Source organism: Streptomyces sp. NPDC001492 (assembly GCF_053597275.1).
Genome location: NZ_JBSFHW010000023.1, coordinates 1 through 55,036, shown reverse-complemented (window position 1 = coordinate 55,036; position 55,036 = coordinate 1). Strand labels below are relative to the sequence as shown.

Here is a 55,036-nt window from a genome sequence, read left to right as displayed (position 1 = left end):
GTCCGAGGCGTCGTAGGGGCGGCCCGCGGAGGCTTCGGCACCGGGCCAGTTGTGGTGCCAGATCATGGTGGCGCCGTGGTCGATGAGCCACAGATCGCCGTGCCGCATCAGCAGGTTGGGGTTGCGCCAGGAGCGGTCGACGTTGTTCACCAGGGCGTCGAACCAGACGATCCGGCCGGCCTCTTCGGGGCTCACCGTGAAGGCGAGCGGGTCGAAGCCGAGGGCGCCGGAGAGGAAGTCCATCCCCAGGTTGGTGCCGCCGCTGGACCGCAGCAGGTCCTGCACCTGCTGCTCGGGCTCACCGAGCCCCAGCACCGGGTCCAGGTCGATCGTCACGAGCCGTGGTACCCGCAGGCCGAGCCGGCGGGCGAGCTCGCCGCAGACGACCTCGGCGACCAGTGTCTTGCGGCCCTGTCCCGCGCCGGTGAACTTCAGGACATAGGTCCCGAAGTCGTCGGCCTCGACGAGTGCGGGCAGCGATCCGCCCTCCCGCAGGGGCGTGATGTAGCGGGTCGCGATCACTTCCTTGAGCATCGCCCCAGGTTACTGGCCGACAGCGAAACGACAGCTCTGGCTTACCTCCCGCTGATCCCGAACCCGTCAAGCTCTCGACGTCGTCTGAACAACCCTGGCTCGGCGACCGTACCCCTGGACAGATCTTCGAAGCCCGCATGGAAGGGAACGTCAGCATGACCAGCGAACCGCTCCATCCCGTTCCGGCACCCGGCCGCCGTACTGTCGTGGCGGCGGTGGGCGCCACGGGGCTCGCCGTCGCGCTGACCGCGTGCGGATCGGACAACGGGTCCTCGGACTCCTCGTCCTCGAACACGCAGGCCGGCGCCAACGCGAGCGGCGGCTCCGGCGGCGGCACCCCGCTGGCCAGGACGGCCGACATCCCGGCGGGCGGCGGCAAGATCTTCAAGGACCAGGGTGTGGTGGTCACCCAGCCGACGGCGGGCACCTACAAGGCGTTCTCGTCGAAGTGCACGCACCAGGGCTGCGCGGTGTCCGAGATCTCCAATGGCGTGATCATCTGTCCGTGCCACAAGAGCGAGTTCTCCGTGACCGACGGCAGTGTGAAGAAGGGTCCCGCGACGCAGCCGCTGCCCACCGAGAAGATCACCGTCACCGGGGACTCGATCACGCTGGCCTGATCCGCCCGCGCCGGGGCCGTGCGAAGCAGCGCAGCACCTCGTCCGTGGTCGCGACCGTGGCGACCAGGGCGAGGGTGTGGCGGATCATCGCGGAGGTGTACTCGGAGGGCACTCCCGCGATGGCGTCGGACGGCACGACGGCGGTGTAGCCGCGGTTCACGGCGTCGAAGACGGCGTTGGGGATCGCCACGTTGGCCGAGACCCCGGTCACGACCAGGGCGCGGCAGCCCAGGTTGCGCAGCAGTGCGTCGACGTCGGTGCCCTGCACCGGGGACAGTCCGTGCAGCCGTCGTACGACGAGGTCCGCCTCGGTGACCTCGATCGGGGCGGCGACGCGCACCGCCGCCGTGCCGGACAGCTGCTGCACGGGCAGGCGTTCGGCGGCGCGGAAGAGGCGGGCGTTGCGGCTCGCGCCACGGCCGTCGGGGCGGCGCTCGGCGACGGCGTGGACGACCTGGATCCCGCTCTCGTGCGCGGCCGCCACCAGCCGGGCGACATTGCCGAGGACCCCCGAGGAGCGGGCCTCGCGGGCGAGTTCGGGCAACGCGGCGCCCGGGCCGACGACCCCCTGCTGGCACTCGACGGTCAGCAGCACGGTGGTCGCCGGGTCGAGGAGTTCGCTGAGCTGTTCGTACGACGGCACGGTTCCCCCTCGTCGGCGGCGGTCCGGAGCGGGCGAGCGTAACGGCCATTGCGCATGGACGGAAGACGTCCCATCCTTTTCAGACCGTCCTTTTCTGACGTGATGTCAGAGGATCACTGGAGTTCCTCTGACACGACGTGAGAGAAGAGGGGGCCGCATGACCGTCACTCAACGTCGGGGCCGGAAGATCATGATGACGCCCGGTGAGCTGGACGAGTTCCTCGTCACCCAGCGCACCTGCCGGGTCGCCACCGTGTCCGCGGGTGGAGCGCCGCACGTCAGCACACTGTGGTTCGCCTGGGACGGCACCTCGATGTGGCTGTACTCCGTCGTGCGCAGCAAGCGCTGGACCGACCTGCGGCGCGATCCGCGGGTCGCGATCGTCGTCGACACGGGCGAGGAGTACGACGAGCTGCGCGGCGTCGAGCTGTCCGGATCCGTGGAGTTCGTGGGCGAGTTCCCCCGTACCGGGGAACTGTGCGCCGAACTCGACGTCCCGGAGATCCTGTTCGCCCGCAAGAACTTCAACCTGGAGGAGATGCCGCACGACGGCCGGCACGCCTGGGTGCGGCTGACCCCGGAGAAGATCGTCTCCTGGGACTTCCGCAAGCTGGGCCCGGCCTAGCCCACTTCGCGCCCGGCCTCCTGAAGCGCCTCGACCGCCGCCCGGATCGACGGGCGGCGGTCGGCGTCCGCGCGCCAGACGGCGTAGATCTGGCGCCGCACCGACTGGCGCACGGGCACGGCCCGCACACCTTCCGGGAGCGGGCCGCGCCCCAGTCTCGGCGCCACACAGACCCCCAACCCCGCACCGACCAGGGCGAGTTGAGTGGGGTGTTCTTCGGCGCGGTGGGCGACGCGCGGCTCGATGCCCTTGGAGCGCAGGGTGTGGATCAGCCACTCGTGGCAGAACTCGTTCTCACCCCAGGTGATCCACTCGTCGTCGGCGAAGTCCTCCAGGTCCACCTCGGTGCGCTCCGCGTAACGGTGGTCGACGGGCATCGCGATGTCCGCGGTGTCGTCGAGGATGACGGCCTTGACCAGCCCGTCGGGCATGGGCAGCGGTCTGTTGTACCAGTCCAGGACGACGGCGAGGTCGAAGTCGCCGCGTATCACGGCGAGGACGGCGGGTTCGGGCTCCGTCTCCCGCGAGGTGACGCGCAGCCCGGGGTGCGCCTTGCGCAGCTGGGACAGTGCGGCCGGGAACAGGCCGCGCGCCGCGGTCGGGAACGCCGCCAGCCGCAGCTCCCCCACCACTTCCCCGCGGTGCGCCTCCAGGTCGGACTGCGCGAGCTCGACCTGCGACAGGATGCGGGCCGCGTGCTCGGCGAGCAGCCGACCCGCGTCCGTCAGCCGCACGCCCCGCCCGTTCTTGGCCAGCAGCTGCTGGCCGACCTCCCGCTCCAGCTTGGCCAGCTGCTGGGAGACGGCCGACGTCGTGACATGCAGCCCCTCGGCGGCACCGCTGACGGAGCCGTGCCGGGCGAGGGCGTCGAGGGTGCGCAGACGCTCCAGATTCAACATATAAGCAATGCTACGAGGTACCGCATGCAAGTTCTCGATTGTGCTACGAGGTGCGATGCATCATCGTGGCGCCCATGAGCATCACCGCACCCCGCACCCGCCCCGCCCTCGACTGGCGTCTCCGCTTCGGCGCCGTCTCGCTGATCTGGGGATTCAGCTTTCTGCTCATCAAGGTGGGCACCGGGGGGTACGCCCCCTTCCAGGTCACGCTCGGACGGCTGGTGTTCGGTACGGCGGTGCTCGCGGCGGCCATGGCGGTGAAGCGGGAGCGCCTCCCCCGCGGGGTGCGCACCTGGGGGCATCTGGCGGTGGCCGCGTTCCTGCTCAACGCGCTGCCGTTCTCCCTGTTCGCCTACGCGGAGCTGACCGTCCCGTCCACCCTGGCCGGCATCTGCAACGCCACCTCACCGCTGTGGGGCATGGCGCTGTCCCTGGTCGCGCTGTCCGAGGACCGGCCGACCCGGGTGCGCGTGGCGGGGCTCGGCCTCGGCTTCCTGGGCGTGCTGACGGTCCTCGGCGCCTGGCAGGGCTTCCAGGGGCTGGACGCCACCGGCACGGCGATGGCGCTGCTGGCCTCGCTCAGCTACCCCGTCGGCTGGATCTACGTCCGCCGTACGCTGGCCGGGGCCGGGCACTCCCATCTGTCCATGACGGGGGCCCAGTTGCTGCTGGCGACCGTGCAACTGGGTGTCGTCACACCGCTGTTCACCACGTTTCCGGAGCGGTTTCCCGTGGTGCCGCTGCTTGCCGTCGCCGCGTTGGGGGTACTGGGGACGGGGCTGGCGATTCTCATCCAGTACGGACTGGTCGCCGAAGTCGGGCCTACCACGGCCCAGATGGTCACCTACTTCATTCCCGTGATCGCCACGGCTGCGGGCGTTGCCGTTCTCGGGGAGTCGCTGCGGTGGTCCACCCCGGTGGGGGCGGTGATTGTTCTGGCGGGGGCCGCGCTTACGCAAGTGCGGGCTCGTGGGGGTTCAAGTGCGCCTGAACGGGCGGGGGTTGAGGAGCATGTGCGAGTGCGCGCCGTCAGTGGTTGGTCGCGCAGTTCCCCGCGCCCCTGAAGGCGGCTGCTGTCCCCTTACACATAGCTTCGGGTCGGTGAGGGGCCCAAGGCCCTCGCGATCGCGTGCGCCAAGGGGGCGACCTCTTCCGGCGTGAGCGTCGCCACCGTGACGCGGATGCCCGGTGGGGCGCTCATACGGAAGCGGGCGCCCGGGGCGACTGCCCAGCCGGCGTGGAGGAGGGCGGCCACCGCGGTGGTTTCGTCGGGGACGGGGATCCAGACGTTCAGGCCGGTGCGTCCGTGGGCCTCGACGCGGCGCCTGGCGAGGGCGTCGATCAGGAGGTCGCGGCGGGTGCGGTAGGCCGCCGCGACCGCGCGGGTGTCCAGCGCCTCGTCGGACCACAGCCGTACCACCGCCCGCTGGATGAGGTGGCTGACCCAGCCGGGGCCGAGGCGGTGCCGGCCGCTCACCCGGTCCACCGTGGTCGTGTCGCCGGTGAGGACGGCGAGGCGCAGGTCGGGGCCGTACGCCTTGGCCACCGAGCGCACAAAGGCCCAGTGCCGGGTGATGCCGGCCAGGGGGTGCAGCGGGAGGTCGACGATGCCGTGGCCGTGGTCGTCCTCGACGAGGAGGATCTCCGGGTGGTCGCGGAGCACGGCGCGCAGGGCACGCGCGCGCGTGGCGGTCACGGCGGCGCCGGTCGGGTTCTGGGCGCGGTCCGTGACGATCAGGGCGCGGGCACCGGCCGTCAGGGCCCGTTGCACGTCGTCGGGGAGGGGCCCCTCGTCGTCGACGCCCACCGGGGCCGTGCGCAGGCCGAGCGCCGGGACGAGGTCGAGCAGGCTGCCCCAGCCGGGGTCCTCCACGGCGACGGTGTCCCCCGGTTTGAGGTGCGCCGCGAGTACGCGCTCGATGGCGTCCAGTGAGCCGGACGCGACCGTCAGCGGTCCGTCCGGCACCCCGTCGGCGTCCAGGTCCGCGCGCGCGATCCGCTCCAGCTCCGGCTCCACGAGGGCGTCTCCGTACAGCACGGGCTCCCGGTCGCCCTCCTCGCCCGCCGCCGCGAACACCGTGGCCAGCGAGGGCAGCAGCGCCGGGTCGGGGTTGCCGCTCGCCACGTCCCGGACGCCCGCGGGCACATCCATCCGGACGTGGTCGCGCCCCGTGGTGGCCGGCTTGGGCCGCACCCTGCTGCCGCGCCGCCCGGACGTCTCGATGACCCCGCGCTCCCGCAGGATCCGGTACGCGGACGCGACCGTGTTCGGGTTCACGCCCAGCTCGACCGCCAACTCCCGCATGGGAGGCAGCAGTTGACCCGGTTCCAGCTCGCCGGACCCCACCGCACGCTCGACGCTCGCCGCAATGTCTGCTGCGCGTCGCCCCTCGATCCGATATCCTTCTAGCACAAAACACATTATGCACTAGTGCAATGGAGATCGCAATGCAGGGGACCCCGCAGCAGCCGACGTCGCAGCCCGCCGCCTATACGCCGACCGACCGCACCGTCCCCACCCGCTCCGCGGACCGGGCTTCGTACGACAAGGAGCTGGTGCACGCGATACTCGACGAGGGTTACGTCTGCCATCTGGGCTTCGTGCGGGACGGGGCGCCGGTGGTACTGCCCACGCTTTACGGGCGCGTCGGCGAGCGGCTCTATGTGCACGGCTCGACGGGCTCGCGCCCGCTGCGGATGACCGGCAGGGCCGATCCCGGGCTGGCCGTGTGCCTGACCGTCACGCATGTGGACGCGCTCGTCCTGGCCCGCTCGGCCTTCCACCACTCGATCAACTACCGGTCCGTGGTGGTGCACGGCATCGCCCACGACGTGACCGACCCCGAGGAGAAGCGGGCCGCGCTGGACGCGCTGGTCGACCACGTCGTACCGGGCCGGGCGGCCGACTCCCGGCCCGCGAACCGGAAGGAGCTGGCCGCCACGGCGGTGATCCGCCTCGACCTGAACGAGGTCTCCGCCAAGCTCCGCACGGGCGGTGTGAACGACGAGCCCGAGGACCTGGCCCTGCCGCACTGGGCCGGCCTCGTCCCGCTGCGGAAGGGGTACGACACCCCGGTACCGGACGCCGACCTGATCCCGGGCATCACGCTCCCCGAGTACCTGGCGGTGCCGTGATGCTGATCCACCCGTGGGACGCGGCTCGTGACGACGCCGAGTGGCAGCAGTGGCTGGGCGCGCACGACTTCGGGCAGCTCGCCGTCAACGGTCTGCCGGGGGAGCCTCCGCACGTGCAGCCGCTGCACTTCGCCTACGACGCCGAGCGCGGCGAAGCCGTCACGCACCTCGCCCGCCCCAACCCCCTGTGGCCGGCACTGGAGGCGGACCCGGACGTCCTGCTGAGCGTGGTCGACGACTACGTGTACGTCCCCGGACCCTGGCAGGCCCCGCCGGACGCCCCGCCCGAGCACGGCGTTCCGACGAGTTTCTACGCCGCGGTCCAACTCCGCTGCACGGCCCATGTCGTGGACGATCCGGCCGAGAAGGCCGCCCTGCTCAACCGCCAGGTCGGCCACTTCCAGCCCGAGGGCGGTTCCGCGTCGGCGGCGGTGGGCGAGGAGCCGTACGGCAGGTTCCTCTCCGGCATCCGCGGTCTGCGGCTCGAAGTGGTCGACGTACGGGCGAAGTTCAAGTACGCGAGTCACAAGCCGGAGCAGGTCCAGGACCGGCTGGTGGCGGAGCTCGCCGCGCGGGGCGGCTCCCGGGACGCGGCGGCCCGGGAAAACCAGCTGCGCCGGCGAGGGGTGTGGTCGGGGGCTCGGTGACGTGCCTGCTCGACGACCGTGGAAGGGGGCGGGGTCCGGTCACCGGCCCGCCCCTCGGCCTCACACGTGCACCGGATCCTCCGCCACCGTGCCGCGTGCCTCCGCCAGTGCCAGGCCGGCCACCGAGCCCAGCATCAGCAGCGTGCCCGCGAGGGTGGCCGGAGTGAGCCGCTCGCCGAGCAGCGCGACCGCCAGGACCGCAGCGCCGACCGGTTCCAGGAGCATGATCACGGACACGGTGGCCGACCGGACCGCGGCCGCACCCGCGAAGTAGAGGCCGTAGGCGAGGGCTGTGGGGATGGTGGCGAGGTAGGCCAGCAGCCCTACGGTCAGGGCCGGATGAGCCGTGTGCGGGACGATCCCCGCGGCCAGGGCGAACGGCAGCAGACACAGGCTGGTGACCGCGAACGCCCCCACCGACGTGCTGGATGCGTCGACCTCGCCGTCCCTGCCCCACCAGCGTGTGAACAAGGTCAGCACGCTGTACCCGGCCGCGGACAGCAGGGCGAACAGCACGCCCGACAGGCGTACGGTGGCTCCGCCGCCGCCGAGGACGAGGACTCCCAGCCCCGCCAGGGCCCCGGCGACGGCTGTCAGGCCACCGCACCCCAGCCGCTCCCCCAGCGCCGACCGGGCGCCGAGCGCGATGAGCACGGGACCGGTGCCGAGCGTGACGACGGTGGCGACGGCGAGGCCGGTGGCGGACACGGCCGCGAAGTAGGCGGTCTGGAAAACGGCCAGCCCGACGCCGGAGACACCGGCCCGAAGCGCCCTGCGACGGAGCGGTTCGCGTAGGGCGGCCCGTCCGCGCGGACGCAGCAGGCGGGCGGCGAGCAGCAGGACGAGGCCGGCCGCGCAGCGCCAGAAGGAGAGAGCGACACAGCCCATGTCGCTGGCCCGGTAGACCAGAGAGGCGGCCGCGCCCGCGGTGCCCCAGGCGGCACCGGCGACGATCAGATAGCACAGGCCTCGCCCGACGGGCAGGCCGAATGCAGCATTCGAGGACACGAAGGTCTCCGCAGAAGTTTCGGAAGGGGCCCGGCATCGGCCGGGCCGTGGACTTCTTCTGCGGGCAGCACCGTTGCGCCCGGCACCGGGCCGGGCGTTGGCTCCGGAGGGCCCGCCTCAGGCGGCCGGAGGCGGAAGAACGAGTGCGTTCGAATGCATGATCAGCACCCTAGGCGGTGCTTTCGCGGGACGACAACTGCCTTTCCGGGCCGCCGCTCGCCACCGGGTCCGGGGATCCCTTGGCGGGTGCCGAGGACTGGGCGATGAACGCGCCCACCAGGACGACCGCGCCGCCGACGATCTGCGGCGCCGACAGGTGCTCGCCCAGCAGCACCCAGGCCAGGACCGTCGCGACGACCGCTTCGAGGCAGGCCACGACACCGGCGACCTGCGGGGAGAGCCGGCGCACCGACAGCACACCGGTGACGTACGCCAGGACGGTGGCGATCAGGACGATCCAGGCCAGCAGGAGGAAGGCGGCGATGGGGGTGCCGTCCATGTGCGCGGTGCCCGCCAGCACGGACCAGTCCATGGTCCAAGGGCGAGCCACGGCTGTCAGGACGACGGCGCCGATCAGCAGGCCGTAGGCGATGACACCGAGGGGGTCGGGTGCGTCGTCGCCGGCGTCGCTGCCCTGGTCGGACAGGACGAAGTAGCCGACCTGGCAGCAGGCGGCGCCGAGTGCGAGCAGCAGGCCGACGGCGTCGAAGCTCAGCCCCGACCAGACCTCGACCACACAGGCGAGGCCGCCGGCCGCGAGGACCACACCGAGCGCGGCGGCACGGGTCACCGGCCGCCGCTGCACGAACCGCACCCAGCCCAGTACCAGGGCGGGCGCGAGGTACTCGACGAGCAGCGCGACCCCGACGGGTATGCGGGAGATCGCGGCGAAGTAGCAGGCCTGCACACCGGCCACGGCCAGCAGTCCGAACCCGGCGAGCAGCGCCGGGCGGCGGCGCGGCAGCGACCGGTGGCGCACGGCGATCGGCAGCATCACCAGGGCGGCGCCCGCGACGCGCAGCCACACCACATGGAGCGGGTCGAGTCCCGCCTCGATCAGGGGTTTCGCGGCCACCCCGGATCCTCCGAAGGCGACCGCGGACCCAAGGGCGAGACCGAGTCCGGCACTCCTGCCGCGGCCGCCCCGGCTGCTCTCAGACGTATGCACGGGCCCATGATGACAGGCGACGACATGAGCGTCACCCCTGATGACACCTGTCTCAGCGGCTGGACCGCCTGGACCGCTCCGGCCGGTTCTCGATGCGTGTCAGCACGGCGCCGGTTTCGAGACCGGCCCGTTCGAGGACCTCGACGGCCCGCGCCTGCGGGTCGAGGAGGATCGCCGCGAGAAGGTCGATGCCGCGGGCCGGTTCGGCGCCGCGGGCGGCGCACTCGCAGGCGTACCCCATGGCGCCCGCGGCCAGCGGCGAGAAGCCCTCGGCCTCCGTGACCACGGGTACGGCGCCGGAGTCCTCGACGGAGCCCTGCCAGCGCAGGCCGTAACCGATGCTTCGCTGCACCAGGTAGCCGAGCAGTCGCGCGATCTCGGGCCCGTCGTCGAAGACGGCTCGCACCTCGGGGTCGTACTCCAGGAGCGAATGCAGCAGATGGGCCGTGTCGATCTGCCGGTCCCCGTCGCGTACCGCCCGGCGGCGGGCACCGGAGACCACCGCCGCCAGTTCGGCACTGAGCCTGGCATCGTTGTCCGCGCGGGGGCCGACGGCCTGCTCGCCGACCGACTGCCGGGGGATACGGGGTTGCACACCCCCTACCCCATCAACCTCCGCACCTCCGGTCATCCCCGGGGGGAAGCATCTTCGCGTCCCACGGAGAGTGGACTCGAAGCGTCGGAATCTCCTCCTTGCGGATGAGATCTGGCCGTTCTGCCCACAGGGGCGCGCGCCGCCTTGCCGTGCGCCTGGCGTGCAACCACAGCGCCCCGTCGCACGTCCAGAAAGTCCGTGGAGTGCGGGTGCTGGCTGGTGTCGCTGCCGGCCGTCGACGGCAAGCAGTACGTGTACCGGGTGGACGCCCCGGAGGACGCGCTGCCCGCCGACCTGTTCTGGGACGCCTGGCACTGCCACGACGAGAGCGCCTTGCCGCGCGCCTGGGATCTCTTCGACGCCGCGGTGATCCGCCGGGTCGGCTGACGGTGCGGGGGCGCACCGGGAAACGCCCACATTTTCTGACGGTTCATCAGTATTGAATGTTCCAGGCCCTGCGGCTACGTTCCGCGACACCACAGCCCGAGACGAAGAGGTGGTCGCATGCCCGAAATCAATGCGGAGGCACGGATCGAGGCGCCGGCCGAGAAGGTGTGGGCACAGCTGATGGACTGGCCCGCGTACGGCGAGTGGAACGCCACCCACACCAGCTTTCCGCAGGGCGGCCCGGCGGTGCTCGAAGTGGGCGGGACCTTCCAGGAGAACATGAAGCTGATGGGCTTCCCGGCCGAGGTCGAGTGGACCATCTCGGAACTGGAACCGGCCCGGGTCTTCGCCATCAAGGGCAAGGGTCCGATGGCCGTGAACGTGGCCACGCGCTACACACTGACCCCCGAGGGCGAGGCCACGAAGGTCCGTATCGACGGCGAGTTCACGGGCGCCGCGGTCACGTTGATGGCGGGCAGGCTGAAGGACTCGGGGACCGCCGCGCTGAACGAGTCGCTGCGCAAGCTGGCCGGGCTGGTGTCCTGACCGCCGGAGACGGGAAGGCGCCCCGCGGACCGCTCCGCGGGGCGCCTTCGTCGCCGTAAGAACTGTCAGTCCTCGTCGGCGAGGATCAGGTACAGCTTCTTGCGGGCTTCATTGATGACCGTCAGCGCCTTCTCGCGCTGCTCCTTGCTGCCGGTCTTCCAGACCTGGCCGAAGGCCTCCATCAGACCGAAGCCGGCCTGGCGGATCTCACCGAGCGCCTCGAAGTCGATGCCGCGGGAGGCTTCCTCCCAGGGCGCGTCCGGGCCCTCGTCTGCCGCGCTGCGGCCGGACTCGGTGAGCGAGAAGAGCTTCTTGCCGCCCTCGCTCGCGCTGGCGATCAGCCCCTCGTCCTCCAGCAGCTGGAGGGTGGGGTACACCGAACCGGGGCTGGGCTTCCACGCCCCGCCACTGCGCTCGGCGATCTCCTGGATCATCTCGTAACCGTGCATGGGCCGGTCCTTCAGCAGGGCCAGAATCGATGCCCGTACGTCACCTCGCCGTGCCCTGCCCCTCGGTCCGCCGCGCCCTCGCGGCCCCCAGGGGCCCGGGCCGAAGCCGGGTCCGCCGAAGCCGAAGCCGCCCGGACCGCCGCCGGGCCCACCCGGCCCGAAGGGGCCGAAGGCGCCGCGCCGGCCCTCGAAACCGCCCCGCCCGCGAGGGCCGGGTCCACCGTGTCCACGTTCGAATCCGTGGGAACGCATCGCCATCACTCCATTCCATCGTTGATCTGTCGCGATGCTTCAACGATATATCGGAATACTTCGCATGGCAACACCCGGCCGAACACCTCGGCGGAGGCGAATCTCGGTTGATCCCCGGACCCCGCCGCATGAAGACTGGCTGTCATGACCATGCACGACGACCAGGTGGACGTGACCCCCGACATCGTGGCGACCTTGGTGCGGGAACAGTTCCCGCAGTGGAGCGGCGAGGCGGTGCGGCCCCTGTCCTCGACCGGCACGGTCAACGCCATCTTCCGGATCGGGAACGACCTCTCCGCGCGTTTCCCCCTGCGTGCGGCAGATGCCGCCGAGACCCTGGCCGTTCTGGACCAGGAAGCCCGTGCGAGCGCGGAGCTGGCACGCGTGTCCCGGTTCCCCGTCCCGCGACCCGTCGCCCTGGGAGAGCCCGGGGCGGGTTACCCCATGCCCTGGTCGGTTCAGACGTGGCTGCCGGGAACGGTCGCCTCCGATGCCGACCCGAGTGGCTCGGACGCTTTTGCCGAGGACCTCGCGGCCTTCATCGCGGTCCTGCGGGAGGCCGACACGCAGGGCCGGCTCTTCAGCGGCGACAACCGCGGCGGCGTTCTCACCCACCACGACGACTGGATGGCGAAGTGCTTCGAGGAGAGTGAGGGGCTGCTCGACGTACCCCGGCTGCGCCGGCTGTGGAGCCACTTCCGGCAGTTGCCACGTACGGGTGCGGACGTGATGAGCCACGGAGACCTGATTCCCGGCAACGTACTGGTCGCGGGAGACCGGCTCGGCGGCGTCCTCGACACCGGCGGCTTCGGCCCGGCCGACCCCGCGCTGGATCTCGTCAGCGCCTGGCACCTGTTGCAGCCGGGCCCGCGGGAAGTGCTCCGGCGGAGACTGGCCTGTGACGATCTGGAGTGGGAGCGCGGCAAGGCATGGGCGTTCGAACAGGCGATGGGTCTCGTCTGGTACTACGCCGAGAGCAATCCGACGATGAGCACGATGGGGCGCCGGACCCTCGACCGCATTCTGGAGTCGATGGAGTGAGGACGCCCCGCTCGTGGGCTCGGCCCCCGGACCAGGTCCGGGCCCGTGCGGGACCGTGCGGCGCTCAGTGGCCGCGGAACGCCTCCTCCAGCCACCAGGAGCCGTGCTCGCGGGTCACCTTGGCGTCGATGAGCAGGGGTGCCGAGCGCGGCCCGGCGACCCAGTCCCGCACCGCCTTGAGGTCGGCAGGCGTGCGGACGGTGACCGCCTCGAAGCCGTAGCCGCGGGCCACGGCGGCGATGTCCGTCTCCGGGAAGGTGACCGCGGCGAGCGGGAAGCCGTCGGGGCCGAAGTGGTGCACCTCCGCTCCGTAGGCCTCGTCGTTGTAGACGACGACCACCATCGGCAGGCCGAGCCGGCGCACGGTGTCGAGTTCCACGGCGCCCATCAGTGCGCCGCCGTCGCCGAGGGCGGCCACCGGGAGCCGTCCCGGTTGGGCGAGAGCCGCGCCGATGGTGGTCGCGAGGCCCAGGCCGATCGACTGGAAGGCCTGGGTGAAGCAGAAGCCGTGGTGGTCCGGCACCGAGAGATATGCGCTCGGGTAGCCCATGAAGTTGCCGGAGTCGACGCCGACGACCCGCTCGGCGGGGAGGATGTCGTCGAGCGCGATGCTCAGCGTGCGCGGGTCGATCCGCTCGCGGGTGCCCTCGTCCTCGTACGGCACGTCCCGCCACCTGACCCGCGCGGCCAGGGCCTCGGTGACGTCGGGCATGCGGTAGCCGTCGCGGCTCCCGCCGCCGGCCTCCAGTGCCCGCCGCGCGGTGCGTTCCACGTCGCCGGTGACGCCCAGGGCGATCTCTCTGTGCGCGCCGAGCGCCTCCGGGTCGTCGTCGACCTGGACGACGGTCGCGTCCGGGCCGATCAGACTGCCGTGCCGCATGGTCCACATGTTCAGTGCGCAGCCCCAGCCGACGATCAGGTCGGCGCCCCGGATCAGCTCGACCGCGAGGGGTGAGGCGAAGCCGCCCGAGACATCGAGCGAGTAGGGGCTCGTGTGGAACAGACCGCGGGCCACCGCCGAGGTGGCCAGCAGAGCACCGCACCGGTCGGCCAGGGCGAGGAGCGCGTCACGGCTGCCGGTGGTGCGCGCGCCCCGGCCGGCGACGAACACCGGCCGCCGAGCCCCTTCCAGGGCCCGCACCAGCTCCGCCACAGCCGCCTCGGACGGTTCGACCGGTTCTCGTACGGGCATGGGGTGGGCGTCCAGGAGGGCCGCGTCGGGCACGTCGAGGGACTGCACCTCCAGCGGCAGGTTCAGCAGGACCGTGCGCCGCTCGTGCCGGGCCCGCTGGAGGGCCGCGCGGGCCTGTTCGACGGCGTCGTGCGCGGTCGTCACGCGGGCGGTGACGGCTCCGACGGAGTGCGCCAACAGGGCTTGGTCGATACGGAAGTTGGAGCGCTGTGCGGTCGCCTCGGCGGCCAGCACGAGCAGCGGGGTACGGCTCTTGGCGGCCTCGGTGATGCCGGTCAGGGCGTTGGTCAGGCCGGGGCCCTGGTGGACACTCAGGGCGGTCACCGCCCCGCTGGTGCGGGCGTACGCGTCGGCCATGGTCGCCGCGCCGCCCTCGTGCCGTGCGGCGACGAACCGCGCGCCCGCCGCCACCATGGCGTTGGTCAGATGGAAGTTGCCCGAGCCGACCACGCCGAAGACCTGGTCGATCCCCGATGCGACCAGCGCCCGCCCGACGGCTTCGGCGACCTTCACGACCGCTCCACCAGGGCGAGTACGCGTGCCGGGGATCCGGAGCCCGAGACGATGGGCAGCGGTCCCGCGATGACGACGGCGCCGGTCGGGGGCAGGGAGCCGAGGTTCTGCAGCTGGGTCAGCCCGTACTTGTCGGCGCCCAGGAAGTAGGAGTGGCAGGGGAAGGCCGGCTCGAAGGAGTGCGCCCGTCCCGCGTCCGTGCCGACCGTCTCCGTGCCGAGGCCGAGCACCGGGGTCTCCTCGGCCACCCAGCGGGCGCACTCCGCGGAGAGGCCGGGGGTGTGCGGGCCGTTCTCGTCGGCGTTGAGGAATGCCTCCTGCGACTGCGAGCGGGCGTCCCAGCCGGTGCGCAGCAGCAGCCAACCCCCTTCGGGCAAGGGCCCGTTGTCGGCTTCCCAGGCCTTGATGTGGTCCACCTCGACCAGGAAGTCGGGGTCCTTGGCGGCGTGGTCGGAGAAGTCGAGGACGACCGCGGGGGCGATCAGCCGGCCCGCCGGTACCGAGGCGACATCGGCGAGGTCCTTGCCGGTGACCCAGTGCACGGGGGCGTCGAAGTGGGTGCCGGTGTGCTCACCGCTGCGGAAGTTGTTCCAGTACCAGGCCGGTCCCCGGTCGTCGTACCGGCTGATCTCCTCCAGCTCGAAGACCTGGGTCTGGCCGAACTGGGGCGGCAGCTGGATCACCGGTGTGGTCGACGACAGCGGCGACGTGAGGTCGACGACGTCGATCGATCCCCCCTGCAGCCCGGCGAGCAGGGCGGCGAGCACGGACGGCTGTGGCATGACGGCCTCCTGGGCAAGGGCTGGACGGTCAACGACAGGGTGTCAGCCGAGGGCCGCTCCGCTGAGGCACATGACCCGGAAATCGGTCCACGATCCCCGGATTGGCCTTGGTGGCAGGTGCCACCCCGCCCTAGCGTCGAAGCCATGCGAATCCGAATCGTCGACGCCTTCACCGACCGCCCCTTCGCCGGCAACCCCGCCGGCGTCCTGCTTCTCGACGACTTCCCCGACGACGACCGGCTCCAGAAGATCGCCCTGGAGGTCAACCACGCCGAGACCGCGTTCGCGCACCGGCTGTCCGAGGGCGGGGACGCCGACTGGGCGCTGCGCTGGTTCACGCCCGCGACCGAGGTCACCATGTGCGGGCACGCCACGCTGGCCACGGCCCATGTCCTGCACACGACCGGCGCCCACGAGGGCACGGTGCGCTTCGCCACCCGCAGCGGCGTTCTCATCGCCACGCCCGAGGAGGACGGCTCGATCACCCTGGACTTCCCGACCGCGCCGCTCACACCGGTCGAGGTCCCGGACGGTGTCGCCGAAGCGCTGGGCGCCGAGCCGCGCGCCGCCTTCGACACCGGTCCGAACGTCGGCGACCTGCTCCTCGAACTCGCCGACGAGAAGACGGTCCACGCCCTCACCCCGGACCACAAGGCGCTCGGCGCCTACTCCGAGCGCGGCATCATCGCCACCGCCCGCGCCGAGGACCCGGCACGTGGCTACGACTTCGTCTCCCGCTGCTTCTTCCCGAACGCCGGCATCGACGAGGACCCGGTCACCGGAAGCGCCCACACGGCTCTCGCGCCCTTCTGGTCCGAGCGGCTCGGCCGCACCGACCTCACCGGCCTGCAGGCCTCGCCCCGCTCGGGCCGTGTGCGCATGCAGCTGCGCGGCGACCGCACGCTGCTCGGCGGGCGCGCGATCACGGTCATCGAGGGCGAGCTGCTCGCCTAGCGGGCCGGGCTGCCGGCGCTCACGCCGTCGGCAGCCAGCCCACCTTCCCGGCCAGCAGCGCGTACCCCACGAACGCCCCGATGTCGAGCAGGGAATGCGCCACCACCAGGGGGCCCACCCGCCCCCAGCGCCGGTACAGGTACACGAACACCACGCCCATCACCATGTTGCCGACGAAGCCGCCGATGCCCTGGTAGAGGTGGTACGAGCCGCGCAGTACGGAACTGGCCACCAGGGCGGTCCCGGGTGTCCAGCCCAACTGTCCGAGCCGGCGCAGCAGATAGCCGACGACGATGACCTCTTCGAGGATCGCGTTCTGCATCGCCGAGAGGACCAGCACGGGGTACTTCCACCACACGTCGGGCAGCGCCTCCGGCACCACCGTGAGGTTGAAGCCGAGCCCGCGTGCGGCCAGGTAGAAGGCGATTCCGGTGCTGCCGATCACCGCCGCGATCCCGGCGCCGCGGCCGAGGTCGGGCCACGGGCGGGTGCGGTCGAAGCCGATGGTGCGCAGGCTCCGGCCCTCACGCAGCAGGAGGTGCGCAACGAGCGCGACGGGCACCAGGGCCGTGGCGATCCCGAACAGCTGCCAGGCCAGATCCAGCCAGGGGCGGCCCGGCGCGGCCGAGGCATTGAGGGTGGCCGCCTGCTCCTTGAGCCCTCCTGGTTTCGTGACCGATCCGACAAAGCTGATCAGGGCGGACACACCACTCGCACCGAGCGAAAGCCCCAGAACGAGCAGTGTCTCGTCACGGAGAATCCGTCGCGAGGGCCGTTCCGGCGGAAAGGAATCGGCCACCGGGTCCGCCTCTTCCTGCACACCTGCCTCCAGTTCAGTAATCCAGCCTCATCCCCACCGCAGCCCCGCTAGGGTCTCGAAAGAACTTGCGAGGATCGTGCGCCAGGCCGTCAGGGGGGACGGACGCCGTACGGGGCGTATCTCCCTTTTGCCTGCCATACGGCCGCGGTCCGGCACGAGGTTCAACAGGGAGGGGCACCACCGTCATGGGACGTCACAGCTTGCCCGATCAGTATGGGGCGGGCGGCAGCGACCCCCGTCCACGGGCGCGGCGCCGCACGGTGGCGATGGCCACGGTGCTCGTCCTCGCCGTCGCCGGCGGCACGGCGGGCGCGGTCAAGAGCGGCCTGCTGTCGTTCGGCTCCTCCTGCCAGGACGACCCGGTGCGCCTGAAGCTCACCGCCTCGCCCGACATCGCCCCTGCCCTCACGGCCGCGGCCAAGCAGGCCCGGCGCAGCGACATCACCTCCGACGGACGCTGTGTCGCCGTCGCGGTGACCGCGCGCGACTCGTACAAGGTCGCGGACGCGCTCGCCGCGGGCAAGAAGCCCGACGCGCAGCTGTGGGTGCCGGACTCCCAGCTGTGGATCGACCGGATCACGGCGGACAACGGCCCCATCGACGTGACTCCGGTGGGCGCGGTCGCCTCGACACCGATCGGTGTGGCCATGGTGCCCCCGGCCGCCACGTCGCTGGGCTGGCCGAAGCGGACGTACAGCTGGGTCGGCCTGGTCGGCGCCGCCCTGCGGGACAAGTCGCTCAGGCTGGGCGCGGCCGATCCCGCGCGCAGCGCCACCGGGCTGCTCGCGCTCACACAGCTCAGCACGGCCGCCGCCGGGATCAAGGGCGGCGACACCCAGGCGGCGGCCATGATGAAGACGCTGTCGCAGCGCACCTCGGACAGCGACAGCCAGGTCGTCGACACCCTGCCCCGCGACTCCTCGGGCACCGAGCTGGGCAACCCGAAGCGGAACCAGGCGCTGGTGCTGTCCGAGCAGGCGGCGTACGCGTACAACTCCTCGGCCGGCAGCGGCGGCAGTGTGGACATGTTCTACCCGAAGGACGGCTCGCCGCGGCTCGACTACCCGTTCGCGACGGTCGACGAGCTGACGACAGACGAGAGCCGGGCCGCGCTGCGGTTCGTCAGCTACCTGCGGCAGCCGGCGCAGCTGCGGCTGTTGCAGAAGTACGGCTTCCGCACCTCCGACGAGGAGGCGCCCGAGACGGTGGTCGCCGAGGCCGGCGGCAGCAGCCCCCAGCCGTACACCGAGCCCACACCCCAGCCGGCCTCGGACGCGGCGCTCGAGGAGACTCTCGGCACCTGGACGATCACCGTGCAGAGCGCCCGGCTCACCACGGTCGTGGACGCCTCCTCGTCCATGGCGCAGCCGGTGCCGGGGACCGGGCAGTCGCGGATGGACGTCACCAAGGGCTCCCTGCTCCAGGCCCTCGCCACCTTCACGTCCGAGGACGAGATCGGCCTGTGGGAGTTCTCCACGAAGCTGGACGGCGCCAAGGACTACCGCGTCCTGGTGCCGACCGAGCGCCTGGGCGACCAGAAGGGCAGCGGAACCCAGCGCGACCGCCTCTCGGCGGCCTTCAACGCCCTCGAGCCGGTTCCGCACGGGGCGACCGGGCTCTACGACACCACGCTCGCCGCCTACAAGGCGGCGACCTCGTCCTACGCGAAGGGAAAGTTCAACGCGCTGGTCGTCCTGACCGACGGCGTCAACCAGGACCCCGGCAGCATCTCCCGCTCCGCACTCGTCACCCGGCTGCAGAAACTCACCGACCCCGCCCGCCCCGTACCGCTCATCATGATCGCCGTGGGCCCCGACGCCGACCGCCAGGAGGCCGAAGAGATAGCCGAGGCGACGGGCGGCTCGGGCCAGTCGGTCAGCAATCCTTCACAGATCCAGTCGGTGATGCTGAAGGCGATCGTGGCAGCGGGTTCACGGGGTGACGACTAGGGGGCAGCGGCCCGCGGCGGCTAGCCCAGCGGGACAGGCTCCGGCAGTCCCACCGGCCAGGTGTGCACCGGCTCCCCCGCTCGCATCAGCTCGCTGTACCGGCGAGTCGTGGCCGCCAGCGCGGCATCCCGCGACAGTCCGGTCTCCAGTGCCCGATGGAAGGTGGCCGCCTGCCAGGTCGCACCGTTCACGCGGCGCCGGCAGCGCTCGTCGATGACGCCCAAGTAGAGGTCCCGGTCGGCGGGTTCGACGCCCCACGCGTCCAGCCCCGCCTCGGCGAGCGGCAGCAGCTCGTCGCGTACCAGGCTCACCGCGTCGACCTGCGCGGTGCCGCTGTACCGGCCCCGCCGCGGCCACTCCAGGCGGGCGTCGATGCCGTGCTTGCAGGCGGCGTCGAAGTTCGCGGCGGCCGCCTCGAAGGGCAGCCGGGTCCACACGGGTCGCGACTCCTCTGCGAGGGCGCGCACGAGGCCGTAGTAGAAGGCGGCGTTGGCGATGACGTCGGTGACGGTGGGCCCGGCGGGCAGGACGCGGTTCTCGACGCGCAGGTGCGGAACGCCGTCGGCGATGCCGTAGACCGGGCGGTTCCAGCGGTACACCGTGCCGTTGTGCAGGACGAGTTCGGCCAGCGTGGGGACGCCGCCTTCGTCGAGGACCCGCAGCGGGTCCTCCTCGTCCGAGATCGGCAGCAGGGCCGGGAAGAACCGCACGTTCTCCTCGAACAGGTCGTACGCCGAGGAGATCCAGCGCTCCCCGAACCAGGTGCGCGGGCGCACGCCCTGCGCCTGCAGCTCCGGCGGCCGGGTGTCGGTGGACTGCTGGAACAGCGGGGGCCTGGACTCGCGCCACAGCTCGCGGCCGAACAGGAAGGGGGAGTTGGCGCCCACGGCGATCTGCGCGGCGGCGACGGCCTGCGCGGCGTTCCAGACGTCGGCGAAGCGGCCCGGGGTGACCTGGAGGTGCAGCTGCACTGAGGTGCAGGCGGCCTCCGGGGCTATGGACTTCGAGGTGCAGGTGAGGCGCTCCACGCCGTCGATGTCGAGGACGAAGTCCTCGCCGCGGGCGGCCACGATCTGCTCGTTGAGCAGGGCGTAGCGGTCGACGTCGGAGAGGTTGGAGGAGACCAGGTCGTCGCGGTCGAGGGTCGGCAGAATGCCGATCATCACGATTCCCGCGTCGAGTTCCCCCGCTTTTCGGTGGGCATATGCCAGCGAGGTCGTGAGTTCCTCGCCGAGCCGGTCGAATACCCGCCCACCCAATCGATGTGGGGCTATGTTGACTTCCAGATTGAACATGGCGAGTTCTGTTTGGAAATCACGGCTTGCGATCCGCTCGAGCACCTGCGCATTGAGCATTTTCGGCATGCCGTCGCTCCCGGCAAGATTCAGTTCGATCTCCAACCCCATGAGGTTCTTCGGGCGATCGAACCGCTTCTCGTCCAGGAGCCGCTCCAGTCCCGTCAGACACCTGCGGAGCTTGTCGCGGTAGTGCTGCCGATCGGACAGGTCGAACCGGCCTGCCACGACCTTCTCCCCCATCGAAGCGTCCCTCCTCGCGTGGGCGACTCGAAGATCGGCCGCCCGGTGTCGGGGTCACGTGGGATGATGCCCAGCCTCGGCGATCGATAACGTCCCCGCGCCCGGGCGTCGCCCGCTACTCTCATGAGCATGCCCAGTGGCACATTCACCGGGCATGGGGCACAGCGCAGTTTCGGGCCGACGACGAACTCGTGAAAAACGCCGACGAGAATTGGCCGACCGCTCCCCGACTATGTGCCGAGGTCACCGGCTTAAGGTGGCAGCGGAATCGGGATGATTCCTGCGTATCGCCGACCGGATACGCCCTTGTCGAGTGCACCGGAAACGGCTAGACGAAACACGGTCTGAACACATGTCGTATAAACTCCGCGAACAAGACAGAGGGTCGGCGCCCGCGGTCACGGAACCTGCCGTCGAGGTGACGTGCGGCAGGCCTCAGCCACACTCCTCGTTCCCAGGCCCCGGCCCCCGCCCCTCTGGCCCCGTGAGCAGACAGCGCCGTCCGCCCCCGCCCTCGCGCCACCGTGCCTGTCGAATGAGAGGCGACCCACCATGCCGCTGCATGTCCCCCCGGCTCCCGCGCCCGCCCTTCGCACCGTCCTGACCGCGCTCGGTTCCCCCACCGCGGTCCGCGAGGCCCGAACTCCCTCCTTGCTGCGCTCCCAGGGCCCCGCCACCCCCGAACTCCCGCTGCCCGTCCACGTACTGGACCAACTCAGCCCCGCGGGTGTGTCCGCCACCCGGCTGGCCGGGTGGCGCTTCCTGATCCGCTGCGGCGAGCGCTCGGTGGCGGCCGCCGACACCATGCTGACCCCTGACGGATGGGCCTTCTCGCACTTCTTCGAAGGCCCCTACATCGCCTCCACCGAGCGCGCCCTGCGTCAGGCGGAGACGATGAGCCATCCCTACCAGCCGCGCCTCCTCTCGGTACCCAGCCTGTACATGCTCACACTGTGGCTGCACGGCGACTGCACCGCGGACGGCGCCACGGGCCACCCCGCCGCCACGGACCTCCTCGTCCCGCTGGCGCCGGCGCCGCCCGGCATCGCCGCGCACCGCCCGCTCCGCGTCGCCGAACTGCTCCCGGTGCTGACCCATCGGGCGACTCCGGTCCCGCTGCTGGGCTCGCCCGCCTGACCACCAGCGCCCCTCGCCAGGCACCTTTTCGTACCCCGTTCCGGAATTCCGGGACGGGGTACGTCGCTTTTCCGCCCGCCAATTCGCTCGTACGAGCAGCTAATTGCTCGTACGAGCCGAAAATGGGGTCTGACCTGGAAGGACTAGCCCCATCCGGCCACCTGGAACCACCCGAAGTGACAGTGCAGTTGCATTGAACCGTCCGCGCCCGGGATGCGTCCTCAACCTGTGAGAAGCGGTGCTGCGAAATCCCTGCGGATTGACGCCCGTGGGGCAACACTGGGACTGGACCCACTTGATTACTACGGGGGGCGGCCGTGAACGGAGCTTCAAGCCGCGGGACAGACAAGACAGCCATCACACACATCACGACAGAGCGAAAGATCCCATCAATGTGCCAGCACCAGCCACCGTGTCCGACAGCCCACTCCGCCGACCGGGAATCCGCCCGACTCGTGGCGCACCACCCGGAGCAGGGGTGGAGCCTGCTGTGCAACGGCGTTCTGCTTTTCGAGGACACCGGTGAGCTCCTGCCCGACGGCCAGATCATCGCGCCGCACCGCCCGCTGGGCGCCGGCCAGGTGATGACGGCCGCCTGAGCGGCACCGGGCGGCGCGCCGCACCACCCGGAGACTTGAGGGGCCGGTCGCCAGGACACCCTGCGAACCGGCCCCGACGCATGTGCGGAGGCGATCACTGCGCGTAGTCGCATGTGCCGGTCACGTCGACGGAGGTGGGGAATGGGCCGCGGACGAGGCAGGGGCCGAGGCACCGTCCGGGCCCCGCGGCAAGGTCACGATCACGGAGATCGCCCGGCGGGCCGGGGCCTCGGTGCCGACCGTGTCCCGGGTCGTCAACGGCCGCTCGGACGTCTCGCCGCAGACCCGTGCCCGGGTCGAGAACCTGCTGCTGCGCTACGGCCACCGCAGGCGCGCCGCCGCCTCCCTGACCGGCGCAGCCCTGCTCGACCTGGTCTTCCATGACCTCGACAGCCCGTGGGCGGTGGAGATCATCCGGGACGTCGAGGAGGCCGCGCACGCCTGCGGGGTCGGCACCGTGGTGTCGGCGATCCACGGCCGCTTGGGCGACGCCCGCAAGTGGATGCGCAATCTGCGGGCCCGCGCCTCCGACGGCGTCATCCTCGTCACCTCGGCGCTGGAACCGGTCCTGCACGAGGAGTTGCGCGCCTTCGGCGTCCCGCTGGTGGTCGTCGACCCGGCGGGCTCCCCCGCCCTCGGGGTTCCCACCATCGGCGCCGCCAACTGGTCGGGCGGCACGGCGGCCACCGGGCACCTGCTGTCCCTGGGCCACCGCAGGATCGGCCTCATCGCCGGCCCGCCCAGGCTGCTGTGCTCAAGAGCCCGCTTCGACGGCCACCGCGCCGCCCTGGAGGGCGCGGGGCCCTCGGTCGACGAAAGCCTCGTCGTCCCCGGCGACTTCCACCCCGAGTCCGGCTTCACGGGCTGCGACACCCTCCTCGACCTGCCCGAACCGCCGACGGCGGTGTTCGCGGCCGGCGACCAGATGACACTCGGCGCGATCGAGGCACTGCGCCGGCGCGGCCTCAGGGTGCCGCAGGACATGAGCCTGGTCGGCTTCGACGACCTTCCGGAGGTGCGCTGGTCGGCCCCGCCGCTGACGACGGTGCGCCGGCCCCTGGCCGAGATGGGCAAGCCGGCCGTCGGCACGGTGCTGCGCCTGGCCCGCGGCGATCAGCCCGGCTCACCACGGGTGGAGCTGGGCACGGAGCTCGTGGTGCGGTCGAGCACGGCACCCCCGGCGCCCTGAGCCGGGGGTGCCGGACCCCGGCGGTGCTCCCCACTGCACCGCCGGGGCGTTCTCTACTTGCCGCCCAGCGCCGCCCTGATCGCGAAGTAGGCGGGCTTGGGCCGCAGTTGCTCGTCCCACGGGAGCGCAGCACCTTCACCGGGGAAGAACGCCGGGATCCACGAGTACTTGTCGGTGTAGTCCCACACCGTGATGCCCACGCACCGCCGCACCGCGAGACATGCCTCGGTCAGGTCCCGGTACCACTGGGCCTGCTGCGCCAGCTTCTCGTCCGTCGCCGGCAGGATCATCCGTACGTCGACCTCGGTGAGCGCGGTGTCGAGGCCGAGCCGCGAGAAGCGGCGCAGGTTGTCCTCCAGGGTCGTCGGATAGCCGTACTGGAGGGCCAGATGGGCCTGGAGTCCGATGCCGTCGAGCGGAACCTTCCGGGCCTTGAGGTCCTTCGCCAGCCGGTAGTAGGCGTCGCTCTTCGGGCCGACCGCCTCGATGTTGTAGTCGTTGAGGTAGAGCTTGGCGTGCGGATCGGCCTGGTGGGCCCAGCGCAGCGCGTCGGCGATGTAGCCGGGGCCGAGCGTCTTGTACCAGAGGGTCTCGCGATAGGTGCCGTCCTCGTTGAAGGCCTCGTTGACGACGTCCCAGGAGTAGACCTTGCCGCGGTAGTGCCGTACCTCGGTCTGGATGTGCTTCTTCAGTACGGCCCTGAGCTCGTCCGCGGACCACGAGCGGCCGGTGAGCCAGTCGGGCAGCTGGCTGTGCCAGACCAGGGTGTGGGCACGGACCCGCTGGTGGTTCTCGCGGGCCAGGTTGACGATCTGGTCGCCGTTCGTCCAGTCGAAGACGCCTTGCTCGGGCTCGGTGGCGTACCACTTCATGCCGTTGCCGGGCGTGATCATGTCGAACTCGCTGCCGAGCAGGGCCGTATAGGCGGTGTCGGTGAGTTCGGGGTTGTCGGTGGCACTGCCGAAGTAGCGGCCGTGGCGCTGGGCCAGTTCCGCGAGCGTCGGCTGCTTCGGGCTCGCCTGCGCCGCGGGGCCGGTGGCGATTCCGGCGGCGACCAGGACGGCGGCGAGGCCGCCGGCGAGTCTGAGACGGGTGGTCTTGCGCATGGTGCGACTCCTCACGGTGTGGGGTGCGGGGCCGTACGGACGCCGGTGCGCCTCATCCCTTGGTGGCACCGGCGGTGAGGCCGCCGACGAGCTGCCGCTCGGCGACCGAGTAGAAGGCGAGGGCGGGAACCATCGCGAGGACGAGATAGGCGAAGACGCGCGCGTACTCCGCCGAGTACTGGCCCTGGAACTGCTGGACGCCGATCGGCAGGGTCCACCATGTGTTGTCGGTGAACACCAGCAGTGGCAGGAGGAAGTTGTTCCAGCTGGTGACCACGGCGAGCACCGAGGCCGTGCCCAGCGCGGGCCGTGCCATGGGCAGGAGTACCCGCCAGAAGAACCCGAACGGGCTGCAGCCGTCGAGGGTGGCCGCCTCCTCCAGCTCACCGGGGATCTGCCGGAAGAACCCGCGCAGGATGATGATCGTCACCGGCAGTCCGTATGCGGCCTGCGGGAGGATCACGCCCAGCGGGTTGTCGAGCAGGCCGAGGTAGCGCAGCAGCAGGAACAGCGGCAGCGCGGCCACCGCGAAGGGGAACATCAGCCCCATCGTGAAGAAGGTGAACAGCAACTCCCGCCCGCGGAAGGCGAACCGGGCGAAGGAGAAGGCCGCGAGCGCGGACACGGTGACCATGAGCACGGTCGTCGCCACGGCGATCAGGGTGCTGTTGCCCAGCAGCCTCCAGAAGCTGCCGGAGCCGAGGATGTCGGTGTAGTTGCCGGTCAGCCAGTGCTCGGGCAGCCCGAAGGGGTTGCGGGAGAGTTCGGCCGTCGACTTGAAGCCGGACATGACGGCGTACAGCAGAGGTACGACCATCAACGCGCCGACGGCGACCAGGACGACGTGCAGCGGCAGTTGGCGCAGGGTCTTCATCTGCCGTCTCCCCTCATGTTCGTGGTGGCCCCTTCGAGGTCGCGGCGGAGCACGAACCGCTGGTAGGCGAGGGCAAAGACGAGGCAGATGCCGAACATGACCACGCTGATCGCGCTGGCGTAGCCGACCTGGTAGCGCTTGAAGCCGTACTGGAACATGGTCACGGCCATCGTCTCGGAGTGGTGGTCGGGGCCGCCCTGGGTGACCACCCACACCAGGTCGAAGAGCTGGACACCCCAGATGACGGACAGGAAGACGCTGATGCGCAGGGTGGGCGCGAGCAGCGGCAGGGTGACATTGCGGAACCGCTGCCAGGGCCCGGCGCCGTCGATCAGCGCCGCCTCGGTCAACTCGGCCGGGATGGACTGGAGTCCGGCCAGGTAGAGCATCATGTGGAAGCCGAAGTACTTCCACGTCATGACCAGGAACAGGGTCGCCATGACATAGGACGGATCGGCGAACCACTCCCCGCCGAGCCCGTCGAGGCCGACGGCGCCCAGGACGTGGTCGGCGAGTCCGTCGCCCGGGGCGAAGATCATGCTGAACAGGACGCCGGTGATGGCTTCGGACAGGACGTACGGCGCGAAGAACAGCATCCGGTACACGGCCCGGCCGCGCAGCCGCTGGTTGAGCGCCACGGCCATGGCGAGCGCGAACGGCAGCTGCAGCGTGAGCGACAGCGCCATCAGGACCAGGCAGCGCCACAGGTCGCCCAGGAAGACGGGGTCCTGGAAGAGGCGGGTGAAGTTGTCCGTGCCCACGTAGTCGGAGGGCATACCGAACCCGCCCCAGCGGAAGAAGGCGGCGTACAGCGCGAACAGCATCGGCAGCAGGACGAGGCCGATGAACAGCACCAGGGCGGGCACCTGGAAGCCGACCGCGGTGAGCCAGTTCAGCAGGCGCCGCCGGGCCCGCCCCCGCGCGAAGTCCGCGGCGGGAGGCGGGAGTTCGAGGCCCGGGCCGCTCCGCTTGTCCGGAAGGAACGTGGAGGACGTGGAGGTCATCGGCGGCTACTGCTCTTCCTTCGCGGTCTTCGTGACCGACTCCGCGACCTGCTCGGGGGACTTGGAGCCGGCGATGAGCGCGGCGACGCTGTCGTTGATCTCCTGCCCGACGGCTGGTGCGTACGCCTGGTCGAGGTAGAGCTGGAAGCCGGTGGAGGCCTTCAGCTGGGCTTCTACGGCCTTGAGGTTGGGGTCGCTGAGTGCGCTCTCTGCACCCGGGACCACGGGAATGGCCCCGGTCTTCTTGACGAGTTCCCGGTCAGTGGTCTCGGAGGCGAAGAACTTCAGGAAGTCGACGGCCGCCTGCGGGGCACCCTTGCGCAGCGCATGCCCGCCGCCTCCGCCGAACACCTCGGTAAGGGCGCCCTTTCCGCCCTCGACCGCCGGGAACGGGAAGAAGCCGAGGTTCGCGCCGAGGCCCTTGCCCTGGTCCGCCTCCACCTGCGGGGCCCACTGCCCCATGAGCTCCATGGCCGCCTTGCCGTTGCCGACGGTCGCGGCCTGTCCGCTGGGTGTGGAGTAGGCGGCGCCGAGGAATCCCTTCTGGAACGGCTGGAGTTGGACGAGGTCCTTGAGGTGCTGTCCGGCCTCGACGAATCCAGCGCCGGTGAAGTCCTTGTCGTCGCTGGCCTTCTGGAGGGCGTCGAGGCCTGCGGTGCGCATGGAGAGGTAGGCCCAGTAGTACATGCCGGGCCACTTCTCCTTGCCGGCGAGGGCGAGCGGTGTGATGTTCCTGGCCTTCAGCTTGCGCACGGCGTCGAGGAAGCCGCTCCAGGTGGTCGGGGGCGCGGCGATGCCGGCCTGCTTGAACAGGGCCTTGTTGTACCAGAAGCCGATCATGCCGATGTCGAACGGAATGGCGTACGTCTTGTCGTCGAAGATGTACGCCTTCGTCGAGGCCGGCAGCAGTTGGCCCGCCCACGGCTTGGTCCGGTCGGTGAGGTCCTCGACCATCCCCGCGTCGATCTGCTGCTTGAGGACGCCGCCGCCCCAGGTGTGGAAGATGTCGGGGAGCTTGCCGGAGGCGGTCAGCGCCGTCATCTTCGCCTTGTAGGCGTCGTTCTCGAGCTGGACGATCTTCAGCTTCACCTTGGGGTTCTGAGCCTCGAACTTCTTGGCCAGACCGGCCCATACGGTTTTCGCGGGCTCGGTGGTGGAGATGTTCCACCACTCGACGGTGGTCGTCCCGTCCGACGACCCTCCGTCCGAGTCTCCGCCGCATCCGCTCAGTGCCGTCATGCCCAGACCGGCCGCGGCGGAGGCCGCCAGGAAGCCGCGGCGGGACAGTGCCCGGTCGCCCATAGTGCGCTCCTTGGGTAGGGACGGCGCGTCCACGACCGTCCGCTGGGACCGAAAGTTTCGGAGATGATCCAGAAAGCTGCGTTGTTGCCGCACCCTAGAGACAGCTCCCAAAGGGTGGCAACCCCTTGTACGCGGTGAATCTGCGGGCAACGTCCATGGCGTGGCGGGGCATCGATCTCCCCTCATGCGCCCGGCACCCGAAAATGTGCGAAACATTCGGCGAACTCAGCGATCCTTACGAAGCAACCGGGATCGCTCAGCGCACAGGGCACACCGATCACGCATTCATGTGATCCATGTCATAGAGGGAAGCGTAGGTGAGCACACCAGCCTCGAACCCAGAACCCGTCGCCGTCGCCGTCGCCGGCCAGCTCGGTCTCGGCGCCCTCGCACTGACGACGTTCGTCTGCTTCTGGGCCACGGCGGCGGCGCGGCATGTCGCGGCCGGCCACGGAGCCCGGGTCGCCTTCCACCGGGAGGGCGAGCCGGGCGACACCCGTACGATCACCTCCGCCGAGCTGACCCAGGAGGTGTGCCGGGCGGCGCACGCCCTGCAGGCCCCCGGCGTGCACACCGGCGACCGGGTGGCCATCTTCATGCCGATGATCCCGGACACGGCGGTGGCGATGCCGGCCTTCGCCCGCAGCGGAGCCCCGTACACCGTGGCGACGTCAGCACCCTCACCGACTCCTCGGTGAGGGTGCTGACGTCATCCGCGATCGACTGCGATCGGCAAGAGCTTCGGAGGGGGAGGCGTAGTACTACCGCACCACGCCCGGCCAAGTCACCGCTTTCCCCCTTCGAGGGACTTGAGCGCGAGGTTGAGCTCCAGGACGTTCACGCGGGGCTCGCCCATGAAGCCGAGCGTGCGGCCCTCGGTGTGGTCCTCGACGAGCTTCTCGACCCGGGCGACGGACAGGCCGTTGCGCTCGGCGACCCGGTGCACCTGGAGGTCGGCGTACTGGGGAGAGATGTCCGGATCCAGGCCGGAGCCGGAGGACGTCACCGCGTCGGCGGGCACTTGCGAGGGCTTGACGGTGTAGCCGGGGACGGAATTGTCCTTGACGACCTTCGCCTTCGCCTCCTTGACCCACTTGATGAGCTCGGGGTTGTCGCCGGAGCGGTTGGTCGCGCCGGAAAGGATCAGCCGGTACCGGGTGTTGACCGAGTTCACACCCAGGCCGTTGGCGGGGCGCGGCTGGAAGTAGTCCAGGCTGTAGCCCTGTTGTCCGATGAGGGAGGAGCCGACGACCTTGCCGTCCGCCTTGATCTCGGAGCCGTTCGCCTTGTCGGTGAACAGCGCCTGGGCCACACCTGTGACGGCCAGCGGGTAGATGATGCCTGTGAGCACGGTCAACACCAGCAACGCACGCAGCCCCGCCCCCAGCAACCGAGCCGTGTTCACAACGGGGTTGTTCATGTCCTTCACCACGCCTTAGAAGAGTTACAGCCCGGGGATGAGCGAGATGAGCAGGTCGATGGCTTTGATGCCGATGAACGGGGCGATCAGTCCGCCGATGCCGTAGATCGTCAGGTTGCGCCGCAGCATCTTGTCTGCGCTGACCGGCCGGTACTGCACGCCCTTGAGGGAGAGCGGCACCAGCGCGATGATGATCAGCGCGTTGAAGACGACCGCCGAGAGGATCGCGGAGTCCGGCGAGGACAGGCCCATGATGTTGAGCTTGTCCAGGCCCGGGTAGACGGCCGCGAACAGCGCCGGGATGATCGCGAAGTACTTCGCGACGTCGTTGGCGATGGAGAACGTCGTCAGCGCACCGCGCGTGATCAGCAGCTGCTTCCCGATCTCGACGATCTCGATGAGCTTGGTCGGGTCGGAGTCGAGGTCGACCATGTTGCCGGCCTCCTTGGCGGCCGACGTGCCGGTGTTCATCGCCACGCCGACATCCGCCTGGGCCAGCGCGGGTGCGTCGTTCGTGCCGTCACCGGTCATCGCGACCAGCTTGCCGCCCGCCTGCTCCCGCCTGATGAGCGCCATCTTGTCCTCGGGCGTGGCCTCCGCGAGGAAGTCGTCGACGCCCGCTTCCTCGGCGATCGCCTTGGCCGTCAGCGGGTTGTCGCCCGTGATCATGACGGTCTTGATGCCCATGCGCCGCAGCTCGTCGAACCGCTCCCGCATGCCGTCCTTGACGACGTCCTTGAGGTGGATGACGCCCAGGACGCGGGCGCCCCTGTGGTCCTCGACGGCGACCAGCAGCGGGGTGCCCCCCGCCTCGGAGATCCGGTCGGTCACCTCCTCGGCGTCCCGCGCGACTTCGCCGCCCCGCTCCCCCACCCAGGCGATGACCGAACCGGCCGCGCCCTTGCGGATCCTGCGTCCGTTGACGTCCACACCCGACATCCGGGTCTGCGCGGTGAAGGCGATCCACTCGGCACCGGCCAGCTCACCCTCGTGCCGCTCCCGCAGGCCGTACCCCTCCTTCGCCAGTACGACGACGGAGCGGCCCTCGGGCGTCTCGTCGGCCAGCGACGACAGCTGGGCCGCGTCCGCGAGCTCGGCCTCCGTGGTGCCGGACACCGGCACGAACTCCGCGGCGCGGCGATTGCCGAGGGTGATGGTGCCGGTCTTGTCGAGCAGCAGCGTCGACACATCACCGGCGGCCTCGACCGCCCTGCCGGACATGGCGAGTACGTTGCGCTGGACCAGGCGGTCCATGCCCGCGATGCCGATCGCGGACAGCAGCGCCCCGATCGTCGTCGGGATCAGACAGACCAGCAGGGCGACCAGCACGACCATGGTCAGGTGCGTGCCGGCGTAGTCCGCGAAGGGCGGCAGCGTGGCCACGGCCAGCAGGAAGACGATCGTCAGCGAGGCCAGCAGGATGTTGAGCGCGATCTCGTTCGGCGTCTTCTGCCGGGCCGCACCCTCCACCAGGTTGATCATCCGGTCGATGAACGTCTCGCCCGGCTTCGTCGTGATCCTGATGACGATCCGGTCGGACAGCACCTTCGTACCGCCGGTGACCGCCGAACGGTCGCCGCCGGACTCCCGGATGACCGGCGCCGACTCACCGGTGATCGCCGACTCGTCGACCGAGGCGACGCCCTCGACGACATCGCCGTCACCGGGGATGACGTCCCCGGCCTCGCAGACGACCAGGTCGCCGATCCTCAGGTCGGTGCCCGGCACCTGCTCCTCGCCGTCGTCCGACAGACGGCGCGCCACCGTGTCGGTCTTGGTCCTGCGCAGGGTCTCCGCCTGCGCCTTGCCACGGCCTTCGGCAACCGCCTCCGCCAGATTGGCGAAGACCACGGTCAACCACAGCCAGGCACTGATCGCCCAGCCGAACCAGTCGCCCGGGTCCTTGAAGGAGAAGACGGTGGTCAGGACGGAACCGATCCACACCACGAACATCACGGGGGACTTGACCATCACCCGCGGGTCGAGTTTGCGGAAGGCGTCCGGCAGCGACCTGACGAGCTGCTTCGGGTCGAAGAGGCCCGCGCCGACACGTCCTTCGGCGGGCTTGTGCCCGGTGGGTACGTCGCTGTGCGGCGCCCGGGTCGGGGTGGCTGTGGACATCGGGTCCTCTTGCGTCGTTGCGTCGGTTGTCATGACGCCAGCCCCTCGGCCAGCGGGCCCAGCGCGAGCGCGGGGAAGTAGGTCAGACCGGTGATGATGAGGATCGCGCCCACCAACAACCCGGTGAACAGCGGCTTTTCCGTGCGCAGGGTGCCCGCGGTGGCCGGCACCGGCGTCTGCTCGGCGAGCGAGCCGGCCAGCGCCAGCACGAACACCATCGGCAGGAAGCGGCCGAGGATCATCGCAAGACCGGTCGTCGTGTTGAACCAGTCGGTGTTCGCGTTCAGGCCCGCGAAGGCCGAGCCGTTGTTGTTGGACGCCGAGGTGAAGGCGTACAGCACCTCGGAGAAACCGTGCGCACCGGAGTTGAGCATCGAGTGCGGAGGCGTCGGCAGCGCCATCGAGGCCGCCGTGAAGATCAACACCAGCGCGGGCGTGATGAGGATGTAGCAGGCCGCCAGCTTGATCTCGCGGGAGCCGATCTTCTTGCCCAGGTACTCGGGCGTACGGCCGACCATCAGACCGGCGATGAACACCGCGATGACCGCCATGATCAGCATGCCGTAGAGGCCGGAGCCGGTACCGCCGGGCGCGATCTCGCCCAGCATCATGCCGAGCATGGTGATACCGCCGCCGAGGCCGGTGAAGGAGGAGTGGAAGGAGTCCACCGCACCGGTCGAGGTGAGCGTCGTCGACACCGCGAAGATCGACGAGGAGCCGACGCCGAAGCGGACCTCCTTGCCCTCCATCGCACCGTGCGCGAGCTGGAACGCCGGGCCGTGGTGGGCGAACTCGGCCCACATCATCAGGGCGACGAAGCCGACCCAGACGGTGGCCATCGTGGCGAGGATCGCGTAGCCCTGCTTGACCGAGCCGACCATGATGCCGAAGGTGCGGGTCAGCGCGAAGGGGATCACCAGGAGCAGGAAGATCTCGAAGAGATTGGTGAAGGGCGTCGGATTCTCGAACGGGTGGGCCGAGTTGGCGTTGAAGTAGCCGCCGCCGTTGGTGCCGAGTTCCTTGATGGCCTCCTGGGAGGCGACCGCGCCGCCGTTCCACTGCTGGTGCCCGCCCAGGAACTGACCGACTTCGTGGATGCCGGAGAAGCTCTGGATGACACCGCAGGCGACCAGCACGATCGCCGCGATGAAGGCGCCCGGCAGCAGGATCCGGGTCACACCGCGCACCATGTCGGACCAGAAGTTGCCGAGCTCACCGGTGCGCGAGCGCGCGAAGCCCCGCACGAGCGCCACCGCGACGGCCATACCGACCGCGGCCGACACGAAGTTCTGCACGGCCAGCCCGGCGGTCTGCACGACGTGGCCCATGGCCTGTTCGCCGTAGTACGACTGCCAGTTGGTGTTGGTCACGAAGGACGCGGCGGTGTTGAACGCCTGGCCCGGGTCGACGGCCTTGAAGCCGAGCGACAGCGGCAGGATGCCCTGGACGCGCTGCAGCAGGTAGAGGAAGAGAACGCTCACGGCCGAGAACGCGAGCACGCCGCGCAGGTACGCGGTCCAGCGCATCTCGGTGCCGGGGTCGGCGCCGATGCCCCGGTAGATCCACTTCTCGACCCGCCAGTGCTTGTCGGAGGCGTAGACCTTGGCCATGTAGTTGCCGAGCGGGACATAGGCGAGGGCCAACGCGCCCATGAGGGCGAGCAGTTGGAGAGCGCCTGCGAGTACGGGACCCATGGGGTGGCTCAGAACCTCTCCGGGAAGATCAGGGCGAGGACGAGATAGCCCAGCAGGGCGACGGCCACGACGAGTCCGACGATGTTCTCGGCGGTCACAGCTTCGTCACCCCCTTGGCGACGAGGGCCACCAGCACGAAGCAGGCGATCGTGGTGACGACGAAGGCCAGATCGGCCATCGTGAACTCCTGGAAGGGTTCGGTCGGAAGGGACGGTTCGACGAAACAGCCTTCGCGACCGGGAACCCGCGCCGTTGACGGCTCCCATACGGCGCTCCGCGCGCCTTTGACGGAACCCTTACGGCTGTAGAGATCCCCGCGCCCGTGACACGTCCTTGCTGCAGGACCGGGCCACGGCGGGCCCGCGTTGCGGCACCGTCAAGAAGGACCGCAGGGCCGTATGGGTCCCGTCAAGGCCCATTCCTCCACGTCGCAAGGTCTCTTACCGTCTGGCGTATGGGGCAGCGCGACGACACGCGAGGGCCCGGATCCGGCATGTGCGGTCCGGAGTCCGGTCCCGTGCTCCACGATCGCCGCTGGGCGGGGGATCTGATCAGCGCCATTCGCTGCGCGGTCGTACTCCTCGCCCTGCTCATCCTGATCGACTGGTGTGCGGACACGCTGTCCCTGCGGCGCGGTGCGCTGTGGTCCGCGCTCGCGGTGCTGCTCTTCCTCCTGCTCTGCCCCGACCGCATCCGCCTCGGCGAAGGCTGGCTGACCTCACGCCGGCTGCTGCGCACCCGAAGGATCCGCACCGACCAGCTGGTCTCGGTGCGCGCCCTCGACGGGATCACACGACGTCTCGTGCTCAGGGACGCCTTCGGTGAGCACGTCGAACTCGACCTCCAGGTCCTGGTCGACAACCCCGACCTCTGGTACCGGCTCCACGAGGACGCCCGCAAGTCTCTGACCCTCGGCCCCCTGCAGGGCGGGTCCGCCGCGCTGGAGCGGCTCTCCGTGCGCGTGGAACGCGAGACGGCGCTGACCGTGTTCAGGGTCTCCGATCTGAAGTGACCGTCCCCGTTCAGTTCCGGTGGTCCGTCGACTGCGGTTGCGGCCGCACACCCGTCATCAGGATGTCCAGACCGCGCCGCGTGGTCGCCAGGACGACACGGTCGCCCGCCCGCAGGATCCGTCCCTGCTCGGGACGCCAGTCGAAGCCCGTCCGGCCGGGGTGCGCTCCGGTGAGGCCGTCCACGGCCTCCGACGCGGGGAGCGGCCCGGCGGCGGTCCCGACGGCCAGCACCCGCCATGCGTTCTCGCGGAACGCCTCGTGCACGGAGCGTCCCTCCAGCTCGGGATGCCCCGCCACGTCCACGCAGGTGAACAGCAGCGAGCCCCGCTCGACCGGCATCACCCCCAGCACATGGCGGCCCATCATCGCGGCGGCGAACGAGGGCGCAGCCAGCGCGGTAACGCTTCTGCTCCGGGTCAGGGCATCGGGGTAGGAGGCGCGCAGGGTGCGCTGGACGGTGGCCGCGAAGGCGTCGTCGTACAGGCGCGTCACCACCCGCACGGCGGGGTTGGTCTCACGCACGGCCATGACGATGTCGAGGTTCTGGCCGTCGTCACGGGTGAGGACGAGCAGCGAGCCGCTCTGCCGGACCCGGGCGAGTTCGAGCACACCGGGGGCCGTGGCGTCCTCCAGGATCAGCGGGATGCCGAGCTGGCGGGCGAGGGCGACGCCGCGGGCTTGCGGGTCGCGTTCGATGCCCACCACCTGGTGGTCCGTGGCGCGCAGCCGGTCCAGCACCCGGGTGCCGACCATCCCCAGACCGACCAACACGATGTGGCCGTTCACACCGTCGTCGGGCGGATGGCTCGCCGAGGCGGTGCGGAAGGCCTCGGTGGCGTTCATGGTCGCGGCGACCACGAGCGGGAGCACGGCCAACCCCACGAAACCGGCGAGGAGTTGCAGCACCCGCCGGGCCACCGACTCCTCGGTGGCCGGGTCACCCATGGTGAAGATGTCCAGCAGCGGCAGATAGAAGTTCTTCCACCACGGATGCTCGTCGGCGAAGAGCGCGGTGGCGGTCGCGAGCGCGAGGACGACCGCCGTCAACGCCCCGTAGACGGCCGCGAGCTGGTGGGAGAGGAAGACCTTCCACGGCAGATGCGCGAGCCGCGCCCGAAGCCACCGCCGGGGATGCACGCGCCGGGCGCGGGCGGTCGCTTCGGAGGCGTGGTGGGTGACCTCCTCCAGCATCAGCCGGCCGTGCGTGGACTGCCGGTGGTGGGCGGTGCGGGCGTCGGGCAGCAGCTGGGTGCCCTCCTCGCCGGGCGTCTCGGCGCTGTCCTGGCTGGCCGGGTCGTCCTGGTGGGCGCCGGACAGGACGGCCAGAGTGGCCAGGTCGGTGACGTTCGACGGGGACCCCGCGGGCCGTACGACACCGCGAAACACCTTCCCCTCTACCTGGAGGGTGTGGCCGTGGCCTACTGCGGCGGCCGCCACCAGCTCCGGTACGGCGGTGTCGGCGTCGGAGAGCACCGTGGTGGAGGTGTCCTGGGCGGGGGCGTCGCACAGCCCGGCGGCCCGGTCCAGCAGCCGCTCCAGATGGTGGCCGCGCTCGCGGTTGAACATACGGACGACCAGCCGCACCGAGGGGTTGATGGTCCGGGCGAGCAGCGCCGCCGTCATGTTGACCTGGTCGTCCCGGTAGGTCAGGGCGAGCGCGGCGGCCCGCTCGACACCCGCCGCCCGCAGCGCCCGCTCGTCGGGGCGGACGGAGAGGTGCAGCTCGACCGGGGAGTGCGGGTCGTCGTGCAGCGCGGCGATCTCCGCGCCGCGCTCGTCGCTCGCGGACGGCAGCACGACGGTGACGATCTCGCCGCACACGGCGTCCAGTTCGACGGCGAGCCGGTGTGCGAGGGCATCGTCGCCACAGATCACCATGTGCTGCGATCTCGGGCCGGGCGGTATGCGGATGGGGAGAGTCGACGTCACACCAGGCAGAACGCCGCCGCTCGCGAGGGCAGTTCCAGCGGGACACCGCCCACTACCCAAGACTTCGCCAAGAGCATGCCAACAAACTCCGTCCTTTCCGTCGCACGACCCGGTCGGCCGCCACAGCACAGGGCAGGAGCGGCGACCCTGTCTTGACGTGCGCGGGGCGGACAGGGTGAAAGCGGCGTACTGGCCACGGCCGTGGCGACCTTCGCCCACCGTCGGCGCATCCCCCCGTCCCTCCTGGTCGTCGCCGGCCTCGTCGTGGCCCTGCTGCCGGGCGCCCCGAGATCGAGACAAGCCCCGAGATCATCGGCCTGCTGGCGCTGCCCCGCTGCTGCACGCGAGCGCGGGGGACTTGTCCTGGCGCGAGCTGCGGGCGGTGTGGAAACCGGTCGGGATCCTCGCGATCGGCCTGGTCCTGGCGTAGGCGGCGGCGGTCGGCGCGATGGCCTCGCTGGGTGACGCCGCTGTCGTGGCGGATGGCGTTCGTGCTGGGCGCGGTCCTGGCCAGTACCGACCCGGTGGCGGTCACGGCACTCGGCAGACGCCTGGTGCCGCCCCGGATCCAGGTCCTGGTCCAGGCGGAGAGCCTGTTCAACGATGCCACCTCGCTGCTCCTCTTCCGGGCCGCGGTGAGCCTGGCCGTGGCGTCCGCCGCGGCGGACTGGGCGCGGCGGGCGGCGAGTTCGCCGTGCCGGCGGGCGGCGGCACACTGATCGGGGCGGCCGTGGCCCACGTCGTCACACTCATCCGGCGGCGCACCGAGGATCCGGTCCTGGAGACGGTGATCGCCCCGGTCACGCCGTACGCCGCCCATGTTCTGGCCGAGGCGGCCGACACCTCCGGCGTCACCTCGGTACGGGGGCCAGGCTGAAGCCCTGCACGACGAGGGTGACGACCACGACCGAGGTGGTCAGGACCAGCACCAGGGGGCGGTCCGCGAGCGCCGAGCCGCTGCTGGTGGTCACCGGGATCGGGAGGGCCGCGGCGAGGGGGACGACGCCCCGGGTGCCCGCCCAGGTCAGCGCCATCGGGACCCGTCAGTTCATGGGGCGGATGCCGCCCTTGCGCTGTACCACCGCCGACAGGGGAGCCGGCCACAGCAGCCGTACGGCGATCAGGGTTGGTCCGCCGCTCGGGCCTCGCCCTCGAACCCGACCACCGAGCGCGAGGAGGCCGCGGCCGGCTGCCGCCTCGCCCACGCGGCATGCGCCGCCTGGAAGAACTCTCCACGCTCGAGGCCGTCCCCGACGTCGTGCTCGACCGCCTCCACCTCGGCCTCACCGCCCGCCTCGCCGACGCCCGCGACCGCCTCACGCAGCACACCGGCCAAAGGGCCCCGGCCGAATCCACCGACCTGGTCTACCGCGAGCTGCGCCGCGACGTCATCGCCTTCCAGGCGGTGGAGCTGCAGCGCCTGTACGACGCACACGTCATCAGCGACACGACCCGCAGGCGGCTGCAGCGGTCGTTGGACCTGGAGGAGGCCCGCCTGACGGACATCTGAGCCATGACGCTGGGTGTCCGGTCCTGATCGTCGAACCCCAACCCCCGGACAGCCCAAACCACCGCAAACCTCCCCAGAAGCTGCCTTCCTGGGCCCCGCTTGAGCCGAGCAGCGAGTCTTAACGGAAGATTGACGCCGTCGCCCCCCTCATCCGTGGGCCCTTGCGTCACTCTCCGCTTACGCTGGTGCCGCCGTCCGCGTGATGGCCGGAATCCACACGCTGAGCCGCACCTCAGGAGCACGCCGATGGCCACGACCGAGCACCCGCCTCCCAGTCGCCTGCGCGCCTGGATGCTGGAGGGCCTGTCCGACATGGGCAAGGGCATCCAGCAGGCGCCGCACGCCCAGCCGGAGCCCCCGCACCAGGGGCAGCGCTGGTACCGCGTGATGTGCCTGACCGGCGTCGACTACTTCTCGACACTCGGCTACCAGCCCGGCATCGCGGCGCTGGCGGCCGGCCTCCTGTCGCCGGTGGCGACCATCGTCCTGGTGATCGTGACGCTCGCCGGTGCCCTGCCGGTCTACCGCCGAGTGGCCGAGGAGAGCCCGCACGGCGAAGGCTCGATCGCGATGCTTGAGCGGCTGCTGTCGTTCTGGAAGGGCAAGCTGTTCGTCCTGACCCTGCTCGGCTTCGCCGCCACCGACTTCCTGATCACCATCACCCTCTCGGCGGCTGACGCCTCGACCCACCTCGTCGAGAACCCTCACCTCACCAGCACCCTGCACGACAAGCAGATGCTGATCACGCTCATCCTGGTCGCCCTGCTCGGCGCGGTCTTCCTCAAGGGCTTCCTGGAGGCGATCGGCGTCGCGGTGGCACTGGTGGTGGTCTACCTCGGCCTCAACGTCGTCGTCGTGGCCGTGGGCATGTACCACGTGATCACCGCGGGCCATCTGGTCACCGACTGGACCAGCGCCCTGACCACGGAACACGGCAACATCTTCGCCATGATCGGCGTCTCGCTGCTGGTCTTCCCCAAGCTGGCGCTCGGCCTCTCCGGCTTCGAGACCGGCGTCGCGGTCATGCCGCACGTCCAGGGCGACCCGGGCGACACCGAGGAGAACCCGCGGGGCCGCATCCGCGACACCAAGAAGCTCCTCACGGCCGCCGCGCTGATCATGAGTGTGTTCCTGATCGCGACGAGCTTCATCACGACCGTGCTGATCCCGGAGAAGGAGTTCAAGTCCGGCGGCCAGGCCAACGGACGCGCCCTCGCCTATCTCTCGCACGAATACCTGGGCAACGCCTTCGGCACGGTCTACGACATCTCGACCATCGCGATCCTCTGGTTCGCCGGCGCCTCCGCCATGGCCGGCCTGCTCAACCTGATGCCCCGCTATCTGCCCCGCTACGGCATGGCGCCGCACTGGGCCCGCGCCGTGCGCCCCATGGTGATCGTCTTCACCCTGATCGGCTTCCTGGTCACCTGGATCTTCGACGCCGATGTCGACGCCCAGGGCGGCGCCTACGCCACCGGCGTCCTGGTCCTGATGTCCTCGGCCGCGATCGCGGTGACCATCGCCGCCCGCCGCGCCCAGCAGCGAGGCTGGACCATCGGCTTCGGAGTCGTCTCCGCGGTCCTCCTCTACGTCACCGTGGCCAACGTCATCGAGCGCCCGGACGGCGTCAAGATCGGTGCCTGCTTCATCGCCGGCATCATCCTGGTCTCGCTGCTGTCCCGGCTGGCCCGCGCCTTCGAACTGCGCGTCACCAGCGTGACGCTGGACGACATGGCGCAACGTTTCATCCGGGACATGGCCAGCCGCAAGATCCGCTTCATCGCCAACGAGCCCGACCGGCGCGACAAGGCCGAGTACCGCGACAAGATCGAGCAGATCCGGAACGACAACGACATCCCTGGCGAGGACTTCGTCTTCGTCGAGGTCACGGTCCTGGACCCCTCGGAGTTCGAGGCCGGCCTGACGGTTCGCGGCGAGGTCCTCCACAACCGCTACCGGGTGCTGACCCTGGAGTCCTCCTCCATCCCGAACGCGCTGGCGGCCCTGCTCCTGCACGTCCGCGACACCACCGGGTGCACCCCGCACATCTACTTCGAGTGGACCGAGGGCAACCCCTTCGCCAACTTCCTGCGCTTCTTCCTCTTCGGCCAGGGCGAGGTCGCCCCGGTCACCCGAGAGGTCCTCCGCGAGGCAGAACCGGACCGCGCCCGCAGGCCCCGCGTCCACACGGGCTGACACGGGTCTGTGCCCCTCCCCTGAAGGACGGCCGGGCAACTCCGCGCGACCGCGCCACGGAGGCGCCCCGAAGGGGCGCGGGGAACTGCGCGACCGGCCACGACGACGCCGCAGACGATCAACAGCAGCTCGAGGCACCCCGCGGCGCAGCCGCATACCGGCATCGACGGGCAGGGGCCCGCACCCCCCGAATCCCCGTCACCCACCCTCGTCCACCAGGCCCCGTTCCGCGCCCTATCGTGACCGCATGCAGAGCTACACCATCGGCCAGGCCGCACGACTGCTCGGCGTGAGCCCGGACACCGCACGCCGTTGGGCCGACGCCGGCCGGGTGGCGACCCATCGCGACGAGGGCGGCCGACGGCTCATCGACGGCCGGGACCTGGCGGCCTTCTCCGTCGAACTCGCCAAGGCGGCCAGCACCGAGGAGGAGACCTCCTACACGTCGGTCCGCAACGCCTTCCCCGGCATCGTCACCGCGATCAAGCTCGGCGACGTGGCGGCCCAGGTCGAGATCCAGGCCGGCCCGCACCGCCTGGTCTCACTGCTGACCCGCGAGGCCGTGGAGGAACTCGGCCTCGAAGTCGGCATGGAGGCGACGGCTCGCGTGAAGTCGACCAACGTACACATCGACCGCACCTGACCCACGAACAACTCCCCTGATCTGCGCACCGCAAGAGACCAGCGGCGAGGGTCAAGGCGACGCATAAACGCGCATACCCGACACAACACCCCATCGGGGCTACCGTGGGCCCGGGCACAAAGCCCCCAGTCCCCACCCCTGCGAGGCGTTCCGCATGAGCCCCATGAGCCTGAGCATCCGCAACCAGATCCCCGGCACGGTCACCGCCATCACCTCCGGCACGGTCATGGCCACCGTCAAGGTCCGCCTCACCGGCGGCCAGGACCTCACCGCGGCGATCACCCTCGAGTCCGCCGAGGAACTCGGCCTCGCCGCGGGCACCGCCGTACGCGCCCTGGTGAAGTCGACGGAGATCGCCCTGGCCACCGCCCCGGTCGAGGGCCTGTCCATCCGCAACCAGCTGCCCGGCACGGTGACCGGCGTGACCACCGGCGGCGCGATGGCCTCCGTGAAGGTCGCCGTCGACGGCGGCGAACTGACCTCCGCGATCACCAAGGACGCCGTCACGGACCTCGCCCTGACCACCGGCACACCCGTCGTGGCCCTGATCAAGTCGACGGAGATCTCTCTCGCGACGGCGTAACGGGAAAGGGCCCCGCCGAAGCGGGGCCCTCCTCCACGACCACTGCGTCAGTCGTCGTACGCGTCCAGCGGCGGGCACGAGCACACCAGGTTCCGGTCGCCGAAGGCCTGGTCGATCCGGCGCACCGGCGGCCAGTACTTGTCGGCGGCCGACACCCCGGCCGGGAAGACGGCCTCCTCACGCGAGTACGCGTGCTCCCACTCCCCACCGAGCGCGCCCGCGGTGTGCGGCGCACCCCGGAGCGGGTTGTCCTCGGCCGGCCACTCACCCGCCCCGACCTTCTCGATCTCCGCCCGGATGGCGATCATCGCCTCGCAGAACCGGTCCAGCTCGATCAGGTCCTCGGACTCGGTCGGCTCGATCATCAGCGTGCCGGCCACCGGGAACGACATGGTCGGCGCGTGGAAGCCGTAGTCGATCAGCCGCTTGGCGACGTCGTCGACGCTCACGCCCGTCGCCTTGGTCAGCGGCCGCAGGTCGATGATGCACTCGTGCGCGACCAGCCCGCCCGGACCGGTGTAGAGCACGGGGTAGTGCGGCTCCAGCCGCTTGGCGATGTAGTTGGCGCTCAGCACGGCCACCTGCGTGGCCCGCTTCAGCCCCTCGCCGCCCATGAGCCGCACGTACGCCCACGAGATCGGCAGGATGCCCGCGGAACCCCAGGGAGCCGCGGAGATCGGCCCGACACCCGTCGCCGGTCCCGCGGCCGGCTGCATCGGGTGGTTCGGCAGATACGGCGCCAGGTGCGCCCTCACGCCCACCGGCCCGACGCCCGGACCACCGCCGCCGTGCGGGATGCAGAAGGTCTTGTGCAGGTTCAGGTGCGAGACGTCACCGCCGAAGTGCCCCGGCTTGGCGAGCCCCACCAGGGCGTTGAGGTTGGCCCCGTCGACGTACACCTGCCCGCCGGCCTCGTGCACCTGCGCGCAGATGTCGGCGACATGCTCCTCGAACACACCGTGCGTCGAGGGGTACGTGATCATCAGCACCGCCAGCTCGTCACGGTACTGCTCGATCTTCGCCCGCAGGTCCTCGACGTCGATCTCGCCGTCCTCGGCGGTCTTCACGACGACCACCTTCATCCCGGCCATCACGGCGCTGGCGGCGTTCGTACCGTGCGCGGACGACGGAATCAGGCACACGGTGCGCTGCTCGTCCCCGTTGGCCCGGTGATATCCGCGTACGGCGAGCAGTCCGGCCAGCTCGCCCTGCGATCCGGCGTTGGGCTGCAGGGACACCTTGTCGTACCCGGTGACCTCGGCGAGCCGCTCCTCGAGCTCACGGATGAGGGTGAGGTAGCCCTGCGCCTGCTCGGCGGGCGCGAAGGGGTGCAGCTGCCCGAACTCGGGCCAGGTGACCGGCTCCATCTCGGTGGTCGCGTTGAGCTTCATGGTGCAGGAGCCCAGCGGGATCATGCCCCGGTCGAGCGCGTAGTCACGGTCGGCGAGCCGGCGCAGGTAGCGCAGCATCGCGGTCTCGGAGCGGTGCTGCTGGAAGACCGGGTGGGTAAGGTAGTCGTCGGTGCGCAGCAGTCCTGCGGGCAGGGAGTCCTCGGTCGTCGCGTCCAGCGCCTCGATGTCGCCCTCGACCCCGAACGCGGACCACACGGCGCCCAGTTGGGCTCGCGCGGTGGTCTCGTCGCAGGCGATCGACACGTGGTCGGCGTCGGCCAGGTGAAGGTTGACGCCGTTCTCCCGTGCGGCGGCCACCACCTCGGCGGCGCGGCCCGGCACTCGCACGGTGAGCGTGTCGAAGTAGGAGCCGTGCACGACCTCGACACCACCGGCCCGAAGCCCCGCGGCGAGGATCGTGGCGTACCGGTGGGTGCGCCGCGCGATCGCCTTGAGCCCCTCGGGGCCGTGGTACACGGCGTACATCCCCGCCATGACGGCGAGCAGCACCTGGGCCGTGCAGATGTTGCTGGTGGCCTTCTCCCGCCGGATGTGCTGCTCACGGGTCTGCAGCGCGAGCCGGTACGCCTTGTGCCCGTCCGCGTCCACGGACACGCCCACGAGCCGCCCGGGCAGGCTGCGTGCGAACTTCTCGTGGACCGCCATGTAACCCGCGTGCGGCCCGCCGAAGCCCATCGGCACACCGAAGCGCTGTGTGGTCCCCACCGCGATGTCCGCGCCGAGCTCCCCGGGCGACTTCAGCAGCGTCAGCGCCAGCAGATCGGCGGCGACGGTGACGAGCGCGCCGAGCTCGTGCGCCTGCTCGATGAGCGGCTTGAGGTCGCGTACGACGCCGGAGGCGCCGGGGTACTGGACGAGCACGCCGTTGATCTCACGCGCGGCGACCTCGGCCGGAATGCCGTCGCTGAGGTCGGCGACCACGACCTCCACGCCGGTCGGCTCGGCGCGGGTCTCGATCACGGCGATGGTCTGCGGCAACACGTCCGCGTCGACCAGGAACAGGCCCTTCTTGTTCCTGCCCATGCGCCGGGACAGCGCCATCGCCTCGGCGGCAGCCGTCCCCTCGTCGAGCAGGGAGGCTCCGGAGGTGGGCAGCCCGGTCAGATCGGCGACCATGGTCTGGAAATTGAGCAGGGCCTCGAGCCGCCCCTGCGAGATCTCGGGCTGGTAGGGCGTGTAGGCCGTGTACCAGGCGGGATTCTCCATCACATTGCGCAGGATGACGGGCGGGGTGAAGGTCCCGTAGTACCCGAGCCCGATCATGGAGTCGAGCACCTGGTTGCGGTCGGCGAGCGAGCGCAGCTCGGCCAGCACCTCGGCCTCGGTACGCGCACCCGGCAGTTCCAGCGCATCCGAGTTCTTGATCACATCCGGCACCGCGGCGGCGGTGAGCTCGTCCAGCGAGCCGTATCCGACGTGTGCGAGCATCTTGGCCCGCGCCTCATGATGGGGCCCTATGTGGCGCTGCTCGAACGGGATTCCCTGTTCGAGCTCGGAGAGCGGAATGCGATGGGCGGTCATTGCGGAGGCCTCCTGGTCAGACACGACCTTCGAGGGGCACCACGGCACGGGTACCCGGACGGCCTCCCCCTCTGTCATCTCAACCTGAGAGCTTCACCGGATCACCCGAGGGCGTCCGGCTTTCACCGTCGGTGAGAGCGGGAGCTGTCGACACCCGCCCTGCTTTCCAGAGTGACCTCGTCCGCGCGGTACGTGAGCCTGAGAGATTCCGGGGAGGATTTGCTCCTTCGGCGCCTCCGATGATGTCTGGAGGACTCTCCCGCACGGTGTCAGCAGCCGCTGTCAGCCTACCAGCGAGCACAACATCCGATCCTTCGAGTGGCCGCCATCACCAATGTGCTCTTTTGTAGTGCTTACGGATGAGTTGCGACCAAGTGGAGGGCCCGTGCAGACCGACATCGATCCGCGCAACCTGATCGGCCGCAAGGCGTTCGACCGCAACGGCACCAAGCTGGGCACCATCGACGAGGTCTACCTCGACGACGCGACCGGTGTGCCGGAGTGGGCCGCCATACGCACCGGCCTTTTCTCCCGGGACGCCTTCGTCCCCCTGGAACCAAGCGAACTGATCGAGGGCACCCTCCACGTCCCCTTCGACCGGTCCCTGATCAAGGACGCCCCCGACTTCGGGGTCGGCCGCCACCTCTCCCCCGAACAGGAGCTCCAGCTCTACCACCACTACGGTCTGGACATCCCCGCTCCTTCCCCCTTCCCGGACCACGACTTCGGCAAGCTGGCGGGCACGGAGGACGCGGACGCCTAGAGCCTGCCCATCGGCCCTGACACGCCCTCACCCCTGCTGCCGCAATGGTGGAAGGATCCCTGGCCACGTCGTCGTCGGTCACCTGCGGGCAGATCGGGCCGGACGGGGCGCCCGAAGGCGGCGGACACCTCGTCCGCGAACTCGGCGAGGCGCCGGGGCTCACCCCGCCCGCATACCGGCGCTCCGCGGCATGCACCGCAGCAGCGGCTGACGCCACGGCCTCCTCCGCCTTGCAGCTGCACGATCCCTCCCCCGCTCTCGACTTCGCTCAGGCGGGCCCCATGCCCCCTCGGGGCGGCGGCAAGGCGTAGTTCCCTGCGGCCGACCTGATCCAGACGACAGGCACCTGCCCACTCCTGCCACCGCGCCGGGCCCCCGCGCGGACCGGCACGCCCCCCGCTCAGGCGCCGACCCCGTGCACGGAGGCCCCGGGTCTCGCCGCCACCAGCGGCAACGGGTCCGCCGGCTCCAGCTCAGGGTCGTCGGTGCGAAACGTCCGGACCCGTCCCGGCCCCGAATCCGGCGTCTCGAAGCGCACGGTCACCCGCCCGAGCCCACTTCCCTGCACCCACCCGTGCCCGAACTCGGCATGCCGCACATCGTGCCCGGCGGGCCAGCGCCGCTCGACAGCCACCTGCTGCTCCTCGACGGGCTCCTCGTCCGTCTCGTCCGCCGCATGTTCCACGCCTTCCCCGGCGGCCTGCGCGAACAGGTCCTCCTGCGTGTAGTCGGCCAGCCCGCTGACCCCGACCCCCAGCAGCCGCACACCCCCCGTGGTGTCCACCGAATCCAGCAGCCGGGCGGCAGCCTCCCGCACCACCCCCGGATCGTCCGTGGGCCCGCGCAGCGTCTCGGAACGGGTCAGCGTCGAGAAGTCGTAGCGCCGCACCTTCAGCACGATGGTCCGCCCCGAAAGACCCGCACCCCGCAGCCGCCGCACACACCGGTCGGCCAGCCGCTGCACCTCCAGCCCCACCCTGACCCGGTCGTGGATGTCCACGTCGTACGTGTCCTCGACCGATACCGACTTGGCCTCCCGCTCGGCCACCACGGGCCGGTCGTCCTGCGCCAGCGCCATGGCGTACAACGCGTGCCCATGGGCCTTGCCCAGCAGCCGGACCAGCTCGTCCTCACCGGCCTCGGCGATCTCAGCGACCGTGGTGATGCCGGCCCGCCGCAGATGGTCCCCCGTGGCCGGCCCCACCCCGGGCAGCATCCGCACCGACATCGGTCCCAGCTTGGCCCGCTCGGTCCCGGGCTCGACCAGCACCAGCCCGTTCGGCTTGGCCTCCTCGGAGGCGATCTTCGCGAGCATCTTGCAGGCAGCAAGGCCCACGGACCCGGTCAGCCCCGTATCCGCCCGTATGTCCGCGCGCAGCTTCTCCCCCACCAGCCGCGCCGACGCCGCGTCCCAGGCCGCGTCCCCGGCCTCCAGATCCACGAAGGCCTCGTCCAGACTCAGCGGCTCCACCAGCGGCGACAGCGAGTGCAGCAGACCCATGACCTGCTCGCTGATCGACCGGTAGAACCCGAAGCGCGGCACCAGATACGCGGCGTTCGGTGCCAGCCGCCGCGCCTGCGCCATCGGCATCGCCGACCGCACCCCGAAGACCCGCGCCTCGTACGAAGCGGTGGCGACCACCCCGCGCGGCCCGAGCCCGCCCACGATCACGGCTTTCCCGCGCAGACTCGGCTTGGATGCCTGCTCCGCCGAGGCGTAGAAGGCATCCATGTCGAGATGCAGGATCGTGGGCGCGTTTCTCACATCTCCGATGCTGCCTTACGCCACTGACAATGCCGTCCCACGAGCGCCCAAGGGCCCTGAGAAGCCGCGTGGACGCGGTCAGACCGCCCGGTTGCGCCGTCGTGCGAGCTCGTCCGCCGGATTGTGCCCGACCAGGGTCTCACCCGTGTCGATCCGCTCGCCGTGCAGCTGCGACAGCGCACTGTCCACGTCCCGCCACACCACGCCGACGGCGATCCCGAAGATCCCTTGGCCGCCCTGGAGCAGCGCGTGGACCTCGTCGGGCGAGGTGCACTCGTAGACCGTGGCGCCGTCGCTCATCAGCGTCATGCGCTCCAGATCCCGGAAGCCACGCTCACGCAGGTGCACCACCGCGGTGCGGATGTTCTGCAGCGACACCCCGGTGTCCAGGAACCGCTTGACGATCTTCAGGACGACGACGTCCCGGAAGCTGTACAGCCGCTGCGTGCCCGACCCGTAGGCGGGCCGCACGCTCGGCTCGACGAGCCCGGTACGGGCCCAGTAGTCCAGTTGCCGATAGGTGATGCCGGCGGCCGCACAGGCCGTCGGACCGCGATAGCCGATCTGCTCGGACGCCATGGACGCCGCCCCTCCGCTGCTCGGCACGGCCGCCGGCCGCTGCGGAGCATGATCGGCCGCGCTGCCGGGATGGGGGTCCCCCCAACTCGAACGAAGTTGAGAGCCTGGGGGAGGGTACGGACCGCTCTCCCCGAGACTGCGTCCGGGGCCACCCCCAGCCGTACCGTCGCCGCTGCTTCTCACGCCGACCTCCGTCCTTGACCTGCCATCTCGACGGTAGGCAGTCACCAGGGGTGCGTCAACGATCGCCACACTCGGCACGCCGGGTGATAATCACCCTAAGAGTGGTTTCCCGCACCCCACCGCGGGGAAAGGCTAGCCGAATGCGCTCGGAGGAGACCGCAGGACGCTCTCACTGGCCGTTGGCACTTGCCGGCATATGAGCCGTGACCGCGGCGAAGCGGCCCGCTGCGGAATCCGGTTCCGCATGGGCCGACCACGCCTCACTGGCTGCTTGTCCCGAAGTCCTCCGGCGAGATCTGGTCGAGGAACTCGCGGAACTTCTCCACCTCGTCCTCCTGCTCATCCGGAATCGCGATGCCTGCGTCGTCCAGCACGCCGTCGCTGCCGTAGATCGGCGTTCCGGTGCGCAGGGCCAGCGCTATGGCGTCGGACGGACGGGCACTGACTTCGACTCCGCTGGCGAAGACCAGCTCCGCGTAGAAGACGCCCTCACGCAGATCCGTGATGCGTACTTCGGTCAGCTCCTGACCGACGGCCTCCAGCACGTCCTTGAACAGGTCGTGGGTCAGCGGTCGTGCGGGGGCCATGCCCTGCTGGGCGAAGGCAATGGCAGTCGCCTCCCCCGGCCCGATCCAGATGGGGAGGTAACGGTCGCCTCCCACTTCACGCAGGAGCACGATCGGTTGGTTGGAGGGCATTTCGACCCGGACACCTACGACATCGAGCTCGTTCACACAGCAACCCTAGGACCTGCCCGGGACGTTTGGGTAGTCGAGCCGAGAACGGGAGGCCGATCCGGCCTCCGCAGACCCGCCGGACTCAGGGCAGTCGCACACCGAGCGCGGTCTGCACGAGGGCGGCGTGCAGCTTCACCGTGAGCGCCGCCAGCTCCTTGGTACGCGCCTCGGCATGCGCCCTGGTCTGCGGATTGCGGTGGCGCTTCAGCGGGGCCACCACCTGGTCCACCAGCCCGGCCTCACGGTCGGCTGCGCCCTTCATGGCCCTGAGGTGCCGCGGTTCGATCCCGAACCGCCCGAGCTCGACGACGAGCGAGGCCACGGTCACCGTCTCGGCGTCGTACGCCCCGTCCGGCAGCGGGGCGACCAGGCCGTACGACTCCCACTCCGCGAGTTCCTGCTCGCCGATCCCGGCGGCCGCGAGCAGCTCGGCCCGCCCGATCCGAGCCGCGGTGGGCCCCTCGGGCGCTTCGAGCAGGGCCTCACCGTCCCGCTGACGTCCCACGACGGGCAGCGGGACTGCCTCACCGCGCTCCATGGCGTCCAGATGCTCGCGGATCACCTTGAGAGGCAGATAGTGGTCCCGCTGCATCCTCAGCACGTGGCCGAGGCGCTCGACGTCGTCCGCGCTGAACTTGCGATACCCCGACGGGGTGCGCTGCGGCTCGATGAGCCCTTCCGACTCCAGGAAACGGATCTTGGAGATGGTGACTTCGGGGAACTCGTCGCGCAGCACGTTCAGCACCGTGCCGATGCTCATCAGACCGCTGTCCGTGCCGGCGGTGCCGTGCCCGGCACCGCCGCTCGGTGTTCGAAGCATGGACATTCCCTTGGGGTCCCCCCGGACGGGGTCTGGGGGGAGGGTCAGTAGCCCCGCTGGCTTGCGTAGAACACCAGCCGGTACTTTCCGATCTGCACCTCGTCACCGTTGTTCAGAGCGACCTGGTCGATCCGCTCGCGGTTGACGTACGTGCCGTTCAGACTGCCCACGTCGGCCACCGTGAACGAGCCGTCCGCGCCACGGCGGAACTCCACGTGCCGACGCGAGACCGTCACGTCGTCCAGGAAGATGTCGCTCTGCGGGTGACGCCCAGCCGTGGTCAGATCGCCGTCCAGCAGGAAGCGGCTGCCCGAGTTCGGCCCGCGGCGCACCACCAGGAGCGCGGAGCCGAGCGGCAGCGCGTCCACGGCCGCCTGCGCCTCGGGAGAGAGCGCCGGCACCTGTGTCTGGCCGGTGACCTCGGCGTCGTAGGCCTCGATGCCGGAAATCGAGATCGTGGACGTCGTCTCGGACGGCCGCTCGGCCGCGCCGCCGGGCCGCAGCGGGGCGCCGCAGTTGGAGCAGAAGCGGCTGTTCTCCGCGTTGCGGTTACCGCACCTCGTACACACCAGGGCCGACATAGGGGAAAACCCTCCACCCGTACTTGAGGTTGACGGTTGCCCGAAACCTATGCCGCCGGACTGCGCAGGGTCAACAGACGGCGCGCCCTGACCTCCGGGAATGTCACCACCCGGCCCAGGGACCTGGTCCCGGAACAGCGGCCGCTGGCCCTCCGCATCGGGCTGTGCGCGATGACGAGCGGTCGCGTTGTCGCTACCCTCTCGCGCGCTCTTGCCGAACAACTTCGCAAACAACTTCACGGGCGATTCCCCTTGACCGAAACAGACCCGCCCGTGGGGCAGGACGAACCCTGATTGCATACACCGGCCGACCCGGACATCCTCACAACGTCCGTATCCACCAGACAGTTTCCACCACGCACCACCCATTCGGTGCGCCGACCCCCCGCAACCTCATGCCCCCGCCGGACGTCCCCCATGCACCGCTTGTTCACTGGGAGGACGACCGAGCGTAGTCAGGCCGCTTCGCCGCTCGCAAGGCGTCCACGACGATCTTGTTCGACCGCTCGACGGCCACGGTGGCCTGCTCCTTCTCCAGAGTCTGCACCACGCCTCCCGGGATGTTGAGCGCCGGTTCGAGGTCCGCCGGCTTGCCGATGACCTTGAAACGAAAGGGAGCGTTGATCTTGTTCCCGTCGACGCTCACGCTCTTGCCCGAGTCGGTGAGGTAGGTGTTGGCGACGACTCGCACGTTGTTCACCTGGATCGCCTCCGCCCCGGCCGCACGCAGCTCCTGGATCGCGTCGAGCAGCATGTCCGCCTGGACCGTCCCCTTCTTGTCCTCGATGGTCATCGTGATGCCGGGCCCCTGCGCGGCCACCGTGCCCGCCAGAATGCCGAGTTGCTTCTCCTTCTCGACGGTCTGCTTGCGGGCCTCCTCGGCCTGGTTGGAGCTGTTCTCCAGCTCGTCGCGCTGCTTCTCCAGTCCCTGCTTCTCGTCCTCAAGACGCTGTGTACGGTCGTCGAGTTCATCCAGGATGCGAACGAGATCTTCCTGACGCGCGCCGCGCAGGGCGCTGTCGCTGTTGCTGTTCGAAGCCACCTGGACGGCCAGGCCGAAGCCGAGGCCGAACAGCAGGACGGCGACGATGAGTTGGGCGCGGGTGACGCGCGGCGGCCAGAGGCCCTTCACCAGCCGCTGCCGCCCGGTGAGGGAGGGCTGCTCCTCCTCGGGAGCCGCCGTCACGTTCTCCTCGGGAGCCTCCGTCGCCTCGGGCTCCGACGCGGGGACCTCCTCCGGAAGTTCCTTGCGCAGCCTGTTCTCCGGCGTCTCTTCGTTGTCGCTCATCGGCCTCACGCCCGGAACACGTGCCGGCGGATCGCCGCGGCGTTCGAGAAGATGCGGATCCCGAGCACCACGACGACACCGGTGGACAGCTGGGCGCCCACACCCAACTTGTCGCCCAGGAACACGATCAACGCCGCCACGACCACGTTGGACAGGAACGACACCACGAAGACCTTGTCGTCGAAGATCCCGTCGAGCATGGCCCGCAGACCACCGAAGACGGCGTCGAGCGCCGCGACGACGGCGATCGGCAGGTAAGGCTCGACGACCGCCGGAACCTCAGGCCGGACCAAAAGCCCGGCCACCACTCCCACTACGAGGCCCAGTACGGCGATCACGATGTGCCCTTCTCAGTCTTCTCGGTTGTCGGCTGTGCTGTACGTACGATCACACTCGGTGCGGCAGGCAGCCGGAGGTCGCCTTCCACGGAGATGCTGGTCCGGATGCCGTAGGTCTCCTGCAGGGCGTGCAGATACAGCCCGTCGGCGCTGTTCTGGAACCTGCTGCTCAGCTGCTTCCCGTTCCCCACGGCCAGCACCGTATAGGGGGGAACCAGCGGCTTGTTGTCGACCAGTATCGCGTCCCCCGCGGCCCGGATCGCCGAGAGCGCCGTCAGCCGCTGCCCATTGATCGAAACGGCCTCGGCCCCCGACTCCCACAGCCCGTTGACCACACGCTGCATGTCACGGTCGCGTACTCGACCGGTGTCGGAGAAGTCCGAGGTCTCGCGCGGGTTGCCGTTGCCGCCGCTGGTTGCTTCCTTGGCGTCGTTCACGACCAGTTTCACGCCGGGACCGTGCACTTCGACGGCGCCCGACAAAATCCCCACCAGCTCCGACTGATCTCCACTGCCGCTCTTCTTGAGAGCCTCCCGCTGGTGCGCGCTCACATCGTCGCGCAGCTTGTCGACGGAGCCCTCCAGCTTGTCCGCCGACGTGGTCTCCCGGTCGATGCGGTTGATCAGTTCCTCGCGCTCCTTGGCGACGACGGGAGCCGCCACCCGCGCCTGGGCCGCTCCGACGGTCACGACGAGGGCCGCGAGCACCAGCCCGGCGGCCAGGCCGAGCCTGGCCCGAAGGGTTTTCGGGAGAGCGCTGTCGCCCGCGGCCTTCTTCCTGGCGGCCGCCTCGGCGTAGCCGTCGTCCAGGCTGTGGTCCATGACGTTGGTGAGCAGCGACATGGAAGCGTCCGGGCGCGAGGGGCGCGTGGGTGTGCTCCGAACGGGGGGCTGCTGCGGCATGCCGCACATCGTCGCATGTCGCGGCCACTACCTCCGAATGGCCCCACCGGCGTGCCGGACGGACCCCCTCGGGGACGCCTGTCCGGCACGCGCGCGTGCTGCGTTTTTCAGCGGCCGGCGCTGTCCACGACCGCCGACCACTCGTCGAGCAGAGCCTGCGCGGAGGCATCGTCCGGCCCCTCGGCCCACAGGTGGGTGACCGCTTCGGCCGGGTCGGGCAGCACCATCACCCAGCGCCCGTCCGTCTCCACCACCCGCACACCGTCGGTGGTGTCCACGAAGCGGTCTCCGGCCGCCTCGACCACACGCCGCATCACAAGTCCCTTGACGGCCCAGGGAGTCGCAAGGTCCCGCTTGAGGACGTGTGCCCGCGGAATCCGGGCGTCGATCTGGCTGAGCGTGAGCTGCGTCCGCGCCACCAGCCCGATCAACCGTACGAAGGCCGCCGTACCGTCGAAGACGCTGCTGAACTCCGGGACGATGAAGCCGCCCTTGCCGTCACCGCCGAAGATGGTCGAGTCGTCGCCTCCGACCCTGGTCAGGTCGTCGGGCGAGGTCGTCGTCCACTCCACCTGCGTGCCGTGGTACGCCGCAACCTGCTCCGCGATCCTCGTCGTGGTCACCGGCAGCGCCACCCGCCCGCTGCGCCGCTCAGCGGCCACCAGATCCAGCATGACGAGCAGCGCCCGGTCGTCCTCGACGATCCGGCCCTTCTCGTCGACCAGCGACAACCGCTCGCCAACCGGGTCGAACCTCACCCCGAACGCGGCCCGCGACGACGCCACGATCTCACCGAGCCGCACCAGCCCCGACCGCCGCACCTCGGCGGACTCCGTGGGCCGCGACTCGTCGAGCCCGGGATTGATGGTCAGCGAGTCCACCCCCAGCTTGCCCAGCAGGCTGGGCAGGACAAGCCCGGCGCTGCCGTTCGACGCGTCGACGACGACCTTCAGTCCGGACTCGCTGATCCCTGTCGTGTCGACATTACGCAAGAGCGAGCCGGTGTACGAGTCAAAGACGCTGGCAGGGAAGTGCAGGTCCCCGATCTCTCCGGGGAACGCACGCCGGTACTCCTGCCGCGCGAACACCCGGTCCAGCTTTCGCTGGCTGCCCTGCGACAGATCGGCGCCGTTCCCGTCGAAGAACATGATGTCCACGGAGTCCGGCACCCCGGGCGTGGTCCGGATCATGATCCCGCCGGCGCTGCCCCGAGCCGTCTGCTGCCGGGCAACGGGCAGCGGTACGTTCTCCAGGTCCCGTACGTCGATGGCGCTGGCCTGCAGGGCGGAGATGACCGCCCGCTTCAGCGCACGGGCGCCACGGGAGTGGTCGCGGGCCGTGGTGACGGTGGAGCCCTTCTTCAAAGTCGTCGCGTAGGCGCCGGCCAGGCGTACGGCGAGCTCGGGCGTGATCTCCACGTTCAGGATGCCGGAGACCCCGCGAGCACCGAACAGATGCGCCTGGCCCCTGGACTCCCAGATGACCGAGGTGTTGACGAAGGCGCCGGCCTCGATGGTCTTGAACGGGTAGACCCGCACATTGCCCTGAACGATCGATTCTTCACCGATGAGGCACTCGTCGCCGATGACCGCACCGTCCTCGATCCGAGCGGCACGCATGATGTCGGTGTTCTTTCCGACGACGCAGCCACGCAGATTACTGTGCTGCCCCACGTACACGTTGTCGTGCACAACGGCCTTGTGCAGAAACGCACCGCTCTTCACAACGACGTTCGAGCCGACGACGGTGTGCTCACGAATTTCGGCACCGGCTTCGACCTTGGCGTAGTCACCGATGTAGAGCGGGCCGCGCAGCACGGCGTCGGGATGCACCTCGGCACCCTCGGCCACCCACACACCCGGGGACATCTCGAAGCCGTCGATCTCGACGTCGACCCTGCCCTCCAGAACGTCTGCCTGCGCCTTCACATAGCTCTCGTGCGTACCGACGTCCTCCCAGTACCCTTCCGCGACATAGCCGTAGACAGGCTTGCCTTCCTTCATCAGCTGCGGGAAGACATCCCCGGACCAGTCCACGGGCACATCGGGCTCGACATAGTCGAAAACTTCGGGCTCCATCACATAGATGCCCGTGTTCACCGTGTCGGAGAAGACCTGGCCCCAGGTGGGCTTCTCGAGGAAGCGCTCGACCTTTCCTTCTTCGTCGACGATCGTGATACCGAATTCCAGCGGATTCGGCACGCGCGTCAGACAGACAGTGACAAGCGCACCCTTCTCCTTGTGGAAACTGATCAGCTCGGTGAGGTCGAAGTCGGTCAGGGCATCACCGGAGATGACGAGGAAGGCATCGTCCTTCAACGCCTCTTCGGCGTTCTTGACGCTTCCTGCGGTACCGAGTGGCTTCTCCTCGTTGGCATAGGAGAGCTCCATTCCGAGCTCCTCGCCGTCACCGAAGTAGTTCTTGACCAATGAGGCCAGGAACTGGACAGTTACGACGGTCTCGTTCAGCCCATGCCTTTTGAGCAGCCGTAGCACATGCTCCATGATCGGCCGGTTGGCCACGGGCAGGAGCGGCTTGGGCATGCTTGAGGTCATGGGGCGAAGGCGTGTGCCTTCACCTCCGGCCATCACGACGGCCTTCATGTCGGAAGCGTCCTCCTCAAAGAGACGACGGTCTAGCCGACTTCACCCGCCCAGATTGTCCCGCACTTTTCCGCCGAGGGCCATCCGGCCACTACGGCCGCGGCAATCGGCGAGTTCAATCGGCCATGGCGTCCGCGCGGACGAGGCGGCGGACTTGTACCACGTAGAGGACTCCTGCCCACCAATAGAGCGTTGTACCCCATCCAGCGAACGCCCATCCGAAAATAGCAGCGAGTGACGAGATCCATCCAGTTCCGTCACTGAGCAGGAGCAACGGGAAGGCGTACATCAGGTTGAAGGTGGCCGCCTTCCCCAGGAAGTTCACCTGCGGCGGCGGATAGCCGTGCCGCCGGAGGATCCACACCATCACCAGCAGGACGAGCTCGCGCGCCAGAAGTACAGCGGTCAACCACAATGGCAGAATCCCACGCCAGGTGAGGCCGACCAACGTCGAGAGAATGTAGAGCCGGTCGGCCGCGGGGTCGAGCAGCCGGCCAAGGCTGCTGATCTGGTTCCAACGCCGCGCCAGCTTGCCGTCCAGGTAGTCACTGACCCCGCTCAGAGCCAGCACCAGCAGCGCCCACGTGTCACTCTTGGGCCCCCCGAACTCAGGCCTGAGGATCAGCCACAGAAAGACCGGCACGCCGACGAGACGCGCCATGCTGAGGATGTTGGGGATGGTGAGGACCCGGTCCGTCTGTACGCGGGTCTCCTGGACCTCCACCCGGGAGCCTCCTGTGGGAAACGTGCCAACGATGCCCCCTGACCTTACCTCAACGCAAAAAAGCTCTGGCTCTTGGGCTGTTGCCCAAGAGCCAGAGCTCTAAAAGGAGTTCGGCGGCGTCCTACTCTCCCACAGGGTCCCCCCTGCAGTACCATCGGCGCTGTAAGGCTTAGCTTCCGGGTTCGGAATGTAACCGGGCGTTT

General features: G+C 70.1%; 55 protein-coding genes, 1 rRNA gene, 1 pseudogene and 1 riboswitch (1 of these 58 cut by a window edge). Of the genes and pseudogenes, 23 read left to right on the top strand and 34 right to left on the bottom strand.

Annotated elements, in window-relative coordinates:
• Window positions 1–534: the 5' portion of a HipA family kinase gene (locus ACWC1K_RS27495; RefSeq protein WP_450835116.1), read on the bottom strand. The gene continues 231 nt to the left of window position 1, outside the view; 534 of the gene's 765 nt are visible here — the first part of the coding sequence; it begins with the start codon at window positions 532–534; its stop codon lies beyond the left edge, outside the window.
• Between the two features lie 155 nt (window positions 535–689).
• Between ACWC1K_RS27495 and ACWC1K_RS27490 the strand changes: the two genes are divergently transcribed.
• Window positions 690–1,154: a Rieske (2Fe-2S) protein gene (locus ACWC1K_RS27490; RefSeq protein ID WP_450835114.1), complete on the top strand. Its 465-nt coding sequence runs from the start codon at window positions 690–692 to the stop codon at window positions 1,152–1,154.
• Here ACWC1K_RS27490 and ACWC1K_RS27485 read toward each other — a convergent pair.
• Entirely contained in the window at window positions 1,141–1,797 is a 657-nt protein-coding gene (locus ACWC1K_RS27485) for a cysteine hydrolase (protein ID WP_450835113.1), read from the bottom strand. The genes ACWC1K_RS27490 and ACWC1K_RS27485 overlap by 14 nt on opposite strands.
• A gap of 157 nt (window positions 1,798–1,954) precedes the next feature.
• On the opposite strand from ACWC1K_RS27485, the gene ACWC1K_RS27480 reads away from it, so the two are divergent.
• Complete coding sequence (locus tag ACWC1K_RS27480; RefSeq protein ID WP_450835112.1) at window positions 1,955–2,422, top strand: pyridoxamine 5'-phosphate oxidase family protein; 468 nt, start codon at window positions 1,955–1,957, stop codon at window positions 2,420–2,422.
• On the opposite strand, the gene ACWC1K_RS27475 is transcribed toward ACWC1K_RS27480, so the two are convergent.
• Complete coding sequence (locus ACWC1K_RS27475) at window positions 2,419–3,321, bottom strand: LysR family transcriptional regulator (RefSeq protein WP_450835110.1); 903 nt, start codon at window positions 3,319–3,321, stop codon at window positions 2,419–2,421. The genes ACWC1K_RS27480 and ACWC1K_RS27475 overlap by 4 nt on opposite strands.
• Window positions 3,322–3,395: 74 nt before the next feature.
• On the opposite strand from ACWC1K_RS27475, the gene ACWC1K_RS27470 reads away from it, so the two are divergent.
• Window positions 3,396–4,385 carry a DMT family transporter gene (locus ACWC1K_RS27470; protein WP_450835108.1) on the top strand — a complete coding sequence of 330 codons (990 nt, stop codon included), beginning with the start codon at window positions 3,396–3,398 and terminating at the stop codon, window positions 4,383–4,385.
• 17 nt (window positions 4,386–4,402) lie between these two features.
• Here ACWC1K_RS27470 and ACWC1K_RS27465 read toward each other — a convergent pair whose 3' ends face one another.
• Window positions 4,403–5,734: an aminotransferase class I/II-fold pyridoxal phosphate-dependent enzyme gene (locus ACWC1K_RS27465; RefSeq protein WP_450835106.1), complete on the bottom strand. Its 1,332-nt coding sequence runs from the start codon at window positions 5,732–5,734 to the stop codon at window positions 4,403–4,405.
• 35 nt (window positions 5,735–5,769) lie between these two features.
• On the opposite strand from ACWC1K_RS27465, the gene ACWC1K_RS27460 reads away from it, so the two are divergent.
• Window positions 5,770–6,456: a pyridoxamine 5'-phosphate oxidase family protein gene (locus tag ACWC1K_RS27460; protein ID WP_450835382.1), complete on the top strand. Its 687-nt coding sequence runs from the start codon at window positions 5,770–5,772 to the stop codon at window positions 6,454–6,456.
• Window positions 6,456–7,103, top strand: a complete 648-nt coding sequence (locus ACWC1K_RS27455) for an FMN-binding negative transcriptional regulator (protein ID WP_450835104.1) — start codon at window positions 6,456–6,458, stop codon at window positions 7,101–7,103. Before ACWC1K_RS27460 ends, ACWC1K_RS27455 begins: the two co-directional genes overlap by 1 nt.
• Window positions 7,104–7,163: 60 nt before the next feature.
• Here ACWC1K_RS27455 and ACWC1K_RS27450 read toward each other — a convergent pair whose 3' ends face one another.
• The 3 genes from ACWC1K_RS27450 to ACWC1K_RS27440 form a co-directional block, all read right to left on the bottom strand.
• Window positions 7,164–8,111, bottom strand: coding sequence for a DMT family transporter (locus ACWC1K_RS27450; RefSeq protein ID WP_450835103.1), 948 nt, complete (start codon window positions 8,109–8,111; stop codon window positions 7,164–7,166).
• A gap of 169 nt (window positions 8,112–8,280) precedes the next feature.
• Window positions 8,281–9,279: an EamA family transporter gene (locus ACWC1K_RS27445; protein ID WP_450835102.1), complete on the bottom strand. Its 999-nt coding sequence runs from the start codon at window positions 9,277–9,279 to the stop codon at window positions 8,281–8,283.
• 52 nt (window positions 9,280–9,331) lie between these two features.
• A complete protein-coding gene (locus tag ACWC1K_RS27440; RefSeq protein WP_450835100.1) occupies window positions 9,332–9,874 on the bottom strand; it encodes a Clp protease N-terminal domain-containing protein in 543 nt (180 codons plus the stop codon).
• Between the two features lie 219 nt (window positions 9,875–10,093).
• Here ACWC1K_RS27440 and ACWC1K_RS27435 point away from each other — a divergent pair, with 219 nt between their 5' ends.
• Window positions 10,094–10,261: a hypothetical protein gene (locus tag ACWC1K_RS27435; RefSeq protein ID WP_398952215.1), complete on the top strand. Its 168-nt coding sequence runs from the start codon at window positions 10,094–10,096 to the stop codon at window positions 10,259–10,261.
• Between the two features lie 117 nt (window positions 10,262–10,378).
• Entirely contained in the window at window positions 10,379–10,807 is a 429-nt protein-coding gene (locus ACWC1K_RS27430; protein WP_450835097.1) for a type II toxin-antitoxin system Rv0910 family toxin, read from the top strand.
• 65 nt (window positions 10,808–10,872) lie between these two features.
• Here ACWC1K_RS27430 and ACWC1K_RS27425 read toward each other — a convergent pair whose 3' ends face one another.
• A complete protein-coding gene (locus ACWC1K_RS27425; protein WP_450835095.1) occupies window positions 10,873–11,508 on the bottom strand; it encodes a PadR family transcriptional regulator in 636 nt (211 codons plus the stop codon).
• A gap of 144 nt (window positions 11,509–11,652) precedes the next feature.
• On the opposite strand from ACWC1K_RS27425, the gene ACWC1K_RS27420 reads away from it, so the two are divergent.
• Window positions 11,653–12,549 carry an aminoglycoside phosphotransferase family protein gene (locus tag ACWC1K_RS27420; protein ID WP_450835093.1) on the top strand — a complete coding sequence of 299 codons (897 nt, stop codon included), beginning with the start codon at window positions 11,653–11,655 and terminating at the stop codon, window positions 12,547–12,549.
• Between the two features lie 64 nt (window positions 12,550–12,613).
• Here the strand turns inward: ACWC1K_RS27420 and ACWC1K_RS27415 are convergent, their stop codons facing one another.
• Window positions 12,614–14,254, bottom strand: a complete 1,641-nt coding sequence (locus ACWC1K_RS27415; protein WP_450835091.1) for a thiamine pyrophosphate-binding protein — start codon at window positions 14,252–14,254, stop codon at window positions 12,614–12,616.
• Window positions 14,251–15,036 (bottom strand): cyclase family protein, encoded by a 786-nt coding sequence (locus ACWC1K_RS27410; RefSeq protein ID WP_450835089.1) that lies wholly within the window; start codon window positions 15,034–15,036, stop codon window positions 14,251–14,253. Before ACWC1K_RS27410 ends, ACWC1K_RS27415 begins: the two co-directional genes overlap by 4 nt.
• 144 nt (window positions 15,037–15,180) lie before the next feature.
• Between ACWC1K_RS27410 and ACWC1K_RS27405 the strand changes: the two genes are divergently transcribed.
• Complete coding sequence (locus tag ACWC1K_RS27405; RefSeq protein WP_450835087.1) at window positions 15,181–15,990, top strand: PhzF family phenazine biosynthesis protein; 810 nt, start codon at window positions 15,181–15,183, stop codon at window positions 15,988–15,990.
• A gap of 19 nt (window positions 15,991–16,009) precedes the next feature.
• Here the strand turns inward: ACWC1K_RS27405 and ACWC1K_RS27400 are convergent, their stop codons facing one another.
• Complete coding sequence (locus ACWC1K_RS27400; RefSeq protein ID WP_450835085.1) at window positions 16,010–16,810, bottom strand: CPBP family intramembrane glutamic endopeptidase; 801 nt, start codon at window positions 16,808–16,810, stop codon at window positions 16,010–16,012.
• A 185-nt stretch (window positions 16,811–16,995) separates the two neighbouring features.
• On the opposite strand from ACWC1K_RS27400, the gene ACWC1K_RS27395 reads away from it, so the two are divergent.
• On the top strand, window positions 16,996–18,759 hold the full coding sequence (locus ACWC1K_RS27395; RefSeq protein ID WP_450835083.1) for a substrate-binding and VWA domain-containing protein: 1,764 nt from the start codon (window positions 16,996–16,998) through the stop codon (window positions 18,757–18,759).
• A gap of 20 nt (window positions 18,760–18,779) precedes the next feature.
• On the opposite strand, the gene ACWC1K_RS27390 is transcribed toward ACWC1K_RS27395, so the two are convergent.
• A complete protein-coding gene (locus ACWC1K_RS27390; protein WP_450835081.1) occupies window positions 18,780–20,297 on the bottom strand; it encodes a glutamate-cysteine ligase family protein in 1,518 nt (505 codons plus the stop codon).
• Between the two features lie 552 nt (window positions 20,298–20,849).
• Between ACWC1K_RS27390 and ACWC1K_RS27385 the strand changes: the two genes are divergently transcribed.
• From ACWC1K_RS27385 to ACWC1K_RS27375, 3 genes are all read left to right on the top strand, one after another.
• The gene (locus tag ACWC1K_RS27385; RefSeq protein ID WP_450835079.1) at window positions 20,850–21,434 is read left to right on the top strand and encodes a hypothetical protein; all 585 of its coding nucleotides are present in this window, start codon (window positions 20,850–20,852) and stop codon (window positions 21,432–21,434) included.
• A 392-nt stretch (window positions 21,435–21,826) separates the two neighbouring features.
• The gene (locus ACWC1K_RS27380; RefSeq protein WP_115913979.1) at window positions 21,827–22,033 is read left to right on the top strand and encodes a DUF5999 family protein; all 207 of its coding nucleotides are present in this window, start codon (window positions 21,827–21,829) and stop codon (window positions 22,031–22,033) included.
• Window positions 22,034–22,232: 199 nt separating this feature from the next.
• The gene (locus ACWC1K_RS27375) at window positions 22,233–23,222 is read left to right on the top strand and encodes a LacI family DNA-binding transcriptional regulator (protein WP_450835380.1); all 990 of its coding nucleotides are present in this window, start codon (window positions 22,233–22,235) and stop codon (window positions 23,220–23,222) included.
• A gap of 53 nt (window positions 23,223–23,275) precedes the next feature.
• Here the strand turns inward: ACWC1K_RS27375 and ACWC1K_RS27370 are convergent, their stop codons facing one another.
• From ACWC1K_RS27370 to ACWC1K_RS27355, 4 genes are read right to left on the bottom strand one after another with little or no spacing between them, the layout of a single operon-like run.
• On the bottom strand, window positions 23,276–24,328 hold the full coding sequence (locus tag ACWC1K_RS27370; RefSeq protein WP_450835077.1) for an endo-1,4-beta-xylanase: 1,053 nt from the start codon (window positions 24,326–24,328) through the stop codon (window positions 23,276–23,278).
• A 52-nt stretch (window positions 24,329–24,380) separates the two neighbouring features.
• Complete coding sequence (locus ACWC1K_RS27365; protein ID WP_450835075.1) at window positions 24,381–25,202, bottom strand: carbohydrate ABC transporter permease; 822 nt, start codon at window positions 25,200–25,202, stop codon at window positions 24,381–24,383.
• On the bottom strand, window positions 25,199–26,206 hold the full coding sequence (locus tag ACWC1K_RS27360; protein ID WP_450835073.1) for a carbohydrate ABC transporter permease: 1,008 nt from the start codon (window positions 26,204–26,206) through the stop codon (window positions 25,199–25,201). The genes ACWC1K_RS27365 and ACWC1K_RS27360 overlap by 4 nt, the downstream gene beginning before the upstream one ends.
• Window positions 26,207–26,212: 6 nt before the next feature.
• Window positions 26,213–27,508: an extracellular solute-binding protein gene (locus tag ACWC1K_RS27355; protein ID WP_450835072.1), complete on the bottom strand. Its 1,296-nt coding sequence runs from the start codon at window positions 27,506–27,508 to the stop codon at window positions 26,213–26,215.
• Between the two features lie 431 nt (window positions 27,509–27,939).
• Here ACWC1K_RS27355 and ACWC1K_RS27350 point away from each other — a divergent pair.
• Window positions 27,940–28,173, top strand: a pseudogene (locus ACWC1K_RS27350) (AMP-binding protein); the annotation flags it as partial.
• A 119-nt stretch (window positions 28,174–28,292) separates the two neighbouring features.
• On the opposite strand, the gene ACWC1K_RS27345 reads toward ACWC1K_RS27350, so the two are convergent.
• Genes ACWC1K_RS27345 through kdpF form a run of 4 tightly spaced genes read right to left on the bottom strand, consistent with a single transcriptional unit; the run spans window position 28,293 to window position 32,841 of the window.
• Window positions 28,293–28,928 (bottom strand): potassium-transporting ATPase subunit C, encoded by a 636-nt coding sequence (locus ACWC1K_RS27345; RefSeq protein ID WP_450835071.1) that lies wholly within the window; start codon window positions 28,926–28,928, stop codon window positions 28,293–28,295.
• Between the two features lie 24 nt (window positions 28,929–28,952).
• On the bottom strand, window positions 28,953–31,049 hold the full coding sequence (gene kdpB / locus ACWC1K_RS27340; protein ID WP_450835070.1) for a potassium-transporting ATPase subunit KdpB: 2,097 nt from the start codon (window positions 31,047–31,049) through the stop codon (window positions 28,953–28,955).
• Window positions 31,050–31,078: 29 nt separating this feature from the next.
• Complete coding sequence (gene kdpA / locus ACWC1K_RS27335) at window positions 31,079–32,743, bottom strand: potassium-transporting ATPase subunit KdpA (RefSeq protein ID WP_450835068.1); 1,665 nt, start codon at window positions 32,741–32,743, stop codon at window positions 31,079–31,081.
• An 8-nt stretch (window positions 32,744–32,751) separates the two neighbouring features.
• Window positions 32,752–32,841 carry a K(+)-transporting ATPase subunit F gene (gene kdpF / locus ACWC1K_RS27330; protein ID WP_016434100.1) on the bottom strand — a complete coding sequence of 30 codons (90 nt, stop codon included), beginning with the start codon at window positions 32,839–32,841 and terminating at the stop codon, window positions 32,752–32,754.
• Window positions 32,842–33,197: 356 nt separating this feature from the next.
• Here kdpF and ACWC1K_RS27325 point away from each other — a divergent pair, with 356 nt between their 5' ends.
• The gene (locus ACWC1K_RS27325) at window positions 33,198–33,755 is read left to right on the top strand and encodes a hypothetical protein (protein ID WP_450835067.1); all 558 of its coding nucleotides are present in this window, start codon (window positions 33,198–33,200) and stop codon (window positions 33,753–33,755) included.
• 10 nt (window positions 33,756–33,765) lie between these two features.
• Here ACWC1K_RS27325 and ACWC1K_RS27320 read toward each other — a convergent pair whose 3' ends face one another.
• Window positions 33,766–35,634, bottom strand: coding sequence for an NAD-binding protein (locus ACWC1K_RS27320; RefSeq protein WP_450835065.1), 1,869 nt, complete (start codon window positions 35,632–35,634; stop codon window positions 33,766–33,768).
• Window positions 35,635–36,146: 512 nt separating this feature from the next.
• On the opposite strand from ACWC1K_RS27320, the gene ACWC1K_RS27315 reads away from it, so the two are divergent.
• Both ACWC1K_RS27315 and ACWC1K_RS27310 read left to right on the top strand, forming a co-directional pair.
• Window positions 36,147–36,404 carry a cation:proton antiporter domain-containing protein gene (locus tag ACWC1K_RS27315; RefSeq protein ID WP_450835064.1) on the top strand — a complete coding sequence of 86 codons (258 nt, stop codon included), beginning with the start codon at window positions 36,147–36,149 and terminating at the stop codon, window positions 36,402–36,404.
• A gap of 11 nt (window positions 36,405–36,415) precedes the next feature.
• Window positions 36,416–36,562: a hypothetical protein gene (locus tag ACWC1K_RS27310; RefSeq protein ID WP_450835063.1), complete on the top strand. Its 147-nt coding sequence runs from the start codon at window positions 36,416–36,418 to the stop codon at window positions 36,560–36,562.
• On the opposite strand, the gene ACWC1K_RS27305 is transcribed toward ACWC1K_RS27310, so the two are convergent.
• Window positions 36,537–36,719 carry a hypothetical protein gene (locus tag ACWC1K_RS27305; protein ID WP_450835061.1) on the bottom strand — a complete coding sequence of 61 codons (183 nt, stop codon included), beginning with the start codon at window positions 36,717–36,719 and terminating at the stop codon, window positions 36,537–36,539. The genes ACWC1K_RS27310 and ACWC1K_RS27305 overlap by 26 nt on opposite strands.
• A 176-nt stretch (window positions 36,720–36,895) precedes the next feature.
• Between ACWC1K_RS27305 and ACWC1K_RS27300 the strand changes: the two genes are divergently transcribed.
• The 4 genes from ACWC1K_RS27300 to ACWC1K_RS27285 all read left to right on the top strand — a co-directional run bounded on the left by ACWC1K_RS27300 (window position 36,896) and on the right by ACWC1K_RS27285 (window position 40,617).
• The gene (locus tag ACWC1K_RS27300; protein ID WP_450835059.1) at window positions 36,896–37,195 is read left to right on the top strand and encodes a hypothetical protein; all 300 of its coding nucleotides are present in this window, start codon (window positions 36,896–36,898) and stop codon (window positions 37,193–37,195) included.
• Window positions 37,196–37,441: 246 nt separating this feature from the next.
• Entirely contained in the window at window positions 37,442–39,391 is a 1,950-nt protein-coding gene (locus tag ACWC1K_RS27295; protein ID WP_450835057.1) for an amino acid transporter, read from the top strand.
• Window positions 39,392–39,638: 247 nt separating this feature from the next.
• On the top strand, window positions 39,639–40,034 hold the full coding sequence (locus ACWC1K_RS27290; protein ID WP_450835056.1) for a TOBE domain-containing protein: 396 nt from the start codon (window positions 39,639–39,641) through the stop codon (window positions 40,032–40,034).
• A gap of 163 nt (window positions 40,035–40,197) precedes the next feature.
• Entirely contained in the window at window positions 40,198–40,617 is a 420-nt protein-coding gene (locus ACWC1K_RS27285) for a TOBE domain-containing protein (protein WP_450835378.1), read from the top strand.
• A 47-nt stretch (window positions 40,618–40,664) separates the two neighbouring features.
• On the opposite strand, the gene gcvP is transcribed toward ACWC1K_RS27285, so the two are convergent.
• Window positions 40,665–43,550: an aminomethyl-transferring glycine dehydrogenase gene (gene gcvP, locus ACWC1K_RS27280; protein WP_450835054.1), complete on the bottom strand. Its 2,886-nt coding sequence runs from the start codon at window positions 43,548–43,550 to the stop codon at window positions 40,665–40,667.
• Between the two features lie 176 nt (window positions 43,551–43,726).
• A riboswitch (glycine riboswitch) is annotated at window positions 43,727–43,822 on the bottom strand.
• A 113-nt stretch (window positions 43,823–43,935) separates the two neighbouring features.
• On the opposite strand from gcvP, the gene ACWC1K_RS27275 reads away from it, so the two are divergent.
• Window positions 43,936–44,313 carry a PRC-barrel domain-containing protein gene (locus ACWC1K_RS27275; RefSeq protein WP_344405270.1) on the top strand — a complete coding sequence of 126 codons (378 nt, stop codon included), beginning with the start codon at window positions 43,936–43,938 and terminating at the stop codon, window positions 44,311–44,313.
• Window positions 44,314–44,357: 44 nt separating this feature from the next.
• The gene (locus ACWC1K_RS27270; protein ID WP_450835386.1) at window positions 44,358–44,624 is read left to right on the top strand and encodes a hypothetical protein; all 267 of its coding nucleotides are present in this window, start codon (window positions 44,358–44,360) and stop codon (window positions 44,622–44,624) included.
• 89 nt (window positions 44,625–44,713) lie between these two features.
• On the opposite strand, the gene ACWC1K_RS27265 is transcribed toward ACWC1K_RS27270, so the two are convergent.
• The 11 genes from ACWC1K_RS27265 to rrf form a co-directional block, all read right to left on the bottom strand.
• The gene (locus ACWC1K_RS27265) at window positions 44,714–46,078 is read right to left on the bottom strand and encodes a DNA polymerase IV (protein ID WP_450835052.1); all 1,365 of its coding nucleotides are present in this window, start codon (window positions 46,076–46,078) and stop codon (window positions 44,714–44,716) included.
• A 78-nt stretch (window positions 46,079–46,156) separates the two neighbouring features.
• Window positions 46,157–46,840: a MerR family transcriptional regulator gene (locus ACWC1K_RS27260; protein ID WP_450835050.1), complete on the bottom strand. Its 684-nt coding sequence runs from the start codon at window positions 46,838–46,840 to the stop codon at window positions 46,157–46,159.
• Between the two features lie 260 nt (window positions 46,841–47,100).
• On the bottom strand, window positions 47,101–47,574 hold the full coding sequence (locus ACWC1K_RS27255) for a bifunctional nuclease family protein (RefSeq protein WP_004002801.1): 474 nt from the start codon (window positions 47,572–47,574) through the stop codon (window positions 47,101–47,103).
• A gap of 85 nt (window positions 47,575–47,659) precedes the next feature.
• On the bottom strand, window positions 47,660–48,397 hold the full coding sequence (ftsR, locus tag ACWC1K_RS27250; RefSeq protein ID WP_450835049.1) for a transcriptional regulator FtsR: 738 nt from the start codon (window positions 48,395–48,397) through the stop codon (window positions 47,660–47,662).
• 44 nt (window positions 48,398–48,441) lie between these two features.
• Window positions 48,442–49,347: an FHA domain-containing protein gene (locus tag ACWC1K_RS27245; RefSeq protein ID WP_450835047.1), complete on the bottom strand. Its 906-nt coding sequence runs from the start codon at window positions 49,345–49,347 to the stop codon at window positions 48,442–48,444.
• A gap of 61 nt (window positions 49,348–49,408) precedes the next feature.
• Window positions 49,409–50,266, bottom strand: coding sequence for a DUF881 domain-containing protein (locus ACWC1K_RS27240; RefSeq protein ID WP_450835045.1), 858 nt, complete (start codon window positions 50,264–50,266; stop codon window positions 49,409–49,411).
• Window positions 50,267–50,271: 5 nt separating this feature from the next.
• Window positions 50,272–50,604: a small basic family protein gene (locus ACWC1K_RS27235; protein ID WP_003988855.1), complete on the bottom strand. Its 333-nt coding sequence runs from the start codon at window positions 50,602–50,604 to the stop codon at window positions 50,272–50,274.
• Complete coding sequence (locus ACWC1K_RS27230) at window positions 50,601–51,506, bottom strand: DUF881 domain-containing protein (protein WP_450835044.1); 906 nt, start codon at window positions 51,504–51,506, stop codon at window positions 50,601–50,603. The genes ACWC1K_RS27235 and ACWC1K_RS27230 overlap by 4 nt, the downstream gene beginning before the upstream one ends.
• A 107-nt stretch (window positions 51,507–51,613) precedes the next feature.
• Window positions 51,614–54,109 carry a sugar phosphate nucleotidyltransferase gene (locus tag ACWC1K_RS27225; RefSeq protein WP_450835042.1) on the bottom strand — a complete coding sequence of 832 codons (2,496 nt, stop codon included), beginning with the start codon at window positions 54,107–54,109 and terminating at the stop codon, window positions 51,614–51,616.
• 115 nt (window positions 54,110–54,224) lie between these two features.
• Complete coding sequence (locus ACWC1K_RS27220; RefSeq protein ID WP_450835040.1) at window positions 54,225–54,833, bottom strand: CDP-alcohol phosphatidyltransferase family protein; 609 nt, start codon at window positions 54,831–54,833, stop codon at window positions 54,225–54,227.
• A gap of 108 nt (window positions 54,834–54,941) precedes the next feature.
• A 5S ribosomal RNA gene (gene rrf, locus ACWC1K_RS27215) occupies window positions 54,942–55,036 on the bottom strand; the annotation flags it as partial.

Coding starts and splice junctions, on each gene's coding strand:
- kdpB (WP_450835070.1), bottom strand. CDS start 31,049: ATGTCCACAGCCACCCCGACCCGGGCGCCGCACAGCGACGTACCCACC.
- ACWC1K_RS27420 (WP_450835093.1), top strand. CDS start 11,653: ATGACCATGCACGACGACCAGGTGGACGTGACCCCCGACATCGTGGCG.
- ACWC1K_RS27320 (WP_450835065.1), bottom strand. CDS start 35,634: ATGGTGATCTGTGGCGACGATGCCCTCGCACACCGGCTCGCCGTCGAA.
- ACWC1K_RS27305 (WP_450835061.1), bottom strand. CDS start 36,719: ATGGCGCTGACCTGGGCGGGCACCCGGGGCGTCGTCCCCCTCGCCGCG.
- ACWC1K_RS27290 (WP_450835056.1), top strand. CDS start 39,639: ATGCAGAGCTACACCATCGGCCAGGCCGCACGACTGCTCGGCGTGAGC.
- ACWC1K_RS27345 (WP_450835071.1), bottom strand. CDS start 28,928: ATGAACAACCCCGTTGTGAACACGGCTCGGTTGCTGGGGGCGGGGCTG.
- ACWC1K_RS27360 (WP_450835073.1), bottom strand. CDS start 26,206: ATGACCTCCACGTCCTCCACGTTCCTTCCGGACAAGCGGAGCGGCCCG.
- ACWC1K_RS27475 (WP_450835110.1), bottom strand. CDS start 3,321: ATGTTGAATCTGGAGCGTCTGCGCACCCTCGACGCCCTCGCCCGGCAC.
- ACWC1K_RS27270 (WP_450835386.1), top strand. CDS start 44,358: ATGGTGGAAGGATCCCTGGCCACGTCGTCGTCGGTCACCTGCGGGCAG.
- ACWC1K_RS27385 (WP_450835079.1), top strand. CDS start 20,850: ATGCCGCTGCATGTCCCCCCGGCTCCCGCGCCCGCCCTTCGCACCGTC.
- ACWC1K_RS27455 (WP_450835104.1), top strand. CDS start 6,456: ATGCTGATCCACCCGTGGGACGCGGCTCGTGACGACGCCGAGTGGCAG.
- ACWC1K_RS27355 (WP_450835072.1), bottom strand. CDS start 27,508: ATGGGCGACCGGGCACTGTCCCGCCGCGGCTTCCTGGCGGCCTCCGCC.
- ACWC1K_RS27230 (WP_450835044.1), bottom strand. CDS start 51,506: ATGCCGCAGCAGCCCCCCGTTCGGAGCACACCCACGCGCCCCTCGCGC.
- ACWC1K_RS27295 (WP_450835057.1), top strand. CDS start 37,442: ATGGCCACGACCGAGCACCCGCCTCCCAGTCGCCTGCGCGCCTGGATG.
- ACWC1K_RS27470 (WP_450835108.1), top strand. CDS start 3,396: ATGAGCATCACCGCACCCCGCACCCGCCCCGCCCTCGACTGGCGTCTC.
- ACWC1K_RS27410 (WP_450835089.1), bottom strand. CDS start 15,036: ATGCCACAGCCGTCCGTGCTCGCCGCCCTGCTCGCCGGGCTGCAGGGG.
- ACWC1K_RS27380 (WP_115913979.1), top strand. CDS start 21,827: ATGTGCCAGCACCAGCCACCGTGTCCGACAGCCCACTCCGCCGACCGG.
- ACWC1K_RS27370 (WP_450835077.1), bottom strand. CDS start 24,328: ATGCGCAAGACCACCCGTCTCAGACTCGCCGGCGGCCTCGCCGCCGTC.
- ACWC1K_RS27245 (WP_450835047.1), bottom strand. CDS start 49,347: ATGGGTGGTGCGTGGTGGAAACTGTCTGGTGGATACGGACGTTGTGAG.
- ACWC1K_RS27405 (WP_450835087.1), top strand. CDS start 15,181: ATGCGAATCCGAATCGTCGACGCCTTCACCGACCGCCCCTTCGCCGGC.
- ACWC1K_RS27365 (WP_450835075.1), bottom strand. CDS start 25,202: ATGAAGACCCTGCGCCAACTGCCGCTGCACGTCGTCCTGGTCGCCGTC.
- ACWC1K_RS27285 (WP_450835378.1), top strand. CDS start 40,198: ATGAGCCTGAGCATCCGCAACCAGATCCCCGGCACGGTCACCGCCATC.
- ACWC1K_RS27490 (WP_450835114.1), top strand. CDS start 690: ATGACCAGCGAACCGCTCCATCCCGTTCCGGCACCCGGCCGCCGTACT.
- kdpA (WP_450835068.1), bottom strand. CDS start 32,743: ATGGGTCCCGTACTCGCAGGCGCTCTCCAACTGCTCGCCCTCATGGGC.
- ACWC1K_RS27460 (WP_450835382.1), top strand. CDS start 5,770: ATGCAGGGGACCCCGCAGCAGCCGACGTCGCAGCCCGCCGCCTATACG.
- ACWC1K_RS27430 (WP_450835097.1), top strand. CDS start 10,379: ATGCCCGAAATCAATGCGGAGGCACGGATCGAGGCGCCGGCCGAGAAG.
- gcvP (WP_450835054.1), bottom strand. CDS start 43,550: ATGACCGCCCATCGCATTCCGCTCTCCGAGCTCGAACAGGGAATCCCG.
- ACWC1K_RS27240 (WP_450835045.1), bottom strand. CDS start 50,266: ATGAGCGACAACGAAGAGACGCCGGAGAACAGGCTGCGCAAGGAACTT.
- ACWC1K_RS27425 (WP_450835095.1), bottom strand. CDS start 11,508: ATGCGTTCCCACGGATTCGAACGTGGACACGGTGGACCCGGCCCTCGC.
- ACWC1K_RS27395 (WP_450835083.1), top strand. CDS start 16,996: ATGGGACGTCACAGCTTGCCCGATCAGTATGGGGCGGGCGGCAGCGAC.
- ftsR (WP_450835049.1), bottom strand. CDS start 48,397: ATGCTTCGAACACCGAGCGGCGGTGCCGGGCACGGCACCGCCGGCACG.
- ACWC1K_RS27390 (WP_450835081.1), bottom strand. CDS start 20,297: ATGGGGGAGAAGGTCGTGGCAGGCCGGTTCGACCTGTCCGATCGGCAG.
- ACWC1K_RS27300 (WP_450835059.1), top strand. CDS start 36,896: ATGCGCCGCCTGGAAGAACTCTCCACGCTCGAGGCCGTCCCCGACGTC.
- ACWC1K_RS27325 (WP_450835067.1), top strand. CDS start 33,198: ATGGGGCAGCGCGACGACACGCGAGGGCCCGGATCCGGCATGTGCGGT.
- ACWC1K_RS27480 (WP_450835112.1), top strand. CDS start 1,955: ATGACCGTCACTCAACGTCGGGGCCGGAAGATCATGATGACGCCCGGT.
- ACWC1K_RS27225 (WP_450835042.1), bottom strand. CDS start 54,109: ATGAAGGCCGTCGTGATGGCCGGAGGTGAAGGCACACGCCTTCGCCCC.